At 37.9% G+C, this 57,671-nt stretch carries 47 protein-coding genes and 1 pseudogene (2 of these 48 only partly in view); 30 read left to right on the top strand and 18 right to left on the bottom strand.

The window, feature by feature from the left end; translation table 11 throughout:
- Positions 1 to 2,267, bottom strand: partial view of an efflux RND transporter permease subunit gene (locus H5161_RS03820; protein ID WP_182768712.1) — the 5' portion only. The gene continues 802 nt to the left of window position 1, outside the view; only the first 2,267 of its 3,069 coding nucleotides appear in the window; the start codon lies at positions 2,265 to 2,267; the stop codon falls past the left edge of the window.
- 2 nt (positions 2,268 to 2,269) lie between these two features.
- Positions 2,270 to 3,352 carry an efflux RND transporter periplasmic adaptor subunit gene (locus tag H5161_RS03815; RefSeq protein WP_165724062.1) on the bottom strand — a complete coding sequence of 361 codons (1,083 nt, stop codon included), beginning with the start codon at positions 3,350 to 3,352 and terminating at the stop codon, positions 2,270 to 2,272.
- Between the two features lie 122 nt (positions 3,353 to 3,474).
- Here H5161_RS03815 and H5161_RS03810 point away from each other — a divergent pair, with 122 nt between their 5' ends.
- The 3 genes from H5161_RS03810 (at position 3,475) to H5161_RS03800 (ending at position 5,777) form a co-directional block, all read left to right on the top strand.
- Positions 3,475 to 4,371 carry a LysR family transcriptional regulator gene (locus tag H5161_RS03810; protein ID WP_182712431.1) on the top strand — a complete coding sequence of 299 codons (897 nt, stop codon included), beginning with the start codon at positions 3,475 to 3,477 and terminating at the stop codon, positions 4,369 to 4,371.
- Positions 4,361 to 4,672: an MGMT family protein gene (locus H5161_RS03805; protein WP_165724065.1), complete on the top strand. Its 312-nt coding sequence runs from the start codon at positions 4,361 to 4,363 to the stop codon at positions 4,670 to 4,672. The genes H5161_RS03810 and H5161_RS03805 overlap by 11 nt, the downstream gene beginning before the upstream one ends.
- 553 nt (positions 4,673 to 5,225) lie before the next feature.
- The gene (locus H5161_RS03800; protein WP_182768711.1) at positions 5,226 to 5,777 is read left to right on the top strand and encodes a diguanylate cyclase; all 552 of its coding nucleotides are present in this window, start codon (positions 5,226 to 5,228) and stop codon (positions 5,775 to 5,777) included.
- A gap of 270 nt (positions 5,778 to 6,047) precedes the next feature.
- Here H5161_RS03800 and H5161_RS03795 read toward each other — a convergent pair whose 3' ends face one another.
- Entirely contained in the window at positions 6,048 to 6,947 is a 900-nt protein-coding gene (locus H5161_RS03795) for an SDR family oxidoreductase (protein ID WP_182768710.1), read from the bottom strand.
- 1,206 nt (positions 6,948 to 8,153) lie between these two features.
- Positions 8,154 to 9,356 carry an NADH:flavin oxidoreductase/NADH oxidase family protein gene (locus H5161_RS03790; protein ID WP_076924199.1) on the bottom strand — a complete coding sequence of 401 codons (1,203 nt, stop codon included), beginning with the start codon at positions 9,354 to 9,356 and terminating at the stop codon, positions 8,154 to 8,156.
- A gap of 125 nt (positions 9,357 to 9,481) precedes the next feature.
- Here H5161_RS03790 and H5161_RS03785 point away from each other — a divergent pair, with 125 nt between their 5' ends.
- Positions 9,482 to 10,375, top strand: coding sequence for a LysR family transcriptional regulator (locus tag H5161_RS03785; protein ID WP_182716920.1), 894 nt, complete (start codon positions 9,482 to 9,484; stop codon positions 10,373 to 10,375).
- Positions 10,376 to 10,659: 284 nt separating this feature from the next.
- Positions 10,660 to 11,283 (top strand): tyrosine-type recombinase/integrase, encoded by a 624-nt coding sequence (locus H5161_RS03780; protein ID WP_010388419.1) that lies wholly within the window; start codon positions 10,660 to 10,662, stop codon positions 11,281 to 11,283.
- A gap of 85 nt (positions 11,284 to 11,368) precedes the next feature.
- Here H5161_RS03780 and H5161_RS03775 read toward each other — a convergent pair whose 3' ends face one another.
- The 3 genes from H5161_RS03775 to H5161_RS03765 all read right to left on the bottom strand — a co-directional run bounded on the left by H5161_RS03775 (position 11,369) and on the right by H5161_RS03765 (position 13,430).
- Positions 11,369 to 11,851 (bottom strand): hypothetical protein, encoded by a 483-nt coding sequence (locus tag H5161_RS03775; RefSeq protein ID WP_010388418.1) that lies wholly within the window; start codon positions 11,849 to 11,851, stop codon positions 11,369 to 11,371.
- Positions 11,851 to 12,573 carry a hypothetical protein gene (locus H5161_RS03770; RefSeq protein WP_182768709.1) on the bottom strand — a complete coding sequence of 241 codons (723 nt, stop codon included), beginning with the start codon at positions 12,571 to 12,573 and terminating at the stop codon, positions 11,851 to 11,853. Before H5161_RS03770 ends, H5161_RS03775 begins: the two co-directional genes overlap by 1 nt.
- Positions 12,574 to 12,794: 221 nt before the next feature.
- Entirely contained in the window at positions 12,795 to 13,430 is a 636-nt protein-coding gene (locus tag H5161_RS03765) for a hemolysin III family protein (RefSeq protein ID WP_182768708.1), read from the bottom strand.
- A 219-nt stretch (positions 13,431 to 13,649) separates the two neighbouring features.
- On the opposite strand from H5161_RS03765, the gene H5161_RS03760 reads away from it, so the two are divergent.
- The 3 genes from H5161_RS03760 to H5161_RS03750 all read left to right on the top strand — a co-directional run bounded on the left by H5161_RS03760 (position 13,650) and on the right by H5161_RS03750 (position 18,302).
- Positions 13,650 to 16,001 carry a TonB-dependent receptor gene (locus H5161_RS03760; RefSeq protein WP_182768707.1) on the top strand — a complete coding sequence of 784 codons (2,352 nt, stop codon included), beginning with the start codon at positions 13,650 to 13,652 and terminating at the stop codon, positions 15,999 to 16,001.
- An 88-nt stretch (positions 16,002 to 16,089) separates the two neighbouring features.
- Positions 16,090 to 16,440 (top strand): hypothetical protein, encoded by a 351-nt coding sequence (locus H5161_RS03755; protein WP_182768706.1) that lies wholly within the window; start codon positions 16,090 to 16,092, stop codon positions 16,438 to 16,440.
- 383 nt (positions 16,441 to 16,823) lie between these two features.
- On the top strand, positions 16,824 to 18,302 hold the full coding sequence (locus H5161_RS03750; RefSeq protein ID WP_182768705.1) for a cellulase family glycosylhydrolase: 1,479 nt from the start codon (positions 16,824 to 16,826) through the stop codon (positions 18,300 to 18,302).
- 60 nt (positions 18,303 to 18,362) lie between these two features.
- On the opposite strand, the gene H5161_RS03745 is transcribed toward H5161_RS03750, so the two are convergent.
- Entirely contained in the window at positions 18,363 to 20,054 is a 1,692-nt protein-coding gene (locus H5161_RS03745; RefSeq protein WP_182768704.1) for an alkaline phosphatase, read from the bottom strand.
- Positions 20,055 to 20,352: 298 nt separating this feature from the next.
- Here H5161_RS03745 and H5161_RS03740 point away from each other — a divergent pair, with 298 nt between their 5' ends.
- The 15 genes from H5161_RS03740 (at position 20,353) to H5161_RS03670 (ending at position 31,633) form a co-directional block, all read left to right on the top strand.
- On the top strand, positions 20,353 to 20,625 hold the full coding sequence (locus H5161_RS03740) for a hypothetical protein (RefSeq protein WP_024596914.1): 273 nt from the start codon (positions 20,353 to 20,355) through the stop codon (positions 20,623 to 20,625).
- A gap of 235 nt (positions 20,626 to 20,860) precedes the next feature.
- Positions 20,861 to 21,439 (top strand): LON peptidase substrate-binding domain-containing protein, encoded by a 579-nt coding sequence (locus H5161_RS03735; protein WP_039487779.1) that lies wholly within the window; start codon positions 20,861 to 20,863, stop codon positions 21,437 to 21,439.
- Positions 21,440 to 21,507: 68 nt separating this feature from the next.
- A complete protein-coding gene (locus tag H5161_RS03730; RefSeq protein ID WP_002962457.1) occupies positions 21,508 to 22,131 on the top strand; it encodes a sigma-70 family RNA polymerase sigma factor in 624 nt (207 codons plus the stop codon).
- The gene (locus tag H5161_RS03725) at positions 22,124 to 22,804 is read left to right on the top strand and encodes a ChrR family anti-sigma-E factor (protein ID WP_182768703.1); all 681 of its coding nucleotides are present in this window, start codon (positions 22,124 to 22,126) and stop codon (positions 22,802 to 22,804) included. Before H5161_RS03730 ends, H5161_RS03725 begins: the two co-directional genes overlap by 8 nt.
- Positions 22,805 to 22,812: 8 nt before the next feature.
- The gene (locus H5161_RS03720; RefSeq protein WP_182768702.1) at positions 22,813 to 23,766 is read left to right on the top strand and encodes a DUF523 and DUF1722 domain-containing protein; all 954 of its coding nucleotides are present in this window, start codon (positions 22,813 to 22,815) and stop codon (positions 23,764 to 23,766) included.
- The gene (gene phrB / locus H5161_RS03715) at positions 23,766 to 25,160 is read left to right on the top strand and encodes a deoxyribodipyrimidine photo-lyase (protein WP_024606011.1); all 1,395 of its coding nucleotides are present in this window, start codon (positions 23,766 to 23,768) and stop codon (positions 25,158 to 25,160) included. The genes H5161_RS03720 and phrB overlap by 1 nt, the downstream gene beginning before the upstream one ends.
- A 1-nt stretch (position 25,161) precedes the next feature.
- The gene (locus H5161_RS03710; protein WP_024606010.1) at positions 25,162 to 25,590 is read left to right on the top strand and encodes a nuclear transport factor 2 family protein; all 429 of its coding nucleotides are present in this window, start codon (positions 25,162 to 25,164) and stop codon (positions 25,588 to 25,590) included.
- A gap of 2 nt (positions 25,591 to 25,592) precedes the next feature.
- Positions 25,593 to 26,303, top strand: coding sequence for an SDR family NAD(P)-dependent oxidoreductase (locus H5161_RS03705; RefSeq protein WP_182692603.1), 711 nt, complete (start codon positions 25,593 to 25,595; stop codon positions 26,301 to 26,303).
- Positions 26,300 to 27,556 (top strand): NAD(P)/FAD-dependent oxidoreductase, encoded by a 1,257-nt coding sequence (locus H5161_RS03700; RefSeq protein ID WP_149603675.1) that lies wholly within the window; start codon positions 26,300 to 26,302, stop codon positions 27,554 to 27,556. Before H5161_RS03705 ends, H5161_RS03700 begins: the two co-directional genes overlap by 4 nt.
- Positions 27,549 to 28,286, top strand: a complete 738-nt coding sequence (locus tag H5161_RS03695) for a DUF1365 domain-containing protein (protein WP_182712420.1) — start codon at positions 27,549 to 27,551, stop codon at positions 28,284 to 28,286. Before H5161_RS03700 ends, H5161_RS03695 begins: the two co-directional genes overlap by 8 nt.
- Before the next feature lie 37 nt (positions 28,287 to 28,323).
- Entirely contained in the window at positions 28,324 to 29,586 is a 1,263-nt protein-coding gene (locus H5161_RS03690) for a cyclopropane-fatty-acyl-phospholipid synthase family protein (protein ID WP_182768701.1), read from the top strand.
- Positions 29,564 to 30,064: a DUF2878 domain-containing protein gene (locus H5161_RS03685; RefSeq protein WP_182768700.1), complete on the top strand. Its 501-nt coding sequence runs from the start codon at positions 29,564 to 29,566 to the stop codon at positions 30,062 to 30,064. The genes H5161_RS03690 and H5161_RS03685 overlap by 23 nt, the downstream gene beginning before the upstream one ends.
- Before the next feature lie 53 nt (positions 30,065 to 30,117).
- A complete protein-coding gene (locus H5161_RS03680) occupies positions 30,118 to 30,606 on the top strand; it encodes a chalcone isomerase family protein (protein WP_165724281.1) in 489 nt (162 codons plus the stop codon).
- A gap of 1 nt (position 30,607) precedes the next feature.
- Entirely contained in the window at positions 30,608 to 31,147 is a 540-nt protein-coding gene (locus H5161_RS03675) for a DUF3833 domain-containing protein (protein ID WP_165724279.1), read from the top strand.
- A 210-nt stretch (positions 31,148 to 31,357) separates the two neighbouring features.
- Entirely contained in the window at positions 31,358 to 31,633 is a 276-nt protein-coding gene (locus H5161_RS03670) for an HU family DNA-binding protein (RefSeq protein ID WP_002962474.1), read from the top strand.
- 92 nt (positions 31,634 to 31,725) lie between these two features.
- On the opposite strand, the gene ilvN is transcribed toward H5161_RS03670, so the two are convergent.
- Together ilvN and H5161_RS03660 are read right to left on the bottom strand one after the other, a co-directional pair.
- Positions 31,726 to 32,223: an acetolactate synthase small subunit gene (ilvN, locus tag H5161_RS03665; RefSeq protein ID WP_002960314.1), complete on the bottom strand. Its 498-nt coding sequence runs from the start codon at positions 32,221 to 32,223 to the stop codon at positions 31,726 to 31,728.
- Positions 32,223 to 33,947: an acetolactate synthase 3 large subunit gene (locus tag H5161_RS03660; protein WP_024596926.1), complete on the bottom strand. Its 1,725-nt coding sequence runs from the start codon at positions 33,945 to 33,947 to the stop codon at positions 32,223 to 32,225. Before H5161_RS03660 ends, ilvN begins: the two co-directional genes overlap by 1 nt.
- Positions 33,948 to 34,436: 489 nt before the next feature.
- Here H5161_RS03660 and H5161_RS03655 point away from each other — a divergent pair, with 489 nt between their 5' ends.
- A complete protein-coding gene (locus tag H5161_RS03655; protein ID WP_182768699.1) occupies positions 34,437 to 37,487 on the top strand; it encodes an immune inhibitor A domain-containing protein in 3,051 nt (1,016 codons plus the stop codon).
- Positions 37,488 to 37,522: 35 nt separating this feature from the next.
- Here H5161_RS03655 and H5161_RS03650 read toward each other — a convergent pair whose 3' ends face one another.
- The 6 genes from H5161_RS03650 to H5161_RS03625 form a co-directional block, all read right to left on the bottom strand.
- Positions 37,523 to 38,530 (bottom strand): isocitrate dehydrogenase, encoded by a 1,008-nt coding sequence (locus H5161_RS03650; protein WP_039487666.1) that lies wholly within the window; start codon positions 38,528 to 38,530, stop codon positions 37,523 to 37,525.
- Positions 38,531 to 38,736: 206 nt separating this feature from the next.
- Positions 38,737 to 40,425, bottom strand: coding sequence for a hypothetical protein (locus tag H5161_RS03645; protein WP_182768698.1), 1,689 nt, complete (start codon positions 40,423 to 40,425; stop codon positions 38,737 to 38,739).
- Positions 40,426 to 40,436: 11 nt separating this feature from the next.
- On the bottom strand, positions 40,437 to 40,820 hold the full coding sequence (locus tag H5161_RS03640; protein WP_024596929.1) for a DUF3192 domain-containing protein: 384 nt from the start codon (positions 40,818 to 40,820) through the stop codon (positions 40,437 to 40,439).
- 69 nt (positions 40,821 to 40,889) lie between these two features.
- Positions 40,890 to 41,663, bottom strand: a complete 774-nt coding sequence (gene xni, locus H5161_RS03635; RefSeq protein ID WP_024596930.1) for a flap endonuclease Xni — start codon at positions 41,661 to 41,663, stop codon at positions 40,890 to 40,892.
- A gap of 10 nt (positions 41,664 to 41,673) precedes the next feature.
- Positions 41,674 to 43,017, bottom strand: a complete 1,344-nt coding sequence (ppnN, locus tag H5161_RS03630) for a nucleotide 5'-monophosphate nucleosidase PpnN (protein ID WP_024596931.1) — start codon at positions 43,015 to 43,017, stop codon at positions 41,674 to 41,676.
- A gap of 62 nt (positions 43,018 to 43,079) precedes the next feature.
- The gene (locus H5161_RS03625; protein ID WP_182768697.1) at positions 43,080 to 44,615 is read right to left on the bottom strand and encodes a GGDEF domain-containing protein; all 1,536 of its coding nucleotides are present in this window, start codon (positions 44,613 to 44,615) and stop codon (positions 43,080 to 43,082) included.
- Positions 44,616 to 44,819: 204 nt separating this feature from the next.
- On the opposite strand from H5161_RS03625, the gene H5161_RS03620 reads away from it, so the two are divergent.
- From H5161_RS03620 to H5161_RS03610, 3 genes and pseudogenes are all read left to right on the top strand, one after another.
- The gene (locus H5161_RS03620; protein WP_182736414.1) at positions 44,820 to 46,607 is read left to right on the top strand and encodes a M61 family metallopeptidase; all 1,788 of its coding nucleotides are present in this window, start codon (positions 44,820 to 44,822) and stop codon (positions 46,605 to 46,607) included.
- Positions 46,608 to 46,831: 224 nt separating this feature from the next.
- A pseudogene (locus tag H5161_RS03615) lies at positions 46,832 to 48,877 on the top strand (EAL domain-containing protein).
- 98 nt (positions 48,878 to 48,975) lie between these two features.
- Positions 48,976 to 51,147 carry a S46 family peptidase gene (locus tag H5161_RS03610; protein WP_182768696.1) on the top strand — a complete coding sequence of 724 codons (2,172 nt, stop codon included), beginning with the start codon at positions 48,976 to 48,978 and terminating at the stop codon, positions 51,145 to 51,147.
- Positions 51,148 to 51,252: 105 nt separating this feature from the next.
- Here H5161_RS03610 and map read toward each other — a convergent pair whose 3' ends face one another.
- Positions 51,253 to 52,029: a type I methionyl aminopeptidase gene (gene map / locus H5161_RS03605; RefSeq protein ID WP_182768695.1), complete on the bottom strand. Its 777-nt coding sequence runs from the start codon at positions 52,027 to 52,029 to the stop codon at positions 51,253 to 51,255.
- Positions 52,022 to 52,228, bottom strand: a complete 207-nt coding sequence (locus H5161_RS03600) for a ParD-like family protein (protein WP_024596935.1) — start codon at positions 52,226 to 52,228, stop codon at positions 52,022 to 52,024. Before H5161_RS03600 ends, map begins: the two co-directional genes overlap by 8 nt.
- 204 nt (positions 52,229 to 52,432) lie before the next feature.
- Here H5161_RS03600 and H5161_RS03595 point away from each other — a divergent pair, with 204 nt between their 5' ends.
- The 3 genes from H5161_RS03595 to gntR form a co-directional block, all read left to right on the top strand.
- On the top strand, positions 52,433 to 54,952 hold the full coding sequence (locus H5161_RS03595) for a bifunctional diguanylate cyclase/phosphodiesterase (RefSeq protein ID WP_220493461.1): 2,520 nt from the start codon (positions 52,433 to 52,435) through the stop codon (positions 54,950 to 54,952).
- Between the two features lie 308 nt (positions 54,953 to 55,260).
- On the top strand, positions 55,261 to 56,532 hold the full coding sequence (locus H5161_RS03590) for an O-acetylhomoserine aminocarboxypropyltransferase/cysteine synthase family protein (protein ID WP_182768694.1): 1,272 nt from the start codon (positions 55,261 to 55,263) through the stop codon (positions 56,530 to 56,532).
- Between the two features lie 225 nt (positions 56,533 to 56,757).
- Positions 56,758 to 57,671: the 5' portion of a gluconate operon transcriptional repressor GntR gene (gntR, locus tag H5161_RS03585; protein WP_182768693.1), read on the top strand. It continues 97 nt past the right edge of the window; only the first 914 of its 1,011 coding nucleotides appear in the window; the start codon lies at positions 56,758 to 56,760; its stop codon lies beyond the right edge, outside the window.

The following is a 57,671-nucleotide window of genomic DNA, read 5'->3' as shown; positions in this document are numbered from 1 at the left end:
ATAATAGGCAGCAACTGCGTGCCATCGCGATATACGCCCACTTGTTTACCCGATAAACTTGTTAGTAATACATTGTCTAAGTCAGATTTACTAATACCTAAGCGGCGTGCTTTTTGCTCGTTAAACTGCGGGCGAATCATTTTAGTACGTGCACGCCAGTCATCACGAATATTGTACGCGCCATCGTCGTTACCAATAAGTTCTTCAGCTTTAGCAGCGAGTTGTCTTAAAATAACAGGATCAGGGCCTGAAAAACGCGCTTCTATTTTTGCATCAGTAGAAGGACCAATTTCCATTGGCTTAATTTTAAGCTGTGCAGAGAGTGCATGATTATTTGAGTAATCACGTACAGTTTGCATTACAGTCGCTACGGCTTCTCTGTTGGCTACACGAATAATTAATTGCCCGTACGCGGGGTATGATTTTTCTGGTGCGTAGGTAAGCATAAAGCGTGGCGCGCCTTGGCCTGTTGTACTTGTTACTTCTTCAACAAGGTCTTCTTTTTGCAAAAACTCTTCAAGTTTTTTAACGCCCTCTAGGGTTGAGCGAATATCAGATCCTTGCTCTTGCCAGTAATCTACATAAAACATAGGTGTATTAGAGGCAGGAAAAAACGACTGTTTAACAGAGCCAAAACCAACAACCGCAGTACACAGTAAAACAACCATTAATATAAGCGTGGTTTTTCTAAAGTGCAGCGCTAAATCTAAAATCGCTTTGTAACCGTTAAAAATAAAACCTTTGTATGGGTCTTCATCTTCTTGGCCTTCTTCGTTTTTAAACTCGTTTTCTTTGAACATTAAATTGGCAAAAAATGGCGTTAACGTTATGGCTGTTATCCAACTTAATAAAAGCGAAATAAACAACACCCAAAACAAGCTGCCGGCAAATTCACCACTGGCATCAGAGCTTAAACCAATTGGCGCAAAGGCAGTGACTGCAATGACTGTTGCACCTAGTAAGGGCCATTTTGTTTGCTCAACAATATTAACCGCTGCTTTGAGTTTTGTTTGCCCACGTTTAAGGTTTATTAGTATCCCTTCGGTTACAACTATTGCGTTATCAACCAGCATCCCTAGGGCAATAATAAGTGCTCCAAGTGATATGCGTTGCAAGTCGATGGCAAACAACTTCATAAATATAAACGTACCCAGTACAGTAAGCAGTAAAATACCACCAATTAAAATACCGCTTTTTAAACCCATAAATAACAGCAGTACTACAATAACAATCGCAATAGCTTCAAGTAAGCTGATAATAAAACCATCAACCGATTTTTGAACCTCTTGTGGTTGGTTGTATACCGAATTTATGTCAATACCATGAGGGCGTTGATACTCAAGTGAAGCTAAGTGATCGTCAATGTGTTTACCCACATCAACTACGTTAACTCCTGACATAAACGACACGCCAATAAGCAAAGCTTGCTGAGAATTATAACGAATAACATTGTTAGGTACTTCTGCGTACTCTCTGTAAACCTTTGCTACGTCGCCTAAATAAATAAGCTCACTTGCACCAGGTTTTGAAATTAATAGCGTTTCGAGCTCTTTTACATCTTTAAATTCGCCAGTAGGGTGCAAGCGAATTGACTCATCGCCTACGCGAATTTTACCCGCATTAGAAACCGTATTTTGCGATTGCAGTAACTGAAATATATGACTTGGTGCAATACCTAATTGAGCTAATTTACGCGTTGAGACTTCAACCATTACTTGCGGTTGTTGCTCACCTGCAACCGTTACTTTACTTACGCCTTTAACCAAGACTAGCTCACGTTTTAAAAAGTCTACGTAGTCTTTAAGCTCGTCATATGAGTAGCCATCACCGGTTACCGAATACATAACACCGTAAACATCGGCAAAGTCATCTAAAATAGTACTTGGATAAACGCCGCTGGGAAGCGAAGGGGAGAGGTCGTTAATTTTTCGACGCATTTCATCCCAAATTTGGCGAAGCTGCTCTTTACGATAATTGCTTTTCATCTCTACTGAGATTTGCGACTTACCGTTAGATGAAATAGAGGTAACGTAATCAACATAAGGGAGTTGCTGAATCGCGTTTTCAATCGGAAAAGTAACTTCTTCTTCAACTTGCTGCGGCGAAGCGCCAGGGTACATGGTAATAACCATGGCTTTTTTAAGCGTAAACTCAGGGTCTTCTAGTTGCCCTAAATCAAAATACGATACACTACCGCCAATTAATAGAAGCAGCGTAAACATCCAACTGATTACTTTTTTCTCTATGGAGAGTTGTGCAAAGCTCATAATTATAAGCCTCGCTCTTTATTCCATGCTCTTACTTTCATGCCTTCTTTTAGTGAATGCACACCGGCAGAAACAACAATTTGGCCTTCTTTAATACCACTTAACACCTCAATACCATCGCGGTGTAGCTGGCCAATTTTTACTGCTTGTTTATGTACTTGGCTAGTTTCTGAATCAAAAAGCCACACGTAGGCGTTATCTTTAATAGACTCTTGAGGTTCAGAAAACACTGATTCGATTGGCAGTATTGTGTAAGACACTTGCGAGCGCGTTACTTTACTTAAATCAATAAATACACTGCCCGTCATACCCGCTAGTAAATTAAAGTCCTCAGGTACTGGTAGCGAAAACACAACTTTATAGGTAAGTGTTGCAGGGTCTGCTTGGGTATCCCACTCTTTAATATCAAGTGTGTATTCTTTATCGTCAAAGCCATCGAATTTTACAGTAGGGTGGTAATCAGTGCCTTTTTGAAAACGAGCGACTATTTTTTCAGGAACTTGGATTTCTACATCCATTAAATCGCGTGTTTCTAAACGCAATATATTTTGTTTGGCTTGAATGTTTTCAAAGTTTTTAACAAATACTTTTGCAACTGTGCCTGAAAATGGCGCGCGTAGCTCGCTGTACTCAAGGTTTGTTTGTGCAATTTTAAATGCAGATTCAGCAATTTGCATATTAGCAGTGGCTTGATCTAATTCTGATTGGCTAGTGATTTTTTTCTCAAACAATTGCTCAATACGGCCAAGTTGTGATTTTGCCAATTCAAAGCGCGCTTTGCGCTCATCAAACTGCAACTGAAAATCTTCAGGGTCCAGTTTTGCTAATAAATCACCTTTTTCAACGTGTTCACCAGCAAGCACAGGAAACTTAATAAGTTCTCCATTTACCCTAAAAGCAAGGTAAGAGCCTTGGTTTGCAACAACCTCAGCAGGAAAGCTGCGAATGTTAGTTTGAGAATCATGACCTATGTTGAATAATTTAACAGGGCGAATGGGCTCTTCTTTAACTTGTTGTTCTGGCTCAGAACAGGCTATTAAGCTTAGTAAAGTCGTAGTTAAAAAACATAGACGAAAGAGTTTCATGTCTTCTCCGTTGCAATGATGGCAAAATAATTAAGTGCAGCATACGCTGCAAACATATAAAATAAAAATCATAAAATTTTAGAAACTCAATAAGTTTTACTTATAATGTTGCAGAGTGCTATATGAAGCTGAATCAATTAATAATTTTAGATGCCATAGTGCAAAGCGCAAGCTTAAGCGGGGCAGCACTAAAGCTACATAAAACGCAGCCAGCGCTTACACTTGCTATTAAAAATCTAGAAGAAAAAATAGGGTTTGAGTTGCTAGACAGAAGTAAGTACCGATTACAGCTTACTGAAAAAGGGCGAATTTTTCACCGCGAGGCGCAGCAACTTCTGCATGCCAACGACGAGCTAGCGCAGCTTGCTAAAGAATTGGCACTCGGAAATGAACCCCAATTTAGAATTTGTTACGAACAACTTTGCCATACGCAGAGTTACAACGAGATCATAAGTAATACTTTTAGATTGTTTACCAGCACCGAATTTAGCTTAACAAGCGGGAAGCGCTTTATTTCGTTAGAGCAAGTAAATAGTGGGCAAGCCGAATTAGGCATTGGCCCGTGGTTTGACTTATTTCATGCAACAGGCGATTTAGAAAGCGTACCTATAGGCAGGCTCGATATTGGCATTGTCAGCGCCAAAGGCGTACTTCCTCAAAGGCTCACCTATAGCGAACTACAAACGTATCCGTGTTTAGCCATGTTTGAAAGTGATTTGAGTATCGACAGCGACAGACTATCGTACTCAAAAGGCTCCGCCATGATGAAAATTGATGATGTATCGACCTTAAAATCGTTTTTACTTTCAGGCGCAGGTTGGGCAATGATGAGCCTAGAACACTGCGCTCCTGAAATAAAAGCAGGCTTACTTCAAGAAATACACATAACTGACCGAGAGCATAAATTTAGCGCGCAAATTAGAGCCTTTAGACAACATGCAGTGCACCACGGCCCTGTAGCGCGTACTATTTGGGAGCAATTTAAAGTACTTAGTGAGGCGTATTTAAATGAACGCTGATATTGATAAAGAAACACTTATTTATACTGTTATCGCAGGCATACCAATAGGTAAAGTAGCAAGCTACGGGCAAGTTGCAGCTCTTGCGGGCTACCCGCAAAACTCACGGTTGGTTGGGCGCTTATTAAAAATGATGCCAAACGACTCGGTTATACCTTGGCACAGGGTAGTGAATAGCCAAGGTAAAATATCATTCCTTGAAGGTAGCGAAAAATATCAAGAACAGCGCGAAAAGCTATTATCAGAAGGCGTACTGTTTAAAAACGACAAAGTGAATATGCGCGAGTGCCGGTGGCAGTAGAAGACAAGGAATGGCTTAATAATAGTATTTAAGCACTGTTACCAAACCAAGCATGTTGACCACTTTTTTATTTATGAAGTTTAGCAATACATATAAATAACCTGATATTTGAGCATTTAGTTTTATCTTCAATACAAGCCCCTTACTAACCGAAATTATCGATAAATGAAAAAGTTACAAAAAAGGGGCATATTTTCTACTTTCTAGCCATCAAAAATACAACGAGGTGAGCCTAAAACTCTTCCACACATACTTATACCTGCGTTTTCATGCAATCCACTAAAAATAAAGGTTTGGCATACCATTTGAAGTAACAATCTGTCGTAGAAAATAATGAGCATACCCGTGGTGGTACAAGAGCTCGCTTTAAAAGGTATCTCATATACAGCTAAGTAAAAATTCTTAAAGCTATAATAAAGGTGGCTGAGAACGTGTTTTAAGAACACGATTTATGCTCATCGGTACGTTATTAATTATCGAAATGACCAAGCGTATATATTTAGTTTTGAGTGTGACAATTTTTTAAAAACTTGATTTTAAGGACTAACCAAATATGACTGACCCTACTTTAGTTATTTTAATGTACTTTGTGATCCCTATTTGGCTTGTAGCTGGCATTGCGGATTGGTTTTGTCATCGACGTAGTAATATTTCTACAACAAGTGGTGCAAAAGAGTCGTTTATTCATCTATTAATGTTTGCCGAAGTGGGTATACCGTTAATTCTTGTTTTAATTTTTGAAGTTAATAGTTTGATTATTGCTATTAGTATCTTGTTGTTTTTTATTCATGAACTTACAGCAATGTGGGATGTAACTTACGCGGTAAGTAAACGTAGAGTGGGGCCAATAGAGCAGCATATACATAGCTTTTTAGAAATGATACCGCTGTTGGCTTTAGTATTAATTATTGCGCGGCACTGGGAGCAATTTACAGCATTATTTACCCCTGGGGGCTTTCCTCCTGAATTTACGCTCCAATTAAAAGAGTCACCAATACCAATAACTTACTTGATAACAGTGCTATTTATATCACTCGTGCTAGAGTTTATGCCTTATTTAGAAGAGTTAATTCGCGGTATACGTGCTAAAAAAGACAACGCATAAAGCCAGTTCGATAAATAGGTATAAAGCCTAAGTTGACTGCTTAAGCAGCTCTAGTTGTTTAAGCAGTTTGTTTATGCGTGCTTAAATAGGCTCACTCAACCTCGTACTAAGTCAAATAGTGCAGTGGGTAACTCAGGCTTTTGGGGTGTTTATAACCACGGTTTCATGAATACTTAGTGGATTTTGTTTAGATGTGATGCAAAAAGAGTAGGTAATAAAAGCGGCGTATACTCGCCGCTATTATGTTGTTTAACAATCATCTGTTGATGATTAAGGTAGATGTTGCCCACCTGTCACGCCCATTATTTCAGCGGTAATGTAACTTGACTCTTGCGAAGCTAAGTATACATATGTTGGGGCTAGCTCGGCAGGTTGGCCTGGTCTACCTAGTGGCACGTTATCACCAAATTCGGGAAGTTTTTTCGCCGGTTGGCCGCCACTTTGTTGTAGCGGAGTCCAAATTGGCCCTGGAGCAACACCATTAACCCTAATGCCTTTATCTATTACCATTTTTGCTAAACTTTTAGTAAAGCTAGTAATTGCGCCTTTAGTTGATGCGTAATCAAGAAGTCCAGCAGAAGGCTGGTAACATTGGATAGAGGTTGTGTTAATAATACTTGCCCCAGGTGGCATATGCTTTACTGCGGCCTTTGTTATCCAAAACATAGCAAATACGTTTGTTGCATATGTTTGGCAAAATTGCTCGGTAGATAAATCTTCTAACTCGGCGACAAATTGTTGCTTACCAGCATTATTAACTAGTATGTCAATTGACCCCAAGTATTCAACGCTTTGAGCGACAAGACTGTTACAGAAATTTTCATCAGATATGTCACCTGCAATACCCCAAGCCTTGTTACCACTGGCTTTTAGTATATCGAGTGTTTCTTTCGCATCGGTTTCTTCGCTGGGTAAGTAATTAATAACAACTTCCGCACCTTCTCTTGCAAATGCGATGGCTACGGCTTTTCCAATCCCAGAGTCGCCGCCTGTGATCAAAGCTTTACGGCCTTTTAACCTTTCGTGGCCCTCATAGGAATCTTCGCCATGATCTGCTTTAGGTTTTAAAATTTCATCTAGCCCTGGGTCCGGTTGATTACTGTCTTTTTCGGTACGTCCCATCTGATATTGGCTTCTAGGATCTTGCATAGTAAATTGATTAGTTGGCATATCAAAGTCTCCTCAACGTAAAGTTTAAGTTCGATTAATTGCATGTAATCACAAAGAGCGTAATCTCAGACAGCACAGCAATGCTGTTACTTCTCTTTGCTTAGCGTGAATTGGGTGATGTAAAAAATATAAGAGGCGTGTGTGCTTGTAAAATGTCGAAGCTAAAGAGCGACTAACTGATTTAGCACGAATAGCAATATTATAGTTAGCTTGTAATGCTCCCACTTTGTCTCTCCTTTAAAATTGACATTTTTAGCCGTTTACGTACACCGCCTTCTTTATAAAAAGCAATAGATATGCCACAGAGGTGCTTTAAAATATTAAGCTATGTTACTTATTTTAAAGTGTTTATATTTAAACTGGAGAAAATATAAGAGCGGATGACGGGTAAAAAGTGGATATTAGTACCGAAAATATTACACACCGTTCATTAAGCCAATCAAGTTGAGAAGATGCGTTTATGACTACACTGATGGGCTTATAATTAAGCCAGAAAATAGCAGCACGTTAAAGTGTGTCGTTAAGTGATATGCTAATCCCCCCGAAAAATTATAGAAGCCAAATATAGAATTTTCACCTATCGCAAGTATGCGTGGCACTCGAACTCAATTTTGTACTTTTCGACGTTAGCTTTTCTTTAGTGTAAAAATAAGCTGGGTTTTCATGGTAATTGCAATAAAACGTCAAGTAAGTTTGTTTAATACAAAATATTATTACTTTTTATCACTGTGCGTGCTTTTTTTATGAGGCGATGGGCACTTTACAGGTAAGTCTTACGAACACCGCAGACGCTAGGTTGAAGATAAATCAATTAAAAAAGGAAAAATCTTGATTTCTTACATTACAGTTTTTGAGTGGCTACTCATGGCTGTGTGCCAAAGTTCGGCTCAGTGCCAGTGTAGGTCGGATAAGCGAAGCGCCATCTGACAAAGTAAAATACCTTATCAATTATTATTAATACTTTATGTTGTCGAGTGGCTGGAGAGTGCCAATTGCAGCCATTCCGGTATAACTCGTTTCTGCCCCTTTCTGCGTTAGTTTGATTACTCGGTGGCAGATCGAGCCACTGACATCGAAGTACTTTTCCTCATGGGTGGCGATTGAGGGGCTGTGCTCGGAATCTCCCATAGATACGCAAATTGCACTTCAGATATTGCGATCCCAAAAAACGCATAACGATGCGTTTTTTGGTGTGTAGGTGTTGGGTTATAATTGATACTTAGCCTGCCATCTCATAACACGTGCTTTGTCACGATTTTCATAGGCCTGAATCGCTGGTAATAGTTCTAAGTTGAACTCTCTTTCGTTGTCATTAGCTATCGCCGTGAGAAGCATTGTGTACCAGGCTGTAATTCCCCCCTGAGGTGGTGACTTAAACTTTGGAAAGCGAGGAGTAACACCTTCTCCATCTATCCATTCATTTGGCAAATCGGGTCTGAGTATCAATGCTCGTCCAAGACCAATGGAGTCCGCTGCATTTATAGATAAGGCATCTATTACCTGCTCCCGTTTTTTAAAACCGCCAGTCACTACTAAAGGAATACTTGTTAAGCTTTTAGCCTTTATTGCAAAGTCAATGAAGTACGGGCCGCTTGAAGCACTGTCAGAGCTGGATTTTGCTCCAGGAAAATAAGAACCGCCGCTTATCTCAATCAAGTCGATAGACGTTTTATTAAGGATGCGAATAACTTCTAGAGCGTCGTCTTGAGATAATCCTCCTTCTAGTTGATCAGAAGAGTTCATCTTGATGCCAATAGGAAAAGTCCCCCCCACCGCATCTCGGACTTTCTCTATTATCTCTATAACGATTCTGCTACGTGCTTGTATTGAACCGCCATATTGGTCTTTGCGGTGATTGAATAGCGGAGACAGAAATTGGCTAAGCAGAAAACCATGACCTGCATGTATCTGAACACCTGTGAACCCTGTTTTTTTAGCAATCTTCGCAGCTCTGGCATACACATCTGGCAATAAAGATACTTCTTTCTCTGACATACCTGCACATTCAAATTCACTTATCTTAAGAGGTGATGGACCTTTGGGCTGGCTAAGTAGTTTGTAAGCCAGTCCTCCTGCATGACCTAACTGAGGCCATATGTGGGCATCATTAATCGATGCGCGGGAGGTTAACATTTGTAAATCTTTTAGGTTGGATTGATTAGTTAATACCAGGTTTCCTGGTTTTTCAGGGAACCTGGGATCTACCTGCACTTCACCAATGACGGATAACCCAATACCACCCTCTGCCCATCGTTCATAGAGTCGAGACTGAGCTTCAGTAGGGTTCCCTTCACCGTCAGCGAGTGAGTCAGACATTGCTGACTTTATTAGACGGTTTTTGATGACTGCGCCACAAGGGAGCTCTAAAGGAGGATCAAGTAAGTTCGCGGTGTGTAATGGCTGGGTCATATCTACCTCTCGGGGCACCAATACTTATGTACGGTGTTAATTAATAACGGTAGAGACATTGTCCCCGATTTTTACTAAACTAAAAAGATAGCAATAGTTCAAACACTTTTAAATATTATTTAATAATGAATACATCAGATCTCAATCTATTCATACGAATAGTGGAAACAGGCAGCATAACGGAAACCGCAAAACAACTGAGTGTCACTCCTGCGGCAGTCAGCTCTGCGCTTAAAAGACTGGAAAAAAAGTTGGATATACAGCTACTTATCAGAACCACAAGGCAATTAAGGATCACACCTCAAGGCGAACAATTTCTGTTTCATTGTCGCCAGGCATTAGCCAGTTTGGAGCAAGGTCGTATAGCTGCACATCAGACACAAGGTAAGGTGAGTGGCAAGCTAAGGTTGTCCGTTTCATCTGACTTAGGGCGCAATACTCTTTTACACTGGGTAGAAGAGTTACTGGATGAACACCCTTTATTGTCGATTGACCTTACGGTTGGCGATTCAATTTCAGATTTTTTTCTCGACCAAGTTGATATGGCACTTCGTTATGGGAAGCTAGAAGACTCATCGATGGTTTCATTTCATATCGCCACCATGAGCAGGATCACCTGCGCCTCTCCATCCTATATATCTAAACATGGTGAGCTAACGCATCCTAACAGCTTAAAGGAGCATAATTGCTTATTGCACCGTCGATCTGGTCGTTTATTGAACAGTTGGGAATACGCTGGTCATTCTGGCTCATACAAAGTCAAAGTGGATAGCAATCGAGTCAGCAATGATACTGACATTGTTCGTAAATGGGCTGTTAGTGGTAAAGGGATAGCGTATCGCTCCCAGATAGATGTCCATTCAGAACTTCGGAGTGGGCAACTTGTACGGCTTTTACCAGGCTTTGAATCACCACCTGTTGAGTTAAATCTAATCTGTCCAAGCAGAGAGCAGGTTAGCCCCGCTGTTATTGCTTTTCGGGAACTGCTCAGGAAGAAAGTGGCACAAATCGTTTCGTGATGGTGTTTCGTGGATTAATATACAGTATTGCAGCAAAAAATAATTCACTCCCAAAATCGACCATGCTCGAAACTGTCCAGTTCCGCGCAAACCGACCACCGCTGACAACGGTGGTCTTTGACGTTTTGAGATACGAGAAGTTATCTGAAAGCGGGGTTCTAGGTTATTTACTCTGACGAGCTTTTGTCCAAAATGAGTTTGATCGACCGTCTGTTTCTCGCTCATACCCGAATTCTTTTGTAGCGGGCTAAGCTTAAAACTCCATAAACACCGGAGTACAACTAATGCACCAGTTAACAATATATCAGCCTAAAGAGCCTTGGAATAAAAATAAGCTTGTAGGACAAAAGTTACCTCTGAAATTACAGCAAATATGGGCTATCCGAATACGACTAGAACTTTTTCATAAAATAAGAGATCTAGCACTATTTAACCTAGCCATAGATAGCAAACTAAGAGGGTGTGATTTAGTTTCACTAAAAGTTAACGACATCGCACATGGTAAAACAATTCAATCAAGGGCAATAGTCGTTCAAAAAAAGACTGGTATGCCCGTCCAATTTGAAATTACTGGGAATACAAGGAAATCAATTGTGGCGCTCATAGAGCAATTTACTCTCAACTCTTATGATTACTTGTTTAAGTCACGAATTCATTCCTCAGAACACCTTTCAACCCGTCAATATGGACGTATAGTTGATTCTTGGGTCACTTCAATTGGGTTAGATAAGACTCAATATGGCACTCATTCTATGAGACGTACTAAACCATCACTAATTTACAAAAAAACTAAAAATTTAAGAGCCTGTCAGCTTCTACTTGGCCATAGAAAACTAGAAAGCACTGTCAGGTACTTGGGAATAGAAGTTGATGATGCGTTAGAAGTATCAGAACAGATCGATGCTTAAGTTTGAACCAATGCCAGACCTGAAGTAAGCGTCTGGCATTGGTTTCTAAAAAAATGTTAATCCACGCTACTTTGTTCTAAGAAAATCATAATGAAGCTGTATCAATATTGATTTGATAAGGCTTACTGACAAATTCAGCCATTTTTATACACTCCTTAACTGCAAACCCTCGTCCTTTGTAGTTTGCGAAAGCAATATGAGTATTATCAGTTAACACTGCATATAATCTATAGTCATGTGTGTAGCCTTTTCTAGGTATAGCTTTAAAACCTTTAATATCTGATAATTTATAAACACGTTTAAAAATAGTATATAAACTACTCGACTTTAATTCCAAGGTTTGTTTTGCGAGATCAAAACGACATACATAGCCACCAAACGAACCACTCCACCCTAGCCAGCATATAAACCCAGATACCCATATCGGTAATGATTTTGCTTCATCAGAATTAAACACATTAATTAGCCCGATAAATAAAAAGAAACCACACAACAAAACTAGCAATAATCTAGTTAACCTCGGTTGTCGATAAATAGCTAGCTCACTAGATAGTTCTTTAAAATACATTACAGCACTCCGTATTTAACTAAGCCGGCAATGGCTGTAAAAACAAAAAATGGCAGGGATAGTTTTATTAGCGATTTGCGATCCCATATTTCAATGAAAACAAGATCTTCACTATTAAAATCTTCATCTTCCAGGTGAGAGTTTGAATTAGCTTTTTTAGTATCATGAGTAACTTGAGGTGAGTTATATAATTCACTTTGAGCAAACCTTATCGGTGTTTTATTAGGCCAATCCGATATGGTTTCAACTGCAGTAGTATTATATTTCGTATATAAAAACGAAATGAACATCTTAGCATCTGTATACTGTTTAAATTCATATAACTGATCAACAAACTTAATTTGATAAGGGCCTTGCGCGCCTATACTACTTAATTCAAATGATAGTGTATCAAACGGTACAACAATTTTACTTCTTTGAAAGTAACCCCATAATGCGGTTTTTAAATTAAGCTGTTTTTCTGTCCCGTTAAACTCTAAGCGGCTCTTTCGACCAAAAAGCAATATTGATATACTTAAAAAGAAGCTTGCAGAAATAGCGAAGAAAATACTTTCCCCTCCTTCGCTTGTTACTGTCATCACAATGCTAGTAATTCCAAGAATAAGCATAATAAACGCAAAAATTTTGCTTGTCATTTCGCGTCTTGAGGGCATTGTTGTATTACCACTTTGATCTGTTTTGAGAACTTTTTTTACAAGCTTGGATAGATTGTTATATTCCATTACTTCAACCTTAAAAATTAATTATTACCTTATTTACATTAACAAAAAGTAGCTAAGTAAACCTTATCTCACGATACTTATATCGCTCCTTATACAGAAGCAAAATTACTATTTACAATACAACAGTTAATTCAAGTCAGGAAATCTTAAATGCATTTGATATAAAAAGATGACCGTCTGCTTCTCGCTCAAACCAGACCATTTTAAAATGCTATACAAGCTCAATAAACATAATTACTAATTGAAATATAATGGCAAACACACCCAGCAATAACAAATAAGTGCCAAATAGCGTGGCTAAATTGGGTGCTTTTAGCGCTGTAAAATAATGTACCTAAACTATAAAAAATGCCGCCGGCAAGTAGCCAGTAAAGTGCTTTTACATCAACACTTGAATAAAGCGGATATACAATAGCCAGTGCAAACCAGCCCATGAGTAAGTAGGTGGCGAGTGATATTTTTTTATTACCGTTTTTTACAAATACTTTGTACGCCACGCCCGCCAGTGCCACCGCCCAAATAAATGTAAGTGTGGCCCATGACCATGACCAAGCACCGGATAATGAGATTAATAAAAAGGGAGTGTAGGTGCCGGCAATTAATAAGTATATGGCGCAGTGATCGCACTTTTTATAAAAGGCTCTTAAGCGCGGTTGAATACTGGCGTGGTACAAAGTGGATGACAAAAACAGCACAAATAGACTGCTGCCATAAATTGCAGTACTAACATACGCTTTAGTACTGGTGGCTTGGCTAAATAAATCCCACATAACAAACGCGGCAAATATAATACCGAGTGCATGGCTGATTACGTTTAGTTGTTCTTCTTTTTTAGAATAGGGCGCTTCTAACGACATGACAGATCCTACCGCTATTTGAATGAATTTTAGTGTACAAGTGTACGCTGAGTTTTTCAATGTTATAATTTTTATATAAATATAATAATTTATTATTTTTCATAAAGTTGAAACATCAATTTAACCAATGCGTAATTAATAAGACGTAAAAAAGTCGTAATAGTTCGTTAGATTACTGGTAATTCCTAAAAACAATTAACCGGACGAACAGTGAAAAACATGAGAAATAAATTAACAACACGGCCTTTTCTTAAACTTACTAAATTGTCTGTGGCGATGATTTGTGTTACATCAACAAATAGTTTTGCAGATCAAACCATAAATAAAGAACTTGATGAAATAGTGGTTGTTGCTCAAAAGCGTGCGCAATCAATACAAGATGTGCCCGTAACAATAAGTGCCTACGATGGCGACTTTTTAGAAAGCTTAGGTATTGGCGAACTAGATACTTTATCTGAAATAACACCAGGGCTTGTTATTCAAGAGCAAAGCCCTAACAACCCGGGCTTTGTAATCCGTGGTATTACGTCTGATAGTGGGTCGTCTCAATCATCACCTCGTGTGTCTATTTATTATAACGGAGCAGATGTATCACGCTCTCGTGGCTCATACTTTGAGCTTTTTGATGTAGAAGGGATTGAAGTTGTTAAAGGACCACAAGCGACACTGTTTGGAACAGCAGCTTCTGTAGGTGCTATTAGTGTAGCAACACGTAAACCAGAAAAAGATTTTTCGGCTCAATTAAAAGCATCCGTTGGTAATTATTCGGCCAAAGGTGTTAGTGGTTTTGTAACGGGTGGTAATGATTTAATGCAAGGCCGTGTTGCTTTTACTTATCGTGAACGTGATGGGTTTATAACGAATATTGCAGGAGATAGTAACTCCCAAAATCCGGCTGGGTTTAAGCAAGATGACATGCATGCTATTGAGCGTTTTTCTTATCGTCCGTCTTTACGTATTACACCTTATGACGATGTAACGATTGACTTGGTGTATACGTATGAAAAAAATGATGACTCGGGTACATCTTTTAAAAATGGGCTTTATGCACCAACCGGCGGTGATACAAGTCCATATAGCTTTGTTGAAATGCCAGGTAGTCCGTATGCAGAGTCTGTGTTTGGAAAAAAAGACTTAGGTGTGGAGCGCACAGTTAACGATTTAAATTTGACTGTAAATTGGGATGTAAGTAACGATTTAACAATCACCTCAATTACTGCAGGGCGTAATTTTGATTCTTTAGAAGTGTTTGATGCTGATGGTACGCAAGCATGGTTTTTAGAATTTGCAGAAGCTGCTGAGGGCGATCAATTTAGCCAAGAATTACGCGCTGTTTATACGCAGAATAAGTTCACTAGTATTTTTGGTGTGAGTTACTTTGAAGAAGATGGTAGCCAGCGTATTCCATTTAGTACAGAGGAGTCTATATTTTTAAATTGCTTAGGCGTATTGGGCTCAGGTGTTCCTTGTATTAATAATGATGGTAGCGTTAATATTTTAACGCCAGTATTAACAGGTGGTGTAGTAAACGAGTTGCCATATTCACTAGAGTTTACAAACTATGGTGAAAACAAAGCGTACTCAGCGTTTGCTGATGTAACTTATGCTGCAACTGAGGCACTAGAGTTAACAGCGGGTCTTCGTTATATAAAAGAAGAAAAGCGCAGTGGTTATAGCTCTGCAGCACCCAATAGTGTTTTAACACAAGCGCCATTGTTTACGGTTGATACAAATGGTGAAACATTCTATGGCGATGCTGATTATGATGATTGGCTGCCACGTTTTAATGCGCTTTATATAATAAACCCTACTACAAATATGTATGCGACTGTTTCAAAAGGGCGTCGTTCGGAAGTACTTGAAGTAAGTTCGGCTAACGATGAACAAGGGAGTGTCGAAGCTTCTATATCAGAAGTCCCAGCGGAAATTATTTGGAACTACGAAACCGGTATTAAAGGCAAAGCGCTTGACGGGCGTTTAGATTACTCTGTCGCTGTATTTTATCAAGATTACTCTAACTTTCAGGTTACGTTACAGGATGATGAAGGCGTTGCGTTTTCTGCAGATGCGGGCTCTGCCACTAATGTTGGCGCAGAGGCTGAAGTAAGGGCGTTAATTAATAATGAGTTTGAGGTATTTGCCAATACGGCTTACCTTGATGCTGAAATAGATGATGATAGTAATAACGGTAACCTCGCAGGCAATAAATTTAGATTACAACCAGAGTGGACGTTTAGTACGGGGCTGTTTTATTCAACAGAATTGTCGAACTCACTTAATTTAACGAGCTCTTTAATATATAGCTACCGCTCTGAAGTGTATTTTGAGCCAGCAAATGCGCCAATATCAGGCTTAGATATTAGCCAACCTGGGCTTGGATTAGTCAGTGCGCGCTTAGGAATTGCAAGTGATGATGATTGGGCCGTTAGTGTATTTGCCAGTAACTTATTAGATAAAGAGTATTTAGTTGATGCAGGTAATACTGGAGGGGGATTTGGCAACCCAACATTTGTTGCAGGGGCACCTCGCTTTGTTGGTATTGAGTTAACTCTCGGGTTTGGCGGACAATAATACATTTAACTACTTGATATTTTAATTGAGCCACTGCAAAGTGGCTTTTTTATGTGATCACGTTAAAGTGAATTTATATTAGGTAAAAATGAAACAAGATCTAAAAGCTGCTTTACTTACCGCCATTGTTTATCCTGGAGCGGGGCATTTTTCTTTAAGAAAACACCTTATAGGCGCTATTTTTGCGGGTGTATTCTCTGTTCTTTTAATTTTAACCTTTCAAGATATATTTGCGATTGCACAGTGTACTGCAAATGAAATTGTAAACGGAAAAATACCCATGTCGGTTACGGCCATTTTAAAAGCCGCGCAACAACCATCTAACGCCTGCGCTCAACTCGCTGAATATAAGTATGTACCTTTAATGATTATAATTTGGGTGCTGAGTATGCTGGATGCATATCGTTTGGGCAGAAAAGCGCTGCCTACTAAAAAATAAGCCAGTTAATCAGAACTCGGTTTGGTTGGCTTATTAATATTTACTCTGATATTTAGCTATTATTGATGGCGGTAATAATTATTACCGCTTTTTCCATTTTTATACATATTTTTTGTAACCGAGATTTTTGCCTGCACCATGTAAACATCGTATAAATACCTGTATATACCCAGTAAAATCCTCAAACCTCGTTAAATTGCTCACTTGTTGATACTTAGTTAATTAAAACCCTTCTCCTTGTTCCTTTTTATTCATTTAATGTTAATAAATAAATGATGCTTTTTGCTCGCCAAATTAACTTTGTTTAACTATTAAGTATTGGTTTTGTGTCAATTTATTACATCAAGCAATGACGACTGATAATTTCAATTTAAGGAAATACGATGAATAACAGTTCAAATAATCATAAAAGAAAGGATTTTAAAGTGGCGAGCTTATCGTTAGCTTTATTATTAGGATGCTCAACCATGGCCAATGCCGCTGTTGAGAAGTTAACGGTGAGTGGGAATCAAATTCTTGCAGGTGGAGATAACACAAGCTTTGCAGGACCTAGCCTATTTTGGAGTAATACGGGGTGGGGCGCTGAAAAGTTTTATACAGCACAAACAGTAGCAAAGGCAAAAACTGAATTTAATGCAACATTAATTCGTGCAGCTATTGGCCATGGTACGAGTACCGGTGGTAGTTTGAACTTTGATTGGGAGGGCAATATGAGCCGTCTTGATACTGTTGTAAACGCAGCTATTAGCGAAGATATGTACGTTATTATTGATTTTCATAGCCATGAAGCACATACCGATCAAGCAACTGCAATTCGCTTTTTTGAAGACGTAGCTACTAAATATGGGCAGTACGACAATGTTATTTATGAAATTTATAATGAGCCGTTACAAATCTCGTGGGCTAACGATATTAAGCCTTACGCAGAAACAGTTATTGATAAAATTAGAGCAATCGACCCTGATAACTTAATTGTGGTTGGTACGCCTACGTGGTCGCAAGATGTGGATGTGGCATCACAAAATCCGATAGATCGCGCCAATATTGCTTACACTCTGCATTTTTATGCTGGCACGCATGGTCAATCGTATCGAAATAAAGCACAAACTGCACTCGATAACGGTATTGCACTATTCGCCACAGAGTGGGGAACAGTTAATGCTGATGGCAATGGTGGTGTTAATATTAATGAAACCGATGCATGGATGGCATTTTTTAAAACAAACAATATTAGCCACGCTAACTGGGCTTTAAACGATAAAAACGAAGGTGCTTCGTTATTTACTCCAGGCGGTAGTTGGAATTCACTAACCGCGTCAGGCACTAAGGTTAAAGAGATCATTCAAGGTTGGGGTGGTAGTACGGTTGCTTTAGACTCTGATGGAGATGGTATAAATGACAGCCTTGATCAGTGCGATAATACTCCCGCAGGTACAACGGTTGATAGTATTGGTTGTGAAGTAACTGACAGCGATGGCGATGGTATTAGCGATAGTGTTGATCAATGCCCTAATACACCAGTAGGTGAAACTGTTAATAATGTAGGTTGCGTTGTTGAAGTAGTTGAACCACAAAGCGATGCGGATAACGATGGAGTGAATGATGATATTGATCAGTGCCCAGATACACCCGCTGGTACAAGTGTTGATACAAACGGATGCAGTGTTGTAAGTTCAACAGATTGTAATGGTATTAATACATATCCTAATTGGGTAAAAAAAGATTATTCGGCCGGTGCGTTTACTCACAATAACACCGACGATAAAATGCAATATCAAGGTAATGCATACAGCGCAAATTGGTATACAAACAGCATTCCAGGAAGTGATGCTTCGTGGACGCTTATCTATAGCTGTAGTTAAACGCGTTAAATAAAATATGCGAAGAAGGTAAATAATACATTTACCTTCTTTTTAAAAGTATTAGCCTTTATAAACACTTTGATGCTGGTTAACTATGTTATAGCTTGGGGAGTTTATGTTATCTATATAGCGCCAATCGGTTGTGATTTGCTCTTTAGTAATCGTCAGTAACATATATCCACGGTGTGATAAGTCACAATAGTTTAAGTCGTTTATTAGCAATGAAAGCGAGTCAGCCATTTGCTTTGCTTGTGCTGTATTAAGCGCTAAATAATGCTCCATACCCGGGGATGTAACACCTGGTGTTGCAAACTCTACTCCTACGCTTTCGCCTTTTGCATTTTTTAATGTGCCATGCCACGCATTGTGCGTATCACCTGCAACTACAACTAGCTTTTTATTTAATGCAGTAACACTTTTGTATAATGCTTCGCGCTCGCTTGGGTAACCATCCCACGCATCTAAATTGTAAGGCATTAAAGTATTTACGCGTGCGAGTTGCTCGGGTGTTACCGCTTTATTAGCTAAAACGGCTTTTTTAATGGCAACAAGCTCTTTTAACACCTGCGGTATTTTAGTGCGATCGGATTGCGAGAATATTTCAGTAGGTAGCCACATTTTAGTCATCAATACTTGCTGGCCCAATACTTGCCATTTTGCATTTGATTTAGTTATTGCACTCGTGAGCCAGTTTAGTTGTGTGTTACCTAGTAACTGCCTACTTGGATTATTTAAATCACTGGCAAAGCGCGCAACATCCATTTGTTTGGTCTCTAGGTTTTTATAGTCGCTGTAAGCGAGTTGTTTATCGCGTGCTATTACGCGCGTATCTAGCATGTGCAAGCTTATTAAATTACCAAAATCGAAGGTGCGGTATATTTGCGGGCTTTGTTCGCCCATAGGCGGTCTAATTGGCAGCCATTCGTAATAGGCTTGAATAGCTGCTGCACGGCGCTTAAAAAAGTCACCTTCATCAGGGGTATGATTTTCAGCACCACTTTTATAGGTATCGTTGGTAACTTCGTGATCATCCCATATTGCAATAAAAGGCGCTGCAGCGTGAAGAGCTTGAAGGCCTTGGTCTGTTCTGTAAATAGCATAGCGCTTACGATAGTCGCTAAGGGTAATAATTTCACCGGTGTTATTGGCTGCTAATTGGCGGCCAATTTTTTCAGCATTTTCGGTAGCGTATCCGCCCATTGGGTATTCGTAAATATAATCTCCCAAATGTAGCACTACATCTAAATTTTTTTGTTTAGCGGCATCGGTGTAGGCATTAAAGTACCCAGCAGGATAGTTTGAGCACGACACAACAGCCATTTTTACTTGTTCAATGTTATTTATTGGTAGTGTTTTAGCACGGCCAATTGGGCTTTGTGTATTTAAACCCATAAACCGATAAAAGTACTCTGTGTTTGGAGCAAGTTCTTGCACATCTATTTTTATTGTAAAGTCTCTGCTTTTATCTGTTTGTTCGCGCCCGCTGCGGATGATGTTTTTAAATTGAGAGTCACTTGCCAGTTCCCAAGCAACAGTAACTTCAAAATTTGATTGAGAAGTAGTTGCGCGTGTCCAAATAATTAAAGCATTACTGAGCGGATCGCCACTGGCTACACCGTGTTTAAATTCAATAGCCGATAGTGGTTTGTTTGTTAATGTTTGAGCACAACCTGTAATGGCACTCGATACTGCGACGGTAAATATACTTGCTGCTGAGGTTTTTAAAAAATTTCGACGTGATGAAAGGGTCATACTGCACTTTTTGAATTATTTATAGTGGTGTGCACTTTAGCGGGTAGATATGACGTTTTTATAAACGCTAAATGTATTTAGTGTGACGGTATTAATACATTTAAACCCTTTTATTTATTAACTAAAAAGTAGTCAAAAAATTAAATTAAATGGTTAAATTAACAAGGCATGAATTTTTTAAATTAAAGCGATGTATATAAAATTGTTTAATTACAGTTGCTTACGATTTGTTTTTATGTTGGCACAACCCTTGAGTATGTAACTACGTCTAAACAATACACAAACAAGGAATACCATTATGAAACATTCAATTAAAATCGCTATGGCAAGTTTATTAGTATTAGGTTCTGCGCAAGTACATGCAACAGAAGTGGACCTAGATGTAACTGATATATTAACTCAAAGTGTAGCAAGCTACGTAAAGCAAACCACAATCGAGCTTGAAAAATCACTAAAGGAAACGCTTTATTTTGATGCTAAAACTGTTTTAGAGGGTTTATTAGATGAGCCCGTTTTAACACATAGCACAACGCTTAAAAATACTGACACTAGTATAAAAAACGTAAAATAAATTATTTAAAGGATTAAAACGATGAGCAGTGAACTTGGATTATTTGCATTAATGTTAGCACCCGTAGTCAGTATGATTAGCGCTTATTACTCGGTTCAAGTGTTTAAAGCTATGGGAGGTTGGTTTAATCTTTAGCCAATTATATAGCTGGTAATTAATTCGATTCATACAAAGCTGATCGACTTAGCAAAAGCGCACGTAAATAAAGGCAGAGTGTTTGAAAGAAGTAGACTTTATGAAACGTGCGATTTTTCCATTACCCATTTTTATGTTACCTGAAGGCTATACGCGATTACGCATATTTGAGCCTCGCTATTTAAATATGGTTAAAACCGCATTAAAAAATAATACAGGGTTTGTGCTTTGTACATTTGAGCACGACACGCCATTTAATATAAGCGCGCAAGGTTGCCTTGTTGATATTATTGATTTTGACCAAGACGACAACGATGTATTATTAATCGATGTGTTTGCTTCTCAAAGCGTTCAAATAAATGACGTTTATCAAGACGAGGACGAACTGCGACATGGTTTGGTATCGCCTTGTAATACGCCATATTGGTATAAGGATTCTAACAACTCAGTTGGCGAACATGACTTATTGCATGATGCACTTTTAAACGTGTTTAAAAGTAATCCGGAACTTAATTTGCTGTACAAAAAAACTCACTTTGACAAACTGCCTTGGATTGCAGCTCGTTGGCTTGAGCTCCTACCTATTTCTATTGAGAAAAAACAGCAACTTGCGTTTGAAACGAACTTTGATAACTTACTGAATTTCCTCCATACTGTGATTAATAACGAATTTGCCTAAATTTTATGATCCTAAATTAATTATTGCCCGTATTACTTAATACAAAAGCAATAACGGGATAAACTATTATGGTAAGTCAACAACAATCACCACGTTGTGAACCTAATACAGGTAAGTACACTGCCATGCCAGAAACGCCGAGTAAAGAACTCATGCAAGCGCTTATAGATGTTGCACAGTCACGCGATAAAAAAGCATTTTCCTATTTATTTGAATACTTTGCGCCAAAAATTAAACGCTTTGGAATTAAGCAATTTGGTGTTGAAGCTCAAGCAATGGAGCTTGTGCAAGAGACGTTAACTTCTGTTTGGCGTAAAGCACATTTGTATCACAGTGATAAAGGTGCGGCTACTACGTGGGTTTATACCGTTATGCGTAACGCTTCATTCGATATGCTTCGTAAAATGAAAAGTAATAAAGAAGAAAACATAAGCGAAGATATTTGGCCGTTATTAAACGAATCACAAGATACACATCACGAATACAGTGATCATTTAGAAGATAAACAAATTAAACGTTATTTAGACAAATTACCTATTGCTCAACGCGAAGTGGTAAGAGGCGTTTATTTTCAAGACATGTCGCAAGAGCAACTTGCACATCAACTTAATATTCCAGTAGGCACGGTAAAATCACGTTTACGTTTGGCCTTGCAAAAATTACGTAATGAAATGGGAGATCAGCATGATTAAACATCACCCGAGTGAAACTTTACTGACACAGTATTGCGATGCATCACTTGCTACATCATTGAGTTTAGCCGTTTCTATACATGTAGATATGTGCCCTGTGTGCCAAGCTAAAGTAGCTAAAATTGAGGCAAGTAACGCAAACGCATTATTTAGCGAAGAGCCAGCGCAGTATGAGAAACCTCAAGCTGAGCAACCTGAGTTACTTGAAGAATTTGAATTGAATGTGCTTGATATGATCACGTCTGATGATTCTATCGACGAAGTTTATGAAGTAGAGCCTGTTTCTATTAAAGTTAATGAGCATAACTATCAGCTTCCACGTGCGCTAACGCGTATTTCTCACAGTAAATTTACCCAAGTGGGTAAGCTTGCGAGATCGCGTATTGCACTTGATGATGGCCCATTACGCTCTAGCTTGTTACATATTGATGCTGGTGGTGAAATACCAGAACACACGCACACTGGCTTTGAAGTTACTTTACTCCTAGATGGCGAGTTTAGTGATGAAGAAGGAAAATATGTAGCAGGTGACTTTATATGGCAAGATGGTAGCCACCAACATACTCCTTTAACAAAAGATGGTTGTTTGTGCTTTACAGTTGTCAGTAGTGCGCTACATTTTAATAAGGGCTTCAGCAAGTTACTAAATCCAATAGGTAATTTGATTTACTAAGAGAATTTATGCACACAGATATAATAAAAATAGGTATAAGCGCCTGCTTAGCAGGCGAAAAAGTTAGATTTGACACAGGTCATAAAAAGTCAAATTTCTGTATGGATGAGTTAGGTAAACACGTTGAATATACACGGTTTTGTCCGGAGGTAGCGGTAGGTTTACCAATACCTCGTCCAACTATTCGCCAAGTTAAAGTTGGCGATACTATTAAAGTATGTCGCCCAGATGGCACTGGAGATGTAGGTAAACAACTTACCGAGTATGGTAAAAAAGTTGCAACAGAACAAGCTAAAGAGTTGAGCGGGTTTGTATTTTGCGCAAAAAGTCCAAGCTGCGGCATGGAGCGCATTAAAATATACAACGAAGCAGGCACGGGTAATACTTCTGAAGGCATTGGTTTTTTTGCTGAGCAAATAATGAAGCACAACCCATTATTGCCATGTGAAGAAAACGGTCGCTTAAATGACATGCATTTACGTGAAAACTTTGTAATGAGAATTTACGTATTTAAAAATTGGCAAAAGTTAGTACAAGAACCACTAACGGTTCACAAGCTTACTCAATTTCATTCTCAGTATAAGTACTTGTTGATGGCTCATAATTACCAAGCTTATCGTGATTTAGGTAATCTGCTTGGAACGTTCGTAGGTGACGACATAAATGCAGTTGCTGATGAATATATTTTAGGTTTGATGACGGGTCTGAAAAAGCCTGCTTCTCGAAGAAATAATTGCAATACCCTAATGCATTTACAAGGCTACTTTAAAAATGATTTATCAAAGGTTGAAAAACAAGAACTTCGTGATGCCATAGACGAATACCGCGAAGGATTGGTGCCATTGTATGTACCACTTACCTTGTTAAAACATCATTTGAAAGTTCATCCGAATGAGTACCTTGAAAAACAGGTGTTTTTTAACCCATACCCTCACGATTTAAAATTACGATTTGGTATTTAATGGATACATTATTTTGGTTTAGGCGCGATTTGCGCCTTTTTTCTAATGAAGCGTTAATTCAAGCGCTAAATAATGGCGCTAAACACGCCATTTTTTTTGTGTCTGAAAAGCAGTGGCAACAACACCAAGCTGCGCCTATTCAGATTGACTTACTCAAGCGCCGAGTTACTTATCTTCAATCACAACTTGCTGATTACGGTATTACTTTACATATTATTGAAGCGCCTAGCTTTAGTGATTGTACGCGCGAGCTGATTAACTTTTGTAAAGCAAACGATGTAAAACACGTAATTGCTAATACAGAGTATGAGCTTAATGAAGTAAACCGCGATAAAGCAATTTTGCATGAATGCGATGAGCTTTCTATTACTTTTACTTTGTACGAAGGTGATTTAATTGCACCTGCAGGCTCTGTCAAAAATCAAAGTAATGAAATGTATAAAGTGTTTACTCCCTTTAAACGTGCATGGTTAAAGCAGTATCAAGATACACACTTTAGTTTGCCACAATGGCCTTTAACTTCTGAGCCAATAAAATTTGATGAAAGCGACTTACTAAAAAGTGATGGATGCTCAGATAAGTGGCCGGTTGACGACGAAACACTCTCTACCGTAGTTGATAATTTTATATGCGACAAACTTACAAGTTACGACGACCAGCGTGATATTCCCAGTGTAAAAGGCACATCGGGTTTAAGCCCGTATTTAGCACTAGGTATTGTAAGCACAAAGCAACTGCTTATTAATATTCAGCAGCGTTATCCTGATATTTTAACTACATCAAAAAGTAAAACGTTTACGTGGATTAACGAGCTTGTTTGGCGCGAATTTTACAGACATTTAATTGCTGAATTTCCGAAGCTTTCGCGCGGCGATAACTTCAACGAAAAGTATAATGCTGTAGTGTGGCGTAAAAGTGAAAGCGATTTTAAAGCATGGTGCGAAGGGCGTACAGGTTACCCATTAGTGGATGCAGCAATGCTACAACTTAAGCAAACCGGTTGGATGCATAATCGTTTACGAATGGTTGTTGCAAGCTTTCTAACTAAACATTTATTAATAGACTGGCGTGAAGGTGAACGCTTTTTTATGCAGCACTTAATTGATGGCGATTTAGCCTCAAATAATGGTGGTTGGCAGTGGGCTGCAAGTACGGGCTGTGATGCTCAGCCTTATTTTAGAGTTTTTAATCCTATCAGACAAAGCGAGCGCTTTGATCCAACGGGCAAGTTTATCCGTAAGTATTTGCCAGAGCTTGAAAACGTGCCAGATAAACACATTCATTTTCCACACACTTATTTAGCCGCAACCGGCAAAGATAAGGAATGTTACTGGCCAGCAATAGTTGATCATAAAGCGGCACGAGAACGTGCACTTGCTGCATTTAAGGTGTGATATGGATAACCAGTTACCAGTAGATAAATTTGTTGAAATATACCAACAGCTTGATAGCACTAATCTTGATTTATTGAGTGATATTTACTGTGACAACATACAGTTTATAGACCCGATGCATGAAATTAACGGCATTGTAGAATTGCGCAGGTACTTTGCTAACTTATACAGCAATGTTAAGCATTGCCAGTTTGATATTACTGATTCGTTTAATAGCGGTAACAATGCTTTTATTTATTGGACTATGCATTATGCACATCCAAAGCTGTCATCAGGTAAAACTATCTCGGTAGACGGTCATAGCAAGCTTATTTTTAAAGATGGCAAAATTATTAAGCACAGAGACTACTTTAATGTGGGCGAGTTGTTATATAAACACATTCCTTTACTTGGTAGCGTTATAAAGCTAATTGATAAAAGGGCAGGTTAATTATGATCACACTTATAACGGGTGCTACATCAGGTATTGGCGAGCAGCTAGCAATTAAATATGCACAGCTAGGAGACACTGTTATAGCTTGCGGCCGTAATAGTGATAAGCTTGCCGAGCTTGCTAAATACGACAATATCCAAGCATGTAAATTTGATGCAACTAACCTGCAAGATATAAAAGAGTCTACTATTGGCTTTCCTCAATTTGACCGTGTTATTTTAAACGCTGGTAATTGTGAATATATAGATGATGCGCGCAACTTTGATAGCGCGTTGTTTGAGCGTGTAATAAACGTTAACTTACTTTCTATGGGGTATTGCCTTGAGGCGTTACTTCCTAAAATAAATCCAGGCGGCCAACTTGTTTTGGTCAGCTCAAGTGTTACTTACCTTGCGCTACCTCGTTCAGAAGCTTATGGCGCATCAAAAGCGGGTGTAAGTTACTTAGCAAAAAGCTTAGCGGTTGATTTAAATGATGTTGATGTGACTTTAGTTCATCCTGGGTTTGTAAAAACGCCACTTACTAATAAAAATGATTTTCCGATGCCTATGGCCGTTACGGCTGAAAAAGCAGCTGACTACATGATTAAGGGTATTCAAAAACGCCGCAAAGACGTTCATTTCCCTTATCGTTTTACACTTATATTAAAAGCTTTACGCATTTTACCACTGCCGATTTGGCTTAAAATCGCAAAAGGATTAGCCCGTTGAAAAAAATAGCAATAATAGGAACTGGTATATCTGGTTTAACATGTGGGCATTTGCTTCACAAACATTACGATGTAACCGTATTTGAAAAAAATGATTATATAGGTGGCCATACAGCAACGGTTGATGTTGATGTGTGTGGCATCAAATACGCAATAGATACTGGCTTTATTGTATTTAATGACCGAACTTACCCATATTTCGAAAAGCTACTTTCGCGCATTGGTATTGATAAACAAACAACCCAGATGAGCTTTAGTGTGCATAACGAAGCCACTGGTTTTGAATACAATGGACATACGTTTACAAGCTTATTTGCACAGCGTCGTAATATTTTTAGACCTAAGTTTTGGCGATTATTGTACGACATTGTTAGGTTTAACAAACTGTGCAAAGCAATGCATGAAAAAGGTGATTACCAGTCTGATCAATCATTAGGGCAATTGCTTAACGATAACCAGTTTAATGACTTTTTTAAATACCATTATATTCTTCCTATGGGCGCGGCTATTTGGTCTACCAGTATTAAAGAAATGGAAAACGTAGGCGTTGAGTTTTTTGTTAAGTTTTTCTTTAATCATGGGCTTTTAGATGTAACCAATAGACCACAGTGGTATGTAGTACCAGGAGGCTCTCGTCAGTATATAAAGCCGCTGATCAGAGGTTTTGCCGACAAAATTAACCTCAATACAAATATTAAATCAGTTACGCGGCAAAATGATGAAGTAACAATAGAGTTTGCCAATGGTGAGCAAAGTAAATTTGATAAAGTAATATTTGCTTGTCATTCAGATCAGGCGCTTGCACTACTGGGTGATGCTACTGAGCAAGAAAAGTCAGTATTGGGTGCAATAGCTTACACTGAGAACTCAGTGGTGTTGCACACCGATACAAACCTTTTACCAGATAGAAAAGCGGCATGGGCAAGCTGGAACTACCTACTTAACAACAACACTGATAAAGCTGCTGTTGTAACTTACCAAATGAATATTTTGCAAGGTATACAATCAGATACACAGTTCTGTGTAACGCTTAACCATCTTGAAGGAATAAGCCAAAGTAAAATTTTGCGCGAGTTTACTTATCACCACCCTGTATTTAACCAAGAGTCTATTGCGGCTCAAAAACTTAAACACAGTATTGACGGACACAACAATAGTTATTTTTGTGGCGCTTATTGGTACAATGGTTTTCATGAAGATGGCGTACACAGTGGTGTAGATGTAGCCAAGCAACTTGGGGTCGAATTTGACTAGTGCAGTGTATTTAGGCGATGTTAAACATCGCCGTTTTGCTGTTAAAGAACATCGCTTTAGTTACCCTCTGTATATGATGTGGGTAGATTTAAATAATCCTCAACAACTAAATGGTGTGCATAAACACATAGGTACGTCAGGCTTAAAGGCGTTAAAGTTTAATGAAGCTGATTATCTTAAAGGCACCTCACAGCTTGCTAAACGTCCTCTTATTGAGCGTGCACACGAACAACTTGCCAATTTAGGTATTACTGAAACCTTTACTCATATTTACATGCTTGGGCAACTTCGTTGTTTTGGTGTGTATTTTAGTCCTGTTAATTTTTACTTTTTTGGTCATAACGACACCCGTTTTAAATACATGATTGCTGAAGTAAGTAATACACCATGGAACGAACGTCATTATTATTTAGTACCTTTAGAAAAAAAAGTGAACTTTAAAAAGGTTTTTTCCGTATCACCTTTTATGAATCTAGATATGAACTATCATTGGCATGTTAAGCAATCGCCTGATAAAACATTGATACACATTGAAAATAAGCGAAATGAAGAGCTATTATTTGATGCTACACTTCGCTTAAAACGTAAAGAACTTACTAAAGAAGAAGTTAATAAGTTATTTAAACGTTTTCCGGCCATGACATGGTCTATTTTCAAAGGTATTTATTATCAAGCGTTAAAGTTGTTTATTAAACGAGTTCCTTTTTTAGGCCACTCAGGCAAGCCATAAAGCACATAGATAGTCAGGACAATTAATAGGTATTTCAATGGATAAAGTGTCGAGCTTAAATTGCGAACAAAGCACAAACTGGTTAACTAACATATATAAAAAATTAGTGACTAAAGCCTTCTCGTCAATTGAAACAGGTCAAGTTGTTTTAATTGAAGGGAATGAGCGTACAGTTTTTGGCGACCCATCTTCAGTGCTAAAAGCAACAATTATTGTAAACGATAAAGCTATGTATAAGGCATTTGCATTATCTGGGAGCGTTGGCGCTGGTGAAGCGTATATTTTGGGGCATTGGTCTTGTGACAACTTAACCTCTTTCATTGAGATATTTGCTATAAATGAGAAGCAACTTGATGAGTTTGAGAAGAAATTCGCATTTTTTAGCAATATTGCACACCGGTTTAATCACATAAAAAATAAAAATTCTGAATCGGGTTCTAAGAAAAACATCATTGCTCATTACGACTTAGGTAATGATTTGTACGAATCATTTTTGAGTAAAGAAATGCTTTACTCAAGTGCTGTATATCCTTCAAAAGAAGCGACGCTTGAAGAGGCTCAAAAATACAAGCTGAAACGCATTTGTGAGCAAGTTGAGCTTCAAAAAAATGATTCAGTAATTGAAATTGGTACAGGGTGGGGGGCTTTTGCTATATATGCAGCCACACATTACGATTGCCATGTAACAACAACAACCATATCTGATGAACAACATGATTATGTCGCTAATAAAATTTCAGAGCTTGGTCTTGAAAGTAAAATTACATTACTTAAGCTTGATTACAGGCAATTGAGAGGAAAATACGACAAGCTTGTTTCTATCGAAATGATAGAAGCGGTGGGCCATGAGTACTTACCTAGCTTTTTTACCCAATGTGGTGAATTGTTAAAAGATGACGGTGCCATGCTCATACAAGCTATAACTATTGGCGACCAGCGTTATAAGCACTACTTAAAAAACTCTGATTTTATTCAGCAGTATATTTTTCCAGGCGGGTGTTTGCCATCACTTAACGAAATGAGTGAGCAGATTAAAAATAATACCGACATGGTAATTCATACTGTTAATGATATTGGTGCACACTACGCAAGAACATTAGCAGACTGGCGAAGCCGTTTTATAAAAAGTTGGCCTGATTTGGACCGCTCAAAATTTGATGAACGTTTTTATCGTTTATGGTTGTTTTATTTTGCTTATTGCGAAGGCGCCTTTAGAGCTAGAGCAACAAGTACGGTGCATTTAATGGCGCGTAAACCACGTTTTGTTAGCGATAACGATGATATTGCGCTCGGTTACTAATTTTGTTTTATTTCAAGCAGTGTGGTTTTTATCCTTGCTGCTTGAAGCTGATTCGCTACTTTTTAGCGGATTGATTATTGTTTTAATGTTTTGGTTGTCAAAACAAAAAAAACAAGACACCTTACTTCTAATTAAAGCCCTGCCTTTAGCGCTATTGTTAGAGTTTATTGCAGTAAAGTTAGGCTTGTTAGAATTTGAAGTTTATCCCTTCCCTCTATGGCTCGTCTTTTTATGGGCTGCGTTATTACTTTCTTTAAATACTTCTATGGTTTTTTTGAGTAAATTAAAGCTTTGGCAGGCCTTTTTAGTGTGCATGGCTTTTGCGCCAGCAAGTTATTGGGCTGGAGCACGCTTTGAAGTAATAAGTTTAGGTTTACCTTTATGGCAGTTTTGGCTCGTTTACGGTGCGCTTTGGTCTACAGTGTTTACTGTTATTCTTTTTATAAACCAAAAAATCAAGTTATTCATCAATCGCTGATCGCCCACAATTCCCATTTCGTAACATTACTCATTGACTCAAGGGAGCTTATTTTGAAATTTTTACTAAAGGCAGTTACTTTTTATTTGCTTACAACTTCAATTGTTTTAGCTAACACACAGTTTAACAAAGTAGGTGAAGCACGAATGGAGTATTTATTTTGGGATGTATATGACGCGGTTTTATTTACCTCTTCAGGTAATTACAGCGCAGGAACGCATCCTATTAAATTTAAACTTACCTATTTACGTGACTTTGAAGCTAAAGAAATCGTAAAAGCAACAAATGAGCAGTGGGAGCATATTGGAAAAAAAGAGCTAGCAGACAAATACGACAGTAAATTATTGTCTATTTGGCCTGATATTAGACAAGGTGATTCGCTAACGTTAGTCACAAATGAGCAGGGTATGAGTACTTTTTATCATAATGATGAAAAAATTGGCGAAATAAATGAACCTCAATTTTCGAGTGATTTTTTAGCCATTTGGCTGGATGAAAAAACCTCTGAGCCGAAACTACGAAAGCAACTATTAGGGAATTAATATGAATGTATTTAACGCGTTTAAAACAGCTCTTGTATGCTTATCTGCTTTGTTGCTGATAAGCTGTTCGGCACCAAATGTAGAGCATTATAAAAATACATCGCCAAACTTTGACTTTAAAACATTTTTTAGTGGAAATTTGAAAGCCTACGGTGTTGTACAAGACTTTAAGGGTGAATTGACCCGCAAGCTTGTCGTAGATATGAATGCGAGCTGGGATGGTAACCAGGGCGTTATTGAAGAAGACTTTGTTTATGACGATGGCGAAACTCAAAAGCGTATTTGGAAAATAACGTTAAACGAAGACAATAGTTTAACGGGTGTGGCAGATGATGTTATAGGTACTGCAAAAGGTAGAAGTGATGGCAGCGTATTTCATTGGAATTACGATGTAGAGCTTCCATACGATGGCAGCACTTTAAAAGTGAATTTTGATGATTGGATGTACCTGGTTACACAATCGCGCTTGATAAACCGCACATCTATTGTTAAGTTTGGAGTCGAGGTCGGGGAAGTGACCTTAGTGATCGAAAAAATATAGCTTCTTTACCCAGTTGCTTAACTTGCGCCAAAATTGTACTCAAATTAAGTCTTTGTTAACCCAACACGCTGTATTTTACAGAGAATTATTTAAATTTTACTCATTTTTTAAGAATTTAAGCAAAAAATGCAATTTGCTGTTGCTAACTCTTTAAAAATGCATAAAGATAGGTTTTGCGAAGGCAAAATAATAACGAATAGGAATCTAACAATGAATAAAGCTCAATTAGTTGAAAAAATTGCTACTGATGCAGAAATCTCTAAAGCCGCTGCTACTCGTGCTCTTGACGCGTTTACAGGTGCTGTAACTTCTTCTTTAAAAGAAGGTGATTCAGTAGCATTAGTTGGTTTTGGTACTTTCTCAGTAAAAGAACGTGCAGCTCGCACTGGCCGTAACCCACAAACGGGTGCTGAGATCCAAATCGCAGCGGCAACTATCCCAAGCTTTAAAGCAGGTAAAGGTCTTAAAGACCAAGTAAACCCTTAATAGGTTTAACGAATTAAATTAAAAAAAGAGCTAATTAGCTCTTTTTTTTTATGTTTAATAAAGACATCAATTGATGCCTTTATATTATAAATTTATGCTTTTAAGGCTTTATCGCCTCGACCAATGCCAACAGCGCCAGAACGTACAACTTCAATAATATCGGTTTCATGACGAAGAGTGTCTAAAAACGATTCTATTTTGTCTGTACTGCTCACTAGTTGTAGACTATAGCTTTGTCGGCCCATATCTAAAATAGCACCTTGGAACACATCAACTACTCGCGTAACCGCTGCACGAGTCGTCTCGTCTTGAGCAAATACCTTGACAAGCAATAGCTCACGTTCAATGTGACTCATTTCTGTTAAATCGATAATTTTAAGCACGTCGACTAATTTGTTAACCTGCTTTGTAATTTGCTCTACAACTCTGTCATCACCCATAGTGGTAATGGTAATACGTGATAGTGATTGATCGTCAGTTGTGCCAACAGTTAGGCTGTCGATGTTATATGCACGTTGTGAAAAAAGCCCAACAATACGTGATAGGGCACCTGGTTCGTTTTCTAATAAAATAGATAAAATACGACGCATTATGCTTTTACTCCTTTACGTAACCACATCTCATCAATGCCGCCTAACTTAATTTGCATTGGGTATACATGTTCTTTTTCATCAACGTTTATATCTAAAAAGACTAATCGGTCGTTAATTGACATTGCTTTATCGATAGCAGGTTGTAACTCATCTAGTGTGTTTACTTGTATGCCTACATGGCCGTAGCTTTCAACTAACTTAACAAAATCAGGTAGTGAATCCATGTAAGATGATGAATGACGTCCACCGTAAACCATGTCTTGCCATTGGCGTACCATACCTAAAGAGCGGTTATTAAGTGATACAACTTTTACCGCTAGGTTGTACTGTAAACAGGTTGATAGTTCTTGAATATTCATTTGAATAGAGCCATCACCCGTAATACACACAGACTCTTTATCAGGAAAGGCAAGCTTTACGCCCATTGCAGCAGGTAAACCAAAGCCCATGGTGCCTAGGCCGCCTGAGTTGATCCATTGACGAGGATGCTTAAATGGATAATATTGCGCTGCAAACATTTGATGCTGACCAACGTCAGAACTTACATAAGCATCGCCATTAGTAGCTTTATAGACCGCTTCTATCACGGCTTGTGGCTTAATTTTGTCGCCATCAGTGTTGTAGCTTAAGCACTTTTGTTCGCGCCAGCTGATAATTTGTCGCCACCAATCTTCTTGCGCGCTGCGGTCTATTTTAATTGGGCTTTTATCAATACCCGCTTGTAGTTGTTCAAGTACGGTTGCTAAACAACCTACAACTGGTATGTGTGCTTTAATTGTTTTAGAAATTGAAGTTGGGTCAACATCAACATGAACAATTGTGGCATTAGGGCAAAACTTTTGAACATTATTAGTTACCCTGTCATCAAATCGGGCACCAAGCGCTAAAATCACATCGGCGTTAGCCATTGCTTTGTTTGCCTCAAGCGTGCCGTGCATGCCTAACATACCTACAAAGTTTGGATGCACACCTGAAATACCACCCAATCCCATTAGTGTATTTGTAATGGGGGCATTTAATGATTCAACTAAATGCGTTAATTGCTCTGATGTATTTGAAATGACAATACCACCACCAGAGTAGATAACCAGTTTTTTGGCCTCTAAAATAGCTGTTACGGCTTTGCGAATTTGTTTTGAGTGCCCTTTAGTATTAGGGCTGTAAGTTCTCAGCTCGGTGGTTTTAGGAAATTCGTATTCAAACTTAATAGCAGGGTTAAGCATATCTTTTGGAAGCTCAACAACGACAGGACCTGGGCGGCCAGTGCTAGCAATATAAAAAGCTTTAGCTAAGATTGTAGGGATGTCTTTAGCACTTCTACAGTTAAAACTGTGTTTAACTACAGGGCGAGAACAACCCACAATATCGGTTTCTTGGAATGCATCGTCGCCAATCAAATTTGTAGGCACTTGGCCTGATAACACAACCATAGGAATTGAATCCATGTAGGCCGTTGCAATACCTGTAATACAGTTTGTAGCGCCAGGGCCTGAGGTTGCAAGTACAACACCAACGTCTCCAGTAGCGCGGGCATAGCCGTCAGCCATATGTGTTGCAGCTTGTTCGTGACGTACTAATATATGTTCAATGTCATCTTGCTGAAAAAGTGCATCATATAAGTCTAAAACCGAACCACCGGGATAGCCAAATATGTATTTTACCTTTAACTCTTTTAATGCCTGAACTACTAGTTCAGAACCATTATATTCTTGTTTGCTCATCCTCATTCCTCTGTGCGCTTTTTTATGCATAAAAAAACCCCCGCGTAGTGCGAGGGTTTTTAAAAAGCAGTATCACCTTTTAATACATCCCCGCTGGGCTTATAACTAAGACCAGTACGAGTACGACTAAAAGATTAATGTGTGTGTTCATAGTTTTTACTCTACTTAGCAAAACACTGCTTTTAAATTAAAGATTTTGTATAGGTTTATTTTTAAGGGTTTTAAGCCTTCATGTCAACCTTGAAAGCTGTTTTTTGCATTTTAAATTCGTTTTGTGGCTTTTTTTAATTTAAAGCTGCAGGAAACCTTTGTTTAATTGAGTTTACTGGCAGAAATTATGCATTTTAGGTTGTAAGTTCGATTTTAGATATAAAAGAGTGTGAGAGACCATTAGCTTTAATTGCATATGTTAACTATATGTTTTTATCGCATGTTTAAATTTCTATTATTAGGTATGATTGCTACATAATTATGTTTGAGGAAAACACAGTGAAAAAAGTGACGTTAATTGCGCTTTTAACTACGCTATTAAGCCCTATGGTGGCGGCTAATAACTTAAGTCCGCATGATGTTGGTATAACTAACGAAGAGCGTATTTTATATTGGCTTAAAAAAAGAGACCAAATATCTTCAAGTGAGTTAGATAGTTCATTTAAGTCATATATGAGTAACAAAGACGTTGCCAATCACTCAATTAAAAATGGCTTTAGGCAATTTAAATCCTCTTCCAACTTTTTTTCAAACACAAATAAACAACAGGTCGCTTTTTCAACGTCGCTAGTGCCAGATCAAAGCGTTAATGATGTAAAAGTGTTAGGTATCTTAATTGATTTTCCTGATCTTAAACATGACGACAATCAACTTGTAGAGCAAGACACCGACATGTTTTACGCTGATTATTCAACTGAGCACTATCAGCAAATGCTTTTTAATACTCAAGGTTATACAGGCCCTGATGGACAAAGCTTAAAAACGGCTGCTGATTATTATAAAGCGGCTTCGGGAAATAGCTTAAACTTTAGCGGGCAGGTATATGGTTGGGTAACCGCTAATAGCAATGCAAAAATATATGGTGAGCGCCAAGGCAGTACACGGGATATAAATGCGCCCGCTTTAATTAAAGAGGCTGTGGAGAAAGCAGTTGCAAAGTTTAATATTAATTTAGCGGATTATGACTTAACTGATTTAGATGATATTGATGGTGACGGTATCCTTAATGAACCTAATGGCATTATTGACCATGTAATGGTATTTCATTCAAGTATTGGCGAAGAAGCGGGTGGCGGTTACCTAAGCACCGATGCTATTTGGTCGCACCGCTACTATGTATTTGATGAAAATAGCGGGCCGAGCGAGATTGCAGGCAGCAACATTAAGCTCTTTGGTTATACCATTAACCCTATTGATGCCGGGATTGGTGTGGTTGTGCATGAGTTTGGGCATGATTTAGGATTATTAGATGAATACGACTTACAATCTAACACGGTAGGTGAGCCTGTCGCGTCTTGGTCAGTTATGTCGACAGGAAGTTGGGCTGGTTCGCCAAGAGGCTCAGAGCCAGTTATGTTTAGCCCTTATGCGCTTGAATATTTACAAAAGCGGTACCAGGGTAACTGGGTTAACCAGCTTACGCTTGATATGGATGAGATAGAGGCTAACTCACAGCAAACATTAATTAATACTGCGAGTACTTCACAACAGCAAAATCAAATAAAAATATCACTACCACCAAGGCTCGAAAAATTTAGGGCTCCAGTAGAAGGTGATTTTCAATACTATTCAAATACGGGCGACAATATTAGCAACAGCTTAGCTAATACAATAGCGCTACCAAGCACAACTGAGACACTTACTTTAAGCTTTATTGCTTATTACAGTATTGAGCGCGATTACGATTTAGTTCAAGTAAAAGTAAATGGCGAGCCAATCGCGAGTAATTATACGCAAGCGCTTAATCCATACTACGGTGATATTGGTCCGTATATCTCAGGTGATTCATTTCTTAATAGTGATGCTAAGCAACCTAACGGCTATTTGACCCATAAGTTTGATTTATCAGCTTATTCTGGGCAAACAATTGATTTAAAAATTGAATACATAACAGATGCGAACACACATTATTATGGTTTTGTTGTTGATGATATGCGCATTGAGCAAAGTGATACTTTAATTTGGCAAAATAATGCACAAGATCAAGTTCACACTGAGTTTAATGGCTTTGAAAAAGTAGGTAGTTACACATATGCATCGCCATCACATTACTATCTACAACTGCGTTCATACACAGGCGTTGACAGTAGCTTACAAGCTGAGCAGTACTCACCAGGCTTATTATTGTGGTACAGCAATGAATCTCAAGCAGATAATAACACTACCGAGCATCCAGGTAGTGGTTTTGCATTAGTGGTAGATGCCGATCAGCGTTCAATAAATAAGGGCAGTACGCAAACTCCGGCTGCTTCAGCAATTCAAATACGTGATGCTGCTTTTAGCCTATATCAACAAAGGGCAGGGTTAGGTGATGATGATTTATCAGCTATCACCGGGTTTACTGATAAAACCGATTATAGCTTTGAAGCGCAAAAACCATCGGGTGTTGTGCTTCCACAGGTTGGTTTTGGCTTTAATATTATAAGCCAGTCAGCAGACAGTGAAGATATAGAAGTAGAGCTTACTTACGATGTTACTAAGGGAATTAATTTTACTAAAAACGGTTTAACCGTTAATTTTAGTGTAGAAGGTTTTGCACTTACTCCTGCGGACAAATTTACGTGGAGTTTTGACGATGGAAGCTCCAGCACAGAGTTAACGCCTACTTATGAATACCAAGACTATGGCACTTATAACGTTGAGTTTATGGCAGATAATGGTACTTCACAGCAAGTCGCTGTAGCACAAGTTACATTAGTTGAACCATTAACTGTAAATGAAATTGAATATGTAATAAACCAAGGAGCTTTAACAGCTGAGGCATCGCTTACAGGTGGAATCGCACCGTATACTTATAATTGGCAGCTAGGAGATGGAAGTACTTTAGCGACTCAATCGCTTACGTATAATTATTTGTACTCTGGCGATTACCAAGTAACGCTTACAGTGACAGATGACGAAGGCACTGAACAATCAAAAGCGATTGATGTAACTGCTAATGTTCCGCTTAGCATAAACGCAAACGTTACAGTTAGTGATTTAAGCGCACAATTTAATGCCCAAGTAATCGGCGGCTTTAATAGTTATACTTACAGTTGGGATTTTGGTGATGGCAGTGCGTTATCAAATTTACAAAACCCAAGGCATACTTATCAAGCTGACGGGACTTATAACGTAACGTTGAATGTTACTGATACTCAAACCAATGATACTTTTACTCAAGAGTTATCTGCTACTGTACAAAAACAACAAAGTAGTTCGGGTTCAAGTGGCGGATCACTGACGGGTTTATTAGGATTATTACTGTTAAGTTTATTTAGGTTTAATACTAACCTGCATAAATACACTAGGTTAGTAAACGCAGTTAGCAAACACAAAAAAGCCCGCTAAATTAGCGGGCTATTTAAATTAATAACAAATATTAATTATAAACGGTCAATTACTGATTGAGTGAAATCAGTTGTACCGTGGCTGCCACCTAAATCGCGAGTTGTACGGTCGCCTGATTTAATTACATCAGCAACAGCACTACGAATACGCTCTGCAGTATCGCCCATATTTAAATGCTCAAGCATTTGAATAGACGCTAAAATTACAGATGTTGGGTTAGCTAGGTTTTTGCCAGCAATATCTGGTGCACTACCGTGTACAGCTTCAAAAATTGCAGCGTCTTCACCAATGTTAGCACCTGGAGCCATACCTAAACCGCCAACTAAACCAGCACAAAGGTCAGATAAAATATCACCAAATAAGTTAGTCGTAACAATTACGTCAAACTCTTCAGGTGTCATTACTAGCTTCATACATGTTGCATCAACAATCATTTCATTTGATTCAATTTGTGGGTAACGCTCAGCTACTTCACGTGCTACTTTTAAAAACAAACCAGATGTTGATTTTAAAATGTTAGCTTTATGAACTGCAGTTACTTTTTTACGACCTTCGCGTACCGCTAGCTCGTATGCAAAAGTTACGATTTTTTCTGCGCCTTCACGCGTAATTATCGATTTTGCTTCTGCTTCATTACCGTCTTCACTTACTACTTGGCCAGCACCTGAGTACATACCTTGCGTGTTTTCACGAATAGTAATGATATCAATATCGTCGTAACGTGCTTTAGTACCAACAAATGATTTAACTGGACGTACGTTAGCGTATAAACCAAATTGCTTACGAAGTGTTACGTTAATAGATGTAAAACCTTCACCTACAGGCGTAGTTAATGGGCCTTTAAGAGTGATTTTGTTTTTAGCAATTGTATCAACTGTTTCTTGCGGTAATAACTCACCTGTTTTTTCAAGTGCAGCTAGGCCAGCATCAACAAATTCATAATCAAAGTCGCAACCTGCGGCTTTTAATATTTCAAGTGCTGAGTCGATAATGCTCGGACCGATGCCGTCGCCTTTGATCACTGTGATGGTTTGTTTGGCCATTGACTTTTCCTTTAAAGAGTTTGATTTGCACATAAATTATTACTCTGAGAGAGTAACCGCTTGTTAGAACATTTATGTGAACGTGCTTGAAAATTTAAGGGCGCATTTATACCAATTTATCACCCATTTTGCTAGTTTATACAAAAAATACTGGGTATACACGAAAGTTATAATGGGTATAAAGACATAAAATAGCTTCTAATAAACTAAATACTATTAAACAACTCAAGAGATTCTAATTGTTGATAAAAATCAGCTTGGTTATGCCACTTGAGTATTTTTAGCTGTTCATTTAACGTTTGCTGCTGCCACGGAGTTAGCGAAAGTTCTGGTTTAAACACATTTTGAGCAACAACCTTAAGTGTGATCCAAAGTTTATGGGCCTCAGTTAAGTGCTTTTTAGGTGTTTGCTCTGCTTCTAAGAGTGCTGCTGTCCATGGGTTATCACTCAATAAAAGAGTAAGCTGTTGTGTTAGTTGTTCGGTGTTAATTGCATTTACCCCAAAAAAGGAGCAGATAGGGGCACTCAATGTTTTATTTGGTGTGTCGTCAATCAGCGTTTTACGAGAAAGCTGTGTACCGCACTGCGTTAATAAAAAATGGGCGTAAGCGTATAAAGGTAAAGTGATGTGCTCAAACTGGTCGTGATCATTTTTACTAACCAATAAAGCCATTATTTTTACTAATCCATTTAATCTGTTAGTCACGTAGGCTTGCAATGGATGTGGGGTAACATTAACTAATTGTTCAAAAACAACCCGTTGAATTATTGCAGGTGCATTATAATAACCGACCATAGATAAACTATGTTTTAAGTCTTTTGCGGGCTGATGTTCTTTATTATATGGTTTTACTGCCTCGCATAAATTAGCAATTACGAGAGGGTGGGGCGCCATCAGCAGGCTTAATCCTTTATAGCTGTATTCGTGCTGTAACTTAATATTACTTATTAGCTCAAGTAAAGATTGTGCCTTATCAACCTCAAGCTCACTTTGTGGTTTTACATGTTCACTGTTAAATACTTTAAAGCTAATGGTTTTATCAGTGCAATGCCATTGTTTTGGATTATCGTTAAGCGTTGCTTTTACTCTGTACCAGGTTAATTTATTTGGATTTGCTGTACTAATTAAAACATGCCGTTGTTGTGCATCAGTTGCTAAATAAATCATGGTTTGCTCAGCGTATAAAACGCGGCTTCCCGGTAATAATGGCCCTAAATGCGCTATTAGTGATTTAATTAATTGCAGTGCGAACAAGTTAGGTGTGCGAATGTACAAATCGGTAAGTGCTTTATATAAGCTAATATGTTTATTAGCCGTGTTGCTCGTAATGTTCATGCTAATAATATTTGCTAGAGCAATCAGCGTTATGCCCCCATCGTAAAGCATTATTTTAGGAGCACTTACCAATGCTTGTTTATACTTATTTAATTTAGCTAGTAACTGCGTAACAGGTTTTGCTGAATCGCCACTAGCTAACATTACTTTTGCTGCTAACTGATGACGCATTTTCCAAATTTTTTTATCAGAATCTTGAAAAGGTGTTTGTTCGCAAAGCTTGTTTAATTGCGCTCCAACACATAAATGTTCAATGAGTGTAGCGGCTATGTATAGCTCACTTAAGGCACTATTATAATTTTGAGATTTACACAGGGCAGCAGTTATGACGCTCTGACTAACAACTAAATTTGTTGCATAAGAATAACTTGGATTATAAAGCGTTAATCGGGATTGTAATGCGAATGGCTGTTTGCTGTAGAGCACTCTATATTGCTCAGCTAGCTTACTTGCCATTGGATATAGAGCTGTCCATTTTTGTTTATTGTTATAATAACTTAAAAACAGCTGCGTATTATTAAGCAGCTGCTCTAAGGTAGTTGAAACAGCTTCATCCATTAAACCTTCACCTAATTTTGTTCTTGGTATTTATTGTATGCACTCGGGCCCCATAAAAACAGCTGCCCATTTTTAAATAATAGGCCAGTACATTCATCCATAGTGGTAATACCGTCAGATGTTTTATGTTGTGTACGATAAAAAACTATCTGAAATACTTGTTCACCATCTCGTTTGGCATAAGTAAGATCGGGGCTGCCTAAGTAATCAAGAACACTATTTAGTGTTGTTGGCTGCTCAAGTGATAGTTTTTCGATGTAACGTTTATTGAAAGCCTCTCGGTCTTGCCAAATCATAGCTTGAGGATCGTCTTTATAAAAGGTAATCACCAATGCAGCTATCAGTGCATATAGCCCTAAACCTAAAATTAAATATCGGATAAATTTTTTCAATATGGCTTACTCTGACTCCGGTAACTAATATCAGTATACGTTTTGTAATGTTTAGAGGCTATTAACTTGCGACTAATTAAGTCTTAACTGCTTTAAACTAAAACCTAAATTTATATCGGTGCGTAAACTAACCAAGTGCTTTGAAATTACGTACATATCCATATTAGCGGCTAACTTTGCTTTAATACTCGGGCTTAGAGACTCATCTTCGGCTGCTTGTTCAATTGAGTTATAGTTATTAACTATTTGCTGCGCAGATTTAGTACCTATTCCTTTAACTCCCGGAATATCATTTGTTTTATCGCCCGCTAATGCCCAAAAATCAACGAGTTTATTTTGCTCAACACCAAAACGCTCTTTTATACTTGTCTCATCTAAATATAGCTTTTTAAAGTAATCGTAAACTGTAATGTAAGGGCCAATATAAGGTAAAAAGCCTTTATCAGTAGAAACAACAGTGCTCGTTATTTGATTATTTGATGCCTTAAAGGCAAGCGTTGCAATAATATCATCAGCTTCATCGTTAATAGGCTCAAATACTACAATACCTGTTTCTTCAATTGCGGCTTTAAAATGCAATAGAGCATCTTTTAATACTTGGGGCATTGGCGCGCGTGAATGTTTGTAGTCTTTATAAAAATGATAACGCCAGCTTTTGTCACCATCGAACACAGCAATGGCATGGGTTGCATTACTCGTATCTAAAAGCTTTTTACAGGCGTGGGCTACACGTGCACAGCACGTTTGTATCATTTGCTCGTCGCTATGATGTTTTTGATTCGCGTCAACGGCGTAAATGCGCCTAATTAAATTAAGCGCATCTATAAGAAGTAAATGGGGTTTCAAACTATAAAACTCATGCTTTTATTTTGTAACATGGAACATATTTACTACCAGGGAGCTTCATGCGACCTTGAAGAACAAATGCCTGTAATAATTTATCCATATTTGTCATAAGGGCAGGTTCGCCACTTAAAATGTATGGACCGTTTTGTTTAATGGCTCTAACGCCTTCGTCTTTTACATTACCAGCAACAATACCAGAGAAAGCTCTACGCAAATTAGCCGCGAGTAGCTGTTTAGGCTGATCAAGGTGTAAATCTAAACTTGCCATATTTTCATGTGTTGGTGCAAAAGGTTGTTGAAAGTCGTTATCTATTTTTAATGTCCAGTTAAAGTAATAAGCATCACCTTCACTTTTACGGTAATCACGAACATTAGCCATCGATGACTTTAGTTTTTGACCGACTAATTCAGGATTATCAATAATTACTTCAAACTTATCCAACGCTTCCTTACCAAGTGTCATTTCAACGAACTCGCATAGCTCTTTAAAGTACGCCTCGCTTTGTTTGGGGCCAGTTAAAATAACAGGTAAACATTGTTTAGTATTATCTGGGTGCAACAATATGCCTAATAAATATAACAACTCTTCAGCAGTACCTGCGCCACCAGGAAAAATGATAATTGCGTGAGCTGTTCTAATAAAAGCTTCAAGGCGTTTTTCAATATCAGGTAAAATAACGAGTTCGTTTACAATAGGATTTGGTGGCTCGGCAGCAATAATGCTTGGCTCTGTTAAACCTAAGTAGCGATTATCGGTGTTACGTTGCTTTGCGTGGCCAATAGTTGCGCCTTTCATTGGGCCTTTCATGGCACCAGGACCACAACCGGTACAAATATTTAATCCACGTAAACCAAGTTCGTAACCTACTTGTTTTGTGTACTTATATTCAACCTCGTTTATTGAATGTCCGCCCCAGCAAACAACCATGTTAGGCTCGCTTTTAACACGCAGTGCACCTGCATTTCTGAGCATATCGAACACCATATGGGTTATGGCTTTTTGCTCTTTTAAATCTTTTTCGTATTTTTGACAAATAAACAAAATATCACGAATAACAGAAAATATATGTTCGTGAATACCGGTAATTATTTCGCCATCAACAAATGCGGTTTCGGGTGGGTTTTCAAGTTCAATTTTAATACCTCGTTCGCGGCTTACTAAACGAATATCAAAATCTTTGTATTTGTTGTATATATCGTTACTGTCGTCGGTATGACTACCTACATTGAGGACTGCAAGTACGCAGTTTCTAAATAATTTATAACGCTCACTAGCAGACGATTGCTCTAATAAATCAACTTCTAATTGCGACAGTAAATCTAAAACCCCAGTTGGGTTTAACTGTATTAACATAGACGTGCTCCTACTACTAAATCGTAAAACTACTTGTCATAAAAGTTATAATAGCTATGACATTATTTACTGGTACAAAGTCTATCTCGCCCTGAATTTTTGGCTTCGTAAAGTGCATCATCAGCTCTATCAAATGCCTTTAATAGGGTATCGCCTTTTTTAAATTGAGTTGCACCTACCGAAATAGTGATCTCAATTTGTTTTTCTCTAAATTTAAAAGGTATATTTTTAATTACCTTTCTTACTTTATCCAGGGGTAATGTTGCGTTTTCTAGCGACACACCTGGCATTAATAGTACAAATTCTTCACCGCCATAACGCGCTATAAAATCAGACTTTCTTACCGATTTTTGCAACGCTTTTGATATAACTTGTAAGGTAATATCACCTGCGGTGTGGCCAAATCTATCATTGATAGATTTAAAGTGGTCAACATCAATAACTGCAAGCGTAACATCTGATGGCTGCACATTAAACAAATGCATTTCGTGATTGTAACGTTCGTCAAATGCAGCCCGGTTAGGCAGTTTTGTAAGCCCATCTAGTAAGCTTTTAAAGCGCTGTTCGTTTAAGCGTTTTTTATACGTTGTTAACTTATCTTCTAAAGTAACAATTCGAGTATTTATTTCATTAAAGCTAGCGCTAAGCATTTCTCTGTCTTTTCGTTCTAACTTTTCTTTTGCTATAAAATCCTCGCTTATTGATTTTAATTCGTTATCTACGAGTTCTTTTAAAGATGAGATTGATGTAGCTTTTTGCGTTTGCTCATTAAGATTTTTTATTTTTAGTTCAATGCTTTTATTAAGTGAGTCAAACTCAACTTCCATAGACTCAGAGTGCTTGCTAGTTGAGACGATAGAGTTATGAAGATCTTCGAGGGTTTGATTTAATGAAACTAAAAAGCTTTGCGCGGATTTACGCTCTTTACTTATATTTTTTACCACTACATCAATAATACTAATTGCAACATCAAGTAATGTATCGATTGAGTCACTTTCTGTAATATTATTTTTTATATTATTAATTTGTAGCGTAGCTTCTTCTTCAAGTATAAGTTCATTTGCGAGCTCAAGTAGTTTTTTTGCACGCGCCTGTTTTACTGGGCGCTGCTGATCAACTTGAGGGTTTTGCTTGGTAAGCAACGCTTCATGATAAAAGCTAATAAGTTGATCAAGTAGCGGAATGTAACCATGAGTTGAATGAACGTTATTAATCTCGTGATCGAGTAAATTTCTTAGAGTCCTACGAGTATCGTCAGGTAAACCTTTGGTTTTTTGTAATTGTTTACCGGCACTTTGCACACTGTTGTATAAATTACGTTGCTGAGCTTGTTGAATCGATTCTTGGTTTTTAAGTAGGATTAAAGTTTCACTAATAAGGGGAGCAAGGTTTTCAAAACTCATGCCTTTATTAAGCGCACTTCTAAATTTGGCGAGGCGATTATCTAACTCGATATCTAGTCCTTTACAGCTCAACGATAGTTTAGCTGCAAAGTCACATAGAACATCTACTTGATGTTTACGAGCGCTCTCAACAGCCATACGCGCATCAATTGCTTGTTTTAGCTTTTTATCTGTTGCGTTAGATCTTTGTGACACCTAAGCATACCGCCATCAAATTAATTTCATTATCTTCAGTTTACAACAAATTTTTATTATGTGTAGTTATCTAGTAAAAAACTTAGAAATTTTAATAAGCTACTACTTATAAACTCGTATATAGGGTCATTTATCGTATTTAATTCACTTTTAAATAGGGGCTTGTTAGTCTTGTAAGCAATTAAGTTTCCACTAAGAGTCTCTATGAAAAAGTTATTAGCCCTTTCAATTTTAGCTGCATGTTCAGCGCCAGTATTTGCCGATGTAAATTATTCTTTAGAAATCTCGCAACCACAGCATCATTTAGGTGATGTAAGTGTTGAGTTTCCAAAAACAGCGCAAGCACACCTTGATATAAAACTTCCTGCGTGGCGCACGGGTCGCTACGAAATGTTAAATCTTGCAAATGGCATTCGCTACTTCAAAGCCAAAGATGAAGATGGCAAAGAACTAAAATGGGAAAAAATAGATCACAGTACATGGCGTGTACATCTTAATGAACCTACAGAAGTAAATGTTGACTACCAGGTGTATGCAAATGAGCTTGGTAAACGTGCTCGCCACATTGACGACAGCCATGCATTTATAGATGCGTCAGGCTTTTTTATGTTTAGTGAATCATTTCGCCAAGAGCCTGTAACCGTTAATTTAGACGTGCCTAAAAAGTGGCGTTCTGTATCGGGTATGAATAATTTAAAAGGCAAAAATTCATTTAAAGCAGCCGATTACGATGTACTTGTTGATTCACCAATCGAAACGGGTATTAACCAACTACACACATTTGAAGTAGAAGGGCGTGAATACGAGTTAGTTATATGGGGCGATGGTAACTACGATGTTGAGCTAATGCTTACCGATCTTAAAAAATTAGTTGCCACGGGTAATGTAATTTGGGATGGCTATCCGTATGAGCGTTATGTATTTATGGTGCATGCAACATCAGGAGCTGGTGGTGCAACAGAGCATTTAAACTCAACAATTATTCAACGACCACGTGACCGATTTGGTAGCCGCGAAGATTACCTAGGTTTTATTAGCACCGCTGCGCATGAGTTTGTTCATACGTGGAATGTTAAAGCATACCGCCCTCAAGGTTTAGTGCCATACGATTACACTAATATGAACTATTCAAAACTGCTGTGGATTGCAGAAGGTTCAACAAGTTACTTTGAAGATCATTTATTAGTGCGCTCAGGCATTCAAACAACAGATGAATTTTTTAAAGTAATGAGTAAAACAATTAACCGTCATTTGCAAACACCGGGCCGTGAAGTGCAAAGCGCAAGCGAAACAAGCTTTGATAAATGGATTAATCAAGGTGGCGATCACGCACGTAACTACAGCACCAATATTTATTCAGAAGGTTCGTTACTTTCACTTGCTTTAGATATCGACTTACTTGAAAAAAGCCAAGGTAAAATAAGCTACCGAGACGTACACAAAGCACTTTATAACAATCATAAAATGCCCGCTGGATTTACAGATACAGATGTACTTAATATCTTAAAAGATTTAACAGGACGTGATTATTCAAGCTGGTGGCAAGAAAATGTAGAGTCGCCTGCAAGTATTAACTTTGACGACTTACTTACTAAAGTAGGCTTGAAATTTGAGCGCCCAGAAAAAGCAAAAGCACTTGCAAGTATTGATGCTACCGCTAAAAACACGGGTGAATTACTGACGTTAAGTTATGTACGCCGTGGTGGCAGTGCGTGGAAAGCGGGTTTAACTACCGATGATAAAATTGTCGCTATAAACAAACATCACGTAGGTAAAGATTTAAAAACTAGCCTAGAAACGTTTAAGGCAGGCGACAAAGTAACCGTTGACTATCTTCGTCGCGATGCACTTGAAAGCTTAACATTAGTATTATCAGAAGATTTCGATAAGCCTAAAAAAGTAGTTGCTGATAAAGAGGCAACGCCACAGCAAAAAGCACTATTCAAAGCATGGATTGGCGTGGAACATCCAAATGATGTGACAAAAAAATAAATTCAGTTTTTATAGAGTTTAAATACAGTTAACAATTATTAAAAAAGAGCTTCGGCTCTTTTTTTGTTTTGTATAATGGCGTATATAATGTACATGGAAATTTAATATTAAAATTAAATTTAATTATTATTTGGTGTTTTTTATTACTAAATAAAATTACTTATGGATATAGCCTCAAAATGAAATTAGACGACGTTGCTTCAGACTTAACCAACTAATTTGTAATTAACGACTATTTGCACCAGTTATTTGATGCAGTAAATGTAATTTCTGTTCAAGGTTATGACAATGAGCGTCGTGTTATTTATTGGAATGAAGGCAGTGTGCGACTTTACGGATACACCAAAGAAGAGGCCATAGGGCAAAAAATAGAAGACCTTATAATTCCAGAATCAATGTGTGAATTTGTAATTGACGCACACAGTGATTGGGTAGAAAAAGACATAGAAATTCCAGCATCCGAAATTACCCTAAAAGGTAAAAATGGCGAAAGTGTATCTGTTTTTTCTAGCCATGTTATGTTTACAAATCAATATAATACAAAACAAATGTATTGCATTGATATTGACTTATCTGAGGTTAAAAAGGCACAAGCAGATGCATCATTTAATGAGGATATGCTAAAAACTATTTTTGAGGCAATTCCTGACTTATTTTTCTTGATGGAAAATGATGGAACTATTATTGAGTATCATGCCAGTAATGAGACCGATCTCTACATCAAGCCAAAGCAATTTATTGGTAAAAAAATGGGTGATGTACTCCCGCGCGCTGTAGCCAAAAAATTTGAAACCTATATCAGCCTCGTATTAGAAAAAGAGCAGATGATGAGCTTTAAATATGAGCTAGCTTTACCCCATGGGCTTGTTTTTTTTGAAGCAAGAATAAATAAAATAACAGAACATAACCAGTTAATGGTTATTATTCGAGATATTACAGAACAGCATAAATCAGATGAACTAATTAGACATCAAGCGTATTACGATAGTCTAACTTTACTCCCTAATCGTTTTTTAGCACTTGATCGTTTGTCGCAATTGCTTATTGAAGTACAAAGAAATAACGAGAAAGCTGCGGTACTGTTTTTGGACTTAGATGACTTTAAAAAAATAAATGATTCCTTAGGTCATGAAACAGGAGACAAACTTTAAATTGAATCAGCGCAAAGGCTACAAGAGGCACTGCGAAAAGACGATACGTTAGGGCGCCTAAGTGGAGATGAGTTTATCGTATAGTTACGCGGTATAACTGATCACCATGCAGCGCTAAAAATTACTGAAAAACTGGTCAATAACTTTAGAGCCCCTTTTAAAATTGAGGGCCGAGAACACATACTTACAGCGAGTATTGGTGTAGCCATATACCCAGAAAATGGTAATACAGTAGCTGATTTATTACGAAACGCTGACACTGCAATGTATCAAGCAAAATCATATGGCCGTAATACTTATTCATTTTTTACTAAAAAAATGAATGTAATTATTCAGCGCCGACTAGTAATAGAAGAGCAGATGCGTGGCGCCCTTGAACGTAATGAGTTCGAGTTATTCTACCAGCCCCAATTTGACGCCAAAAATAAACACATAATTGGCGCAGAAGCGTTATTACGCTGGCATAACCCTGTGCTAGGTAATGTAACACCCGATGAGTTTATACCTATTGCCGAAAATACAGGATTAATTGTACCCATTGGCAAGTTTGTAATTAGCCAAGCATTAGATTTTTTAAACACATGGCAAAGTACCTGTAAACGCCAACAAAAATATACAATGGCTGTTAACTTATCGCCTCGCCAATGTAGAGACGTAGGGCTGCTCAGTTTTATTCAAAACTCATTGAGTGAAGCAAACGTAAATCCCGAAAGTTTAGAGCTTGAAATAACTGAGGGAGTATTGATGAGTTGCCACACTAATGTTGTTGATATATTGACTGAAATAACAGCATTAGGCATTAACTTATCAATGGATGACTTTGGTACAGGTTATTCATCATTAAGTTATTTGAGGGAGTATCCGTTTAATGTACTTAAAATAGATAGAAGTTTTATTGACGGTATTGTACTAAACAATGAAGATTGTAATCTCGTAAAGGCAATTATTGCCATGTCGCACAGTTTAAGGCTGACAGTGGTAGCCGAAGGCGTAGAAACAAAAGAGCAGCATACTTTGTTGAACAAATTAGACTGTGATTTTATGCAAGGCTTCTATTTTAGTAGACCCATACCAGCAAAACAGTTTCTTGATTTTTCGATGAATTTTGATAAAAAGTAAGATCAAACACTCGATTGTAACAATTCATTGCACGGCTATTGACCTCATTAGCTACTGACGAGTAACCTGTTATAGAAACAAATAAAAAGGATTCTATAATGCGTTTAAAACCTCTTGTAGCTACATTAGCAGCCACATTTTCTTTATCACTTTCAAGTAGTGCCATAGCCGACGAAGGCATGTGGCAACCACACCAACTTCCAGAGTTAGAATCAATTTTAAAAGCCAAAGGGCTTGAAATTGATGTTGAATCTATTTCTAAATTAACCGAATTCCCAATGAATGCGGTAATTAGCCTAGGTGGCTGTACAGCATCGTTTGTATCGCCTAAGGGTTTAGTTGTGTCAAACCATCACTGTGTTTATGGCTCGGTGCAATACAATTCAACACCTGAAAACAACATATTAGAAAATGGCTTTTTAGCTAAAAGCCCTGCTGAGGACTTACCAGCAGCGCCGGGTTCACGCGTATACGTCACAGAAACAGTTACTAATGTGACTGACAAAGTTAGTAAAGGTATTGAAGAACTAAGCGGTAAAGCACGCTACGACGCAATAGTAAAAAACGAAAAAGCGCTAGTAGCCCAGTGTGAAGCCGACGAAAGCTACCGTTGTAACGTGTATTCGTTTCATGGTGGTTTAGAGTTTTACCTAATTAAGTCACTTGAAATTAAAGACGTACGTTTATCTTACGCACCAGCTATGGGCGTAGGTAAATACGGTGGCGATATAGATAACTGGATGTGGCCGCGCCACACAGGCGACTTTGGTTTTTACCGCGCTTATGTAGGCAAAGATGGAAAACCAGCTGAGTACAGCGAAGACAACGTACCTTACGTACCAGACTCTTACCTAAAAGTAAGTGCCAAAGGCGTGCAAGAAGGCGACTTTGTAATGGTTACAGGCTACCCAGGGCGTACTAACCGCTACCGTATAGCAACAGAGGTAGATAACGTATTTAACGACAGCTACCCTAAAGCACGCGTTCATAACTCAAAATACGTGTCGCTTATTGAAGAAAACTCAGAAGACGGCAGTAAAGCGCGTATTGCTTACGAAAGCACCATTGCAGGTTATAACAACTATATTAAAAACTATGGTTCGATGATCGAAAGCTTCAAAAAAGGCACTATGCTTGAGCGCAAAAAACAGTTTGAGAAAGAGTTAACACAATGGATCAATAGCGATAGTGAGCGTAAAGAGCAATACGGAAGCGTATTAGGTGAGCTATCTGAGCTAATTGCACAATCACAAGAGCACAGTGAACGCGACCGTATGTTAGGTTATGTACATCGCTCACAAATGATCAGCACAGCACGACGTTTATACCGCCTAGCTTACGAAAAACAAAAGCCAAATAGCGAACGTGAATCTGGTTATCAAGAACGTGACTTACCTCGCATTAAAGCAGGGCTTGAGCGCATGACGCGCCGTTATGATAGCAAAGTAGACAAAGCTATTTTACTGCACTTTTTAGAGCTGTATGCAGCACTTCCAAAAGAAGAGCGCTTTAGCGAGGTTGATAACGTATTTAAAGTACAAAATGGGTTTGATAAAGCAACCCAAAGCGCGTTACTTGATAGCATGTATGAACAGTCAAGACTCGATAATGCCACTGTTCGCAATTCATTATTTGAACAATCGTTTAGCCAGCTAAATCAAAGCCAAGACCCATTTGTGCATTACGCTAAAGCAATATTTAAAGTAATGAAAGCACAGGAAGATAAATCAAAAGCACTTGCAGGTAAATTACAAGCAGCTCGTCCAAAGCTAATGAGCGCAATAATTGCGTTTAACAAAGCTAAAAACAAACCTGTATACGCCGATGCCAACAGCACACTACGAGTAACCTATGGCACCGTAGGTGGCTACTCACCTCAAGATGGCTTGGTAGCAACACCTTTTACCTCGCTTGAAGGGTTACTCGCTAAAAACACCGATGTTGACCCATTTAATGCACCTAAAAAGTTACAAGAGCAAATTAAAGCCAAGCTTTACGGTGATTACACGGGCGGCATGAATACAGTACCAGTAAACTTTTTATCAAATGTAGACACTACCGGTGGTAACTCAGGTTCGCCAACACTTAACGGCAAAGCAGAGCTTGTTGGTTTACTGTTTGACGGTGTTTACGAAAGTATTATTGGTGACTGGGATTACAACCCTGAGCTTAATCGCTCAATCCACGTTGATTCACGCTACATGCTGTGGGTAATGGATAAAGTAGATAATGCACAAAACTTATTAGACGAAATGACAATCGTAAAATAAGTAATTAGTGAGATAAGAGAAGGGCGCTTACCGTAAAGGAAGCGCCTTTTTTGTTAATCATAATGGGTTACGGTTTGTATACGTCAGTAGCATAACTTAGTTTTGCTAAGCACGCTTCTCTTCATCGCGAAGTGTTAAAACTTCGAAGCCAGTTTCTGTTACTAGAACGGTATGTTCCCACTGAGCAGAAAGTTTCTTGTCTTTTGTTACGACTGTCCATCCATCTTTTTTAGTTTTTACCTTCTTGGAACCTTGGTTGATCATAGGCTCTATAGTAAAGGTCATACCTGCTTCAAGCACTAACCCTGTATGAGGTTTACCATAATGCAAAACTTGCGGCTCTTCATGCATTTCTTTACCAATACCATGACCGCAATATTCACGTACTACACTATAACCAGAAGATTCAGCGTGCTTTTGAATAGCATAGCCAATATCACCAAGCGTTGCTTTTGGCTTTACCACCTTAATACCTTCCCACATAGCATCATAAGTCGTTTTAACCAATCGTTTGGCTTCTGAGCTTGTCGCTGTAAAAGTATACATTTTACTTGAATCACTGATATAACCATTTTTCTCTAAGGTAATATCAATATTTAAAATATCTTTGTTTTTTAATTTATAAATATTATTGGGTACACCATGGCACACTACGTCATTAACAGATGAGTTCAATGAATACCGATAGCCATATTGGCCTTTACTGGCAGGACGAGCATGTAACACATTGGTAATATAGCTTTCTACTTTAGTGTCTATATCTAACGTAGTTATGCCCTCGCAAATAAAATCATCAAGCATTTTAAATACCTGAGCTAAAAGCTTTCCTGATTCTCTCATGAGCTCAATTTCTGCATCAGTCTTTATTGTTGCTTTACTCATGCAAAAGATCCTGAATAGTAAGCTTTTCTTTTATGAGTTGTTTTTTAATTATTTCATGGTAGGTAAGTGTCGGATTTAACTCAGCAAGCATGCCTATTTTAATCCAAAACTCTGCTTGTGAATTGATAGATCTGGACATGATATTACTCGATTTTCTAATTTCTTCATGCAGCCCATCTGATATTTTCACTATTCCCATTATATATACCGTATATGATTTATCCATGTATCGTATATAATGAAAACATGGATGTCAACTTGGAGGTCTTACAATCAAAAGTGTATTTCTCGGCCACTTCACAAGAAAAATGATTAATAAGTAATACTTTATGTTTGCATTGAATTGTATAAGCAATCCTTTTAAACTGCATTGGGGCAACTGATAAATTTAATGGGTTATAATATGAGATTGAATGTGACAAGAAGTGCGACTAGTATTTTATATAGCGCTATTTTGTATTTTCACTGTATTATTTTTGCACTAGGAATGGTTGAATCTACTTTTTCTGGGTATGAATTAATGAAGGTGATAAGCCCCACGACGGCAATAATTTCACTGTTAATTGCAGGCGTTTTAGCAACCATAAAAAAAGTAAGTCTATATACAAAGAAGTATTGCATCGCAATAGCTACAGTTGCTGCATTGTGTTTTCTATTTATTCAGTTTTCTTTTTTATTTCATATGCAGGTTAATTTCGATCTGGGAAGCCTTGATAACAACCCATTTACTTTATCATTGTACGCCATTTTTATGTTTACTTGTTTTTCAGCAATTACTATCAAAGCTTTTCATAAAAATATAAAAATAAATGAAATGAAAAAAATAAAATTAGTCGTATTTATAGTTGTATTAATCGGTTCAACTGTGTGGCATCAGTCATCTTTGAATCTAGTCAGAACCCAAGATGCTAATGCAAGAGAAAAAATACACTTATTAGAAACAATGATAAACCGCTCTTTGGCTTCACAGAAAAAAGCTCTAGCTAGAATAAAGACTAGAGTAGAAAAAGTTAGTTTTGAAGATTTTATGCGTCTAATTAATATAGACTCAAAAAATTACATTAGTGATTATAATATAATCAAAGGTGTTTTAGTTCTTGATAATGAATTAAATTATATTTCAGGCGATAATTTTTCTAGCAGTTTTTACTTAAATGGAATGCTAGAAAAACCTACAATAAAATTATGGCTTAAAAGAGATATAGAGGAAGTCCAATTTGCAGCTAACTCATTAACTCTAGACTCCGATATACCAATTTTAATGTTTTTAGCCCCTGTTAAACTTGCGAATCAAAGTCGTTTTTATATATTAAATTTACTAGATATGAACTTATTATTAGAGAAAAGTTATTTAAAATATCTTAGTCGGTATGATACATATTTAGAATTAACTCCAAATGTATACTTTTCAGTAGACTATAAAAATAAAACTCAGTCTGATTTAAACAAGCTAACTAGCCGTTATAACCATTTTATCACTGAAAAAATAAATGTGATGGGTTTAGTTGAACATAATGTCTATACCTTTATCAATGACTATGAAGCAATACACATTGATACCATAATTGATCAATTAATATTATGGTTTACGTTTATATTTATATTTATTTTTGTACTGGTAGCTGATTCATCAAGAGCCTTAGAGTTTAGTACAAAGCATGATGAATTAACTGGTTTACTGAGATTGAAAGCTTTGGAAGAAGAGTTTCTGCAGCTTAGCTCGGTTAGAGGATATAGTAATTTTGCAACTGTAATAGTTAAACTAGATTTTTATGAAGAGATACATAACTCTTTAGGTTATGAAATCAGTGATAAAATTCTGAAAAAAGCTTCTGAAAGAATAAGTATAAATGTTGACAACCGAGTATTAATTTCTAAGGGAATTAACGATAGCTTTGTTTTATATTTTACAGATACTACACCAGCTATCCTTGAGCAAAAAATTGAGGCTCTAATACTCGATTTATCTAAAGCGTACTGTATAGACACATTTGACTTCAATCTTACTGCAAGTGCTGGAGTGGTATTTTATCAAACCCCCGAATTATTTAATTTTAAGCTTAACCTTCAGCAAGCAAATATAGCCCTTGAAAAATCTACAGAGCTTGGAGGGAATCAAATAAACTTTTATCAACAAATAATGGATGATAAACACAGCGAAAAAATTATTATCCGAAATAATTTACACACGGCTCTAAAGAACAACGAATTAGAAGTGTTCTACCAACCTATACATAACTTGAATGGGAACCAAATTGTAGGTGTTGAAGCGCTAGTTAGGTGGTGTTGTAACGGTGAATGGATCTCTCCGGCAAAATTTATCCCTGTAGCAGAAACTACGGGTCAAATAGTTCAAGTAGGTAAACAAGTTTTAAATCAAGTCCTTCACGATATAAAAAAACATTCGCAACTGCAAAATATAACCGTAGCAGTTAATTTTTCAACCAAGCAGATTATTAAAGACAATTTTTCTATCGACTTACTCCATTTACTTACTCAAAATAACATCACATATAAAAATTTCACTGTTGAAGTCACTGAGTCCTCCTTTCAAGAAAAGACATCTATAGAGAAAACATTACTTGAATTAATTAATTCAGGTTTGAATGTTGCTATAGACGATTTTGGGACTGGTTTTTCAAGTTTGTCATATCTTGCTAATCAGCCCGCGAACATTATTAAAATTGATCGAGAGTTTACTCTTGGAGCGGATAAAGATACGAAAGAACGAAAGCTTTTAGATACCATTATCAAAGTTTGTTATGACTTAGGCAAAAAAGTGGTAGTAGAGGGGGTAGAAGATGAAAAGCTAATTACATACTTATCTAGATATAAAGGTATTAGGATTCAAGGATACTTTTTCTCAAAGCCGCTTCCTGTTGACCAACTTATTGAATATATTCGAGCCATACAATACAAATAATATTAGTAATTTATGTTGTCCTCCAAAGTTTCTAATACATATTTCGATTAAGCTTGTTTTATTTAGTGCTTAATACTAATTCATTAAATATAACCTTAAAATAACTTACTACCTAATGGAGAACACAGCCATATAAAGTTTTTTTATATGGTTTTTCTAAAAAGTTCAAAAGAACATAATCCTTGAACTCATAGCTATTAACCGCCTTAACTTAAATCAAATCACCTTAACACCCTTAAATATATTTCATGTACATTTTATAACTAAGAAGTGCTAGGTTAGTGGTAAATTAATTGAAGGAAATAATTATGAAATTAGAGTCATTAGCACTGCACCACGGTTACGAATCTGAGCCTACGACCAAATCGGCAGCCGTGCCTATTTATCACACTTCTTCTTATACATTTGACAACACGCAGCATGGCGCTGATTTATTCGATTTAAAAGTACCTGGAAATATTTACACCCGCATAATGAACCCAACCAATGCCGTACTTGAACAACGTATTGCCGCGATGGAAGGGGGCATTGGTGGGCAGGCTGTTGCCTCTGGGATGGCTGCTATTACGTATGCTATTCAATGTTTGTGTGAAGTCGGTACTAACATTGTCAGCACCAGCCAAGTATATGGTGGGACGTATAACTTATTTGCTCATACACTACCTAGGCAAGGTATTGAAGCACGCATGATTAAAGCCGATGACTTTACCGCGTTCGAGGATGCCATTGACGACAACACCCGCGCTGTTTTTTGTGAATCTATTGGTAATCCTGCAGGTAATATTGTTGATATTGAACGTTTAGCACGTATTGCACACAGCAAAGGTGTGCCGCTTATTGTTGATAATACCGTGGCTACGCCGTATTTATGCCGCCCATTTGAGCTGGGCGCCGATATAGTGGTTCACTCACTTACAAAGTATATAAACGGGCACGGTACTGCTATTGGCGGCATGATTGTCGACTCAGGTAAATTTGATTGGAAAGCGAATGCCACGCGCTTTGCAATGATGAACGAGCCCGATCCGTCGTATCACAATGTGGTTTATACCGAAGCTTTTGCTGAAGCTGCATTTATTGGACGTTGTAGAGTAGTGCCACTTAGAAATACTGGCGCAGCGCTTGCGCCTAAAAACGCATCTGACATTTTAATTGGCCTTGAAACCTTAGGCTTAAGAATGGATCGCCACTGCGAGAATGCACAGCACTTGGCTGAGTATTTAGAAAATCATCCAAAAGTGCTTTGGGTTAATTACGCAGGGCTTAAATCAAGCCCGTATAACGAAATGAGCCAAAAAATTACCAGTGGTAAAGCATCGGGTATTCTAAGCTTTGGTATTGCTGGTGGCCTAGAAGCGGGTACTCGTTTTATTGATGCGCTAAACATGATTTTACGCTTAGTTAATATTGGCGATGCCAAGTCGCTTGCGTGCCATCCTGCGTCAACTACACACCGCCAATTAAATGATGAAGAGCTTGCTAATGCGGCTGTAAGTCGCGATTTAATTCGTTTATCGGTTGGTATTGAGAACATTGCAGACATAATTGCTGATGTAAGCCAAGCGCTCGATAAGGCTTAAAATTAAATTATTTAGAAATGCTTGTTCAACTTTACTGTAAATACAGTATCGTTTGTTAAAAAGGTTTTGGTTTTCTAAACCTTTTTAACCAATCATTTAGCAACAGTTTAAATACAGGCGGTAGGCTAAATATTTATTATTTTAACTTAAATAAAAATGGCTAAAAGTAGTGATTTTTCACAATAGTTGGTATGTTACAAGTAACATTTTATTTAATTGTGTGTGATGAAAAAAAACAAGCGTTCTTCTCTTCAAGATATTGCCGATGCGGTTGGTGTAACCAAAATGACGGTGAGTCGTTATTTACGTAATCCCGAAAAAGTATCAGAGTCTACTCGCACTAAAATTAGTGCAGCTATTGATACGCTAGGTTACATTGCAAATAAAGCCCCTGATTTACTCTCTAATGCTAAAAGCTACTCTATTGGTGTACTAGTCCCATCGTTAACGAACCACGTATTTGCTCAAGTTATAAAAGGTATTGAAGATGTAACAGGGCCTGCAGGATATCAAACAATGTTAGCCCATTATGGTTACAACCCTGAAATTGAAGAAAAACGGGTTGAGTATCTATTGTCGTATCACGTTGATGGTTTAATTTTATCAGAAACCACACACACAGACAGAACGCTAAAAATGATTGAAACGTCAGGCGTACCTGTGATTGAAATAATGGATACTCATCACTCTCCTATGCAGCAAGCGATTGGTTTTGATAACGTTAAAGCCGCTTTTGATATGACGACGGCACTTTTAAATAAAGGCTATCGCAATATTGTTTATATAGGTGCAAGGCTCGATGTACGAACACGCCTAAAATTTCAAGGTTATTCAGATGCTATGTTAGCTAAAGGTTTTACGCCTAAAAGTGTGATGACTGATCAAGCTTCATCTTATAGTTTAGGTGCTGAACTTTTACAAAAAGCGCGTACTGACTACCCAAATACTGACTGTTTGTTTTGTACTAATGATGATTTAGCAATTGGGGCTATTTTTGAATGCCAGCGAAACAACATTTTAGTGCCTAGCCAAATGGGGGTTGTGGGTTTTCATGGCCATGATATTGGCCAGGCAATGGTGCCTCAATTAGCAAGTGTGATCACCCCGCGTTATCAGATAGGTAATGTTGCGGGAAGAGA

This window comes from Pseudoalteromonas sp. SG43-5 (assembly GCF_014164345.1).
Classification (GTDB): Bacteria; Pseudomonadota; Gammaproteobacteria; order Enterobacterales; family Alteromonadaceae; genus Pseudoalteromonas; species Pseudoalteromonas distincta.
Note: the sequence above shows the minus strand (reverse complement) of the source record. Positions and strands in the feature narration are given on the sequence as shown.

Excerpts from the sequence above, each read along its gene's own strand:
- H5161_RS03600 (WP_024596935.1), bottom strand. The coding sequence starts at position 52,228 with ATGGGAATAGTGAAAATATCAGATGGGCTGCATGAAGAAATTAGAAAA.
- H5161_RS03660 (WP_024596926.1), bottom strand. The coding sequence starts at position 33,947 with ATGAGCAAACAAGAATATAATGGTTCTGAACTAGTAGTTCAGGCATTA.
- H5161_RS03755 (WP_182768706.1), top strand. The coding sequence starts at position 16,090 with ATGAAACAAGATCTAAAAGCTGCTTTACTTACCGCCATTGTTTATCCT.
- H5161_RS03800 (WP_182768711.1), top strand. The coding sequence starts at position 5,226 with ATGACTGACCCTACTTTAGTTATTTTAATGTACTTTGTGATCCCTATT.
- H5161_RS03785 (WP_182716920.1), top strand. The coding sequence starts at position 9,482 with ATGAATACATCAGATCTCAATCTATTCATACGAATAGTGGAAACAGGC.
- H5161_RS03780 (WP_010388419.1), top strand. The coding sequence starts at position 10,660 with ATGCACCAGTTAACAATATATCAGCCTAAAGAGCCTTGGAATAAAAAT.
- H5161_RS03775 (WP_010388418.1), bottom strand. The coding sequence starts at position 11,851 with ATGTATTTTAAAGAACTATCTAGTGAGCTAGCTATTTATCGACAACCG.
- H5161_RS03720 (WP_182768702.1), top strand. The coding sequence starts at position 22,813 with ATGCACACAGATATAATAAAAATAGGTATAAGCGCCTGCTTAGCAGGC.
- H5161_RS03675 (WP_165724279.1), top strand. The coding sequence starts at position 30,608 with ATGAATGTATTTAACGCGTTTAAAACAGCTCTTGTATGCTTATCTGCT.
- H5161_RS03740 (WP_024596914.1), top strand. The coding sequence starts at position 20,353 with ATGAAACATTCAATTAAAATCGCTATGGCAAGTTTATTAGTATTAGGT.
- H5161_RS03620 (WP_182736414.1), top strand. The coding sequence starts at position 44,820 with ATGAAAAAGTTATTAGCCCTTTCAATTTTAGCTGCATGTTCAGCGCCA.
- H5161_RS03610 (WP_182768696.1), top strand. The coding sequence starts at position 48,976 with ATGCGTTTAAAACCTCTTGTAGCTACATTAGCAGCCACATTTTCTTTA.
- H5161_RS03760 (WP_182768707.1), top strand. The coding sequence starts at position 13,650 with ATGAGAAATAAATTAACAACACGGCCTTTTCTTAAACTTACTAAATTG.
- H5161_RS03690 (WP_182768701.1), top strand. The coding sequence starts at position 28,324 with ATGGATAAAGTGTCGAGCTTAAATTGCGAACAAAGCACAAACTGGTTA.
- H5161_RS03790 (WP_076924199.1), bottom strand. The coding sequence starts at position 9,356 with ATGACCCAGCCATTACACACCGCGAACTTACTTGATCCTCCTTTAGAG.
- H5161_RS03650 (WP_039487666.1), bottom strand. The coding sequence starts at position 38,530 with ATGGCCAAACAAACCATCACAGTGATCAAAGGCGACGGCATCGGTCCG.
- H5161_RS03730 (WP_002962457.1), top strand. The coding sequence starts at position 21,508 with ATGGTAAGTCAACAACAATCACCACGTTGTGAACCTAATACAGGTAAG.
- H5161_RS03710 (WP_024606010.1), top strand. The coding sequence starts at position 25,162 with ATGGATAACCAGTTACCAGTAGATAAATTTGTTGAAATATACCAACAG.
- H5161_RS03745 (WP_182768704.1), bottom strand. The coding sequence starts at position 20,054 with ATGACCCTTTCATCACGTCGAAATTTTTTAAAAACCTCAGCAGCAAGT.
- H5161_RS03735 (WP_039487779.1), top strand. The coding sequence starts at position 20,861 with ATGAAACGTGCGATTTTTCCATTACCCATTTTTATGTTACCTGAAGGC.
- H5161_RS03750 (WP_182768705.1), top strand. The coding sequence starts at position 16,824 with ATGAATAACAGTTCAAATAATCATAAAAGAAAGGATTTTAAAGTGGCG.
- H5161_RS03765 (WP_182768708.1), bottom strand. The coding sequence starts at position 13,430 with ATGTCGTTAGAAGCGCCCTATTCTAAAAAAGAAGAACAACTAAACGTA.
- H5161_RS03590 (WP_182768694.1), top strand. The coding sequence starts at position 55,261 with ATGAAATTAGAGTCATTAGCACTGCACCACGGTTACGAATCTGAGCCT.
- H5161_RS03795 (WP_182768710.1), bottom strand. The coding sequence starts at position 6,947 with ATGCCAACTAATCAATTTACTATGCAAGATCCTAGAAGCCAATATCAG.
- H5161_RS03595 (WP_220493461.1), top strand. The coding sequence starts at position 52,433 with ATGAGATTGAATGTGACAAGAAGTGCGACTAGTATTTTATATAGCGCT.
- H5161_RS03645 (WP_182768698.1), bottom strand. The coding sequence starts at position 40,425 with ATGGATGAAGCTGTTTCAACTACCTTAGAGCAGCTGCTTAATAATACG.
- H5161_RS03815 (WP_165724062.1), bottom strand. The coding sequence starts at position 3,352 with ATGAAACTCTTTCGTCTATGTTTTTTAACTACGACTTTACTAAGCTTA.
- H5161_RS03670 (WP_002962474.1), top strand. The coding sequence starts at position 31,358 with ATGAATAAAGCTCAATTAGTTGAAAAAATTGCTACTGATGCAGAAATC.
- H5161_RS03810 (WP_182712431.1), top strand. The coding sequence starts at position 3,475 with ATGAAGCTGAATCAATTAATAATTTTAGATGCCATAGTGCAAAGCGCA.
- H5161_RS03685 (WP_182768700.1), top strand. The coding sequence starts at position 29,564 with ATGATATTGCGCTCGGTTACTAATTTTGTTTTATTTCAAGCAGTGTGG.
- ilvN (WP_002960314.1), bottom strand. The coding sequence starts at position 32,223 with ATGCGTCGTATTTTATCTATTTTATTAGAAAACGAACCAGGTGCCCTA.
- ppnN (WP_024596931.1), bottom strand. The coding sequence starts at position 43,017 with ATGTTAATACAGTTAAACCCAACTGGGGTTTTAGATTTACTGTCGCAA.
- map (WP_182768695.1), bottom strand. The coding sequence starts at position 52,029 with ATGAGTAAAGCAACAATAAAGACTGATGCAGAAATTGAGCTCATGAGA.
- H5161_RS03805 (WP_165724065.1), top strand. The coding sequence starts at position 4,361 with ATGAACGCTGATATTGATAAAGAAACACTTATTTATACTGTTATCGCA.
- H5161_RS03725 (WP_182768703.1), top strand. The coding sequence starts at position 22,124 with ATGATTAAACATCACCCGAGTGAAACTTTACTGACACAGTATTGCGAT.
- H5161_RS03705 (WP_182692603.1), top strand. The coding sequence starts at position 25,593 with ATGATCACACTTATAACGGGTGCTACATCAGGTATTGGCGAGCAGCTA.
- phrB (WP_024606011.1), top strand. The coding sequence starts at position 23,766 with ATGGATACATTATTTTGGTTTAGGCGCGATTTGCGCCTTTTTTCTAAT.
- H5161_RS03770 (WP_182768709.1), bottom strand. The coding sequence starts at position 12,573 with ATGGAATATAACAATCTATCCAAGCTTGTAAAAAAAGTTCTCAAAACA.